Source organism: Cupriavidus oxalaticus (assembly GCF_004768545.1).
In the GTDB taxonomy this organism is placed as follows: domain Bacteria; phylum Pseudomonadota; class Gammaproteobacteria; order Burkholderiales; family Burkholderiaceae; genus Cupriavidus; species Cupriavidus oxalaticus_A.
The window spans coordinates 903,834-960,549 of the sequence record NZ_CP038635.1 but is presented as its reverse complement, the minus strand read 5'-3'; the positions used below and the strand labels follow the sequence as shown (position 1 = coordinate 960,549).

Sequence of the window (56,716 nt, the reverse complement as noted above, 5' to 3'; positions counted from 1 at the left end):
CGGCACGGTTGCCGTACCGCTGATCGTCGGCGGCGCGCTCAAGCTGCCCAAGGACCAGCTGGCCTTCCTGATCAACGCGGACCTCTTCGCCGCGGGCCTGGCCACGCTGATCCAGGCCATCGGCTTCTGGAAATTCGGCATCCGCCTGCCGGTGATGATGGGCGTGACCTTTGCCTCGGTGGCGCCGATGATCGCCATCGGCACCGATCCCAACGTCGGCCTGCTCGGCATCTACGGCGCGGTGATCGCCTCCGGGATCTTCGGCATCCTGATTTCGCCGATGATGGGGCGCATGCTCGGATTATTCCCGCCGGTGGTGACCGGCACGGTGATCACGCTGATCGGCGTGTCGCTGATGCGCGTCGGCATCAACTGGGCGGCCGGCGGCCAGCCCACCACGCGCGCGGTGATCGACGGCGTGGCCAAGGAAGTGCCCAACCTCGCCTATGGCGACCTGACCAACCTCGGCATCGCCGGGCTGACGCTGGTGACCATCCTGCTGCTGACCAAGTACGGCCGCGGCCTGGTCGCCAACTGCGCGGTGCTGCTGGGCATCATCATCGGCACGCTGGTGGCGATGGGCATGGGCAAGGTGTCGTTCGAAGGCCTGGATGAAGCCAGCTTTGTCGCCGTCATCACGCCGCTGCACTTCGGCATCCCGACCTTCGAGGTGACCGCGATCCTGTCGATGTGCATCGTCATGCTGATCACGCTGGTGGAATCGACCGGCATGTTCCTGGCGCTGTCGGACATCACCGGCAAGAAGCTGAGCAACGACGACCTGACCCGCGGCCTGCGCGCCGATGGCCTGGGCACCGTGATCGGCGGCATCTTCAACACCTTCCCGTACACCTCGTTCTCGCAGAACGTGGGCCTGGTCACCGTGACCGGCGTGCGCTCGCGCTACGTGGCGGCTGCCGGCGGCATCATCCTGATCGCCTTCGGCCTGTTTCCCAAGATGGCCCACGTGGTGGCCTCGGTGCCGCAGTTCGTGCTGGGCGGCGCCGGCATCGTGATGTTCGGCATGGTCGCCGCCACCGGCATCCGCATCCTGGGCTCGTGCGATTTCAACCGCAACCGCCACAACCTGTTCATCGTCGCCATCTCGATCGGCTTCGGCATGATCCCGACGCTGGCACCGACGTTCTTCCAGTACCTGCCCAAGTGGACCGGCCCCTTCACCCATAGCGGCATCGTGCTCGGCACGATCGTGGCCGTGGCGCTGAACCTGTTCTACAACGGCATCCAGTCGCGCGAGGAAGCGATGCGCAACGCCGCCGCCAATTCGCACGGCACCGAGTAGCTGTTATCTCGAAGTACGCCGCCGGGCCAGTGACTGGCACGCTCATTGCACAATCGACGGCGCTTGCGGGCGCCGCGGCCCGGACGGTTCCCCCTGAAGCAAGCAACGACCATGACAACAGAGAACTATCCACGCGATCTCATCGGTTACGGCGCCCGGCCGCCGCACGCCCGCTGGCCGGGCGGCGCGCGCATCGCCGTGCAGTTCGTGCTCAACTACGAAGAAGGCGGCGAGAACTGCGTGCTGCACGGCGACGCCGCCTCCGAGCAGTTCCTCTCCGAGATCGTCGGCGCCGCGGCCTACCCCGACCGCCACATGAGCATGGAGGGCATCTATGAATACGGCTCGCGCGCGGGCGTCTGGCGCATCCTGCGCGAGTTCGAGAAGCGGGGCCTGCCGCTGACCATCTTCGGCGTGTCGATGGCGCTGCAGCGCCATGCCGAACTGACGCGCGCCTTCGTCGAGCTGGGCCACGAGATCGCCTGCCACGGCTGGCGCTGGATCCACTACCAGAACATCGACGAGGCCATCGAGCGCGAGCACATGCGCATCGGCATGCAGATCATCAAGGAGCTGACCGGCGAGCTGCCGCTGGGCTGGTACACCGGCCGCGACAGCCCCAACACGCGCCGGCTTGTAGTCGAGCACGGCGGCTTGCTGTACGACTCCGACTACTACGGCGACGACCTGCCCTTCTGGACCGAGGTGGAAGTCACCGGCGGCGAGAGGAAGCCGCACCTGGTGGTGCCGTACACGCTGGACTCGAACGACATGCGCTTTGCCACGCCGCAGGGCTTCAACACCGGCGAGCAGTTCTTCCAGTACCTGAAGGATTCGTTCGACGTCCTCTACGAGGAAGGCGATCCCGCAGGACAGGACAGCCCCAAGATGCTGTCGATCGGCATGCACTGCCGGCTGCTCGGCCGCCCCGGCCGCTTCCGCGCGCTGCAGCGCTTCCTCGACTATGTGCAGGGCCATGACAAGGTGTGGATCTGCCGCCGTGTCGACATCGCCCGCCACTGGGCCGAGACCCACCCCTACACGCCCGCCAAGTAACCCGGATCCAGCATGAGCCACACCTACACCCTCGCCCAACTCAACACCATGCCTGTCGCGGAATTCGTGCAGGTGCTGGGCGGCATCTATGAACATTCGCCGTGGTTCGCCGAGGCCGCCGCCGCGCAACGCCCCTTTGCCGATGCCGCCGCGCTGGCGCAGGCGCTGCGCAGCGCCGTGGATGAAGCCGGCGAGGCCGCGCAGCTGAAGCTGGTGCGCGCCCACCCCGAGCTTGCCGGCAAGGCCGCGGTGCGCGGCGAGCTGACTGCCGAGTCCACGCGCGAGCAAAGCGGCGCCGGCCTGAACCTGTGCACGCCGGAAGAGTTCGATCGCCTGCAGGCGCTCAACGCCGCATACAACCAGAAGTTCGGCTTTCCGTTCATCCTCGCCGTGCGTGGCTACGACCGCCACGGGATCATCGCGGAGTTCGCGCGCCGCGTAGAAAACTCGCCGAAGGACGAGTTGCAAACTTGCATCAACCAGATCCATCGCATTGCGCAGTTCCGTCTTGACGACTTAGTATCCGCCTGAGAAAAAAAGCGTCACCTGTATAACAAAAAACGCTGTACCCGATGCCGCCGGTCCCCAAGCAACACCACACCACACCGAGCCAAAGCCAGGCGGCACGAATAAAAGCACAAAGACATTAAAAGAACCCGACAGGGACCCAGTACACAACGTTCCAAGCAGGATCCAGAAACCACGGAGGTCTAAACATGCAGAAGCAGTACAAGCCGGCAATGAAGCTGGCAGCGGTAGCGGCTACCCTTCTTTCCGGCACGGCCATGGCCCAGTCCAGCGTGACGCTGTACGGCCAGGCCGACATGTTCGTCGGTGCGGTCAAGAGCCCGGGTGTGGGCGAGCGCGCATGGGTCGCCAATTCGGGCGGGATGCAGACGTCTTACTGGGGTATCAAGGGTACCGAGGACCTGGGTGGCGGCACCAAGGCCATCTTCGACCTGAACGGCTTCTTCCGTACCGACAGCGGCAACAGCGGGCGCTTCAACGGCGACTCGATGTTCAGCCGCAACGCCTTTGTCGGCCTGCAGAACGACAAGGCCGGCACCATCAAGCTGGGCCGCAACACCACGCCGTACTTCGTGTCGACCATCCTGTTCAACCCGCTGATCGACTCGTACGTGTTCTCGCCGACGATCTTCCACACCTACTTCGGCGCGACCAGCGGCGCGGTGGTGGATCCGGGCGTCATCGGCGACTCGGGCTGGAACAACTCAGTGCTGTACTCAACGCCGAATTTCGGCGGCCTGACCGCCAACTTCATCTATGCCTTCGGCGAGCAAGCCGGCGCCGCCGGCAAGAACAAGTGGGGCGGCAACCTGATGTACTTCAGCGGCCCGTTCGCGGCCACCGTTGCCTACCAGCAGGTGCGCTTCGACAACGTGCCGACCGACCTGTCCAATGCCGGCCTGTCGCGCCAGGACGCCGCCCAGATCGGCCTGTCCTACGACTTCAACGTGGTCAAGCTGTTCGCGCAGGGCCAGTACATCAAGACCCGCGCCACCACCGCGCCGTCGGGCGACACCAAGCACATCGACGGCCAGTTTGGTGCCTCCGTACCCATCGGCGCCGGCAGCCTGCTGGCCTCCTACGCATACGGCAAGGTCGACAACTCGCTGGGCGACTTCAAGCGCAACACCTTCGCGGTCGCCTACGACTACAACCTGTCCAAGCGTACCGACGTGTACGCCGCCTATTACTACGACAAGATCACCGGCATCGAGCACGGCGATACCTTCGGCGTGGGCGTGCGCCACAAGTTCTGATGGCGTAATCGCCGCACCGGCAGTCCTGATGCCCGCCCTTCCGGCGGGCTTTTTATTGCACCTGCACCAATCACTTCCGGCAGGAAAGCCTCACGGAATGCTGCGCTGCGCCATTAGATGCCAAGCCTGTACTCGGATCGGAAACCTTCGCTCCATAGGGGGATTCAATTGGAAGCGCCCTCTTGCGCTACCTAGATTGGTGTTCCAGGCCTCAAAACTCGATCCTAGAGAGGTGACTCATGCGGCGAAATGCGAAGACGCGATCCGAACTGATGGCCATCCTGAACCAGTGCCTCGACAACAACCCCGAGTGCGGCGAATGCGAGCTGCACGCGGTGCGAATGCACCAGCCTGACCATACCGGATGCAACTGGAGCGCCGAGGTCGATTTTCGACAGGAATACGTCGAAAACCTCGACAGCCAGCTGGCCGCGGCCAAGTCCATCATCGTGGTCATGCGCGAGCATTACAACGTGCTGCAGTAGCCACCGCACCGAATGCCTTGCCGCACGTGTCGTGCGGCAAGGCAGCATAAACAGAAAGCCGGGTCAGATGGCCCGGCTTTTTCATCCTGGCGCAACGCCAGCAGCTACCTTCTCAGCGCATCAGCGGATAGCATTGCACTCCGCCACCGCCACCGCCGTCATGTTGACGATGCGGCGCGTGGTCGCCTGCGGGTTCAGGATGTGCACCGGCTTGGCCGCGCCCAGCAGGATCGGGCCCACGGTCACGCCCTGCCCGCCCGTGATCTTGAGCAGGTTGAACGCGATATTGGCGGCGTCCAGCGTCGGCATCACCAGCAGGTTGGCGCTGCCGGCCAGCTGGGTCGACGGCAGGAAGTGGCGGCGCACGTCTTCGTCCAGGGCGGCATCGCCTTGCATCTCGCCTTCCACTTCCAGGTGCGGTGCCGCCTTGGCCAGGATCGCGGCAGCCTCGCGCATCTTGCGCGCCGACGGGCGGGTCGAAGAACCGAACATCGAGTGCGACATCAGCGCGGCCTTGGGATGCAGCCCGAAGCGCCTGATCTCCTCGGCGGCCAGCTGCGCGATCGCGGCCAGTTCCTCGGCGGTGGGATCGTCATTGACGAAGGTGTCGGTGATGAACAGCGTATGCTTTTCAAGCATCAGCGCGTTCATCGCGGCGAACACCCTGGCACCCGGCGCCAGGCCGATCACGTCGCGCACATGCTCCAGGTGCGCCTCGAAGCGGCCGACGGTGCCGCACAGCAGCGCGTCGGCGTCGCCCATGTGCATCAGCATGGTGCCGATCAGCGTGTTGGAGCGGCGCAGCGCCACCTTGGCCATGTCCGGCGTGACGCCGTCGCGGCCGCGCAGCGCGTGGTAGGCCTCGTGGTAGGCGCGGTAGCGCGGGTCTTCTTCCGGGTTGACCAGATCGAAGTCCACGCCCGGCTTCAGGCGCAGGCCGGCCTTCTCGATGCGCATCTGGATCACGTGCGGACGGCCGATCAGGGTCGGGCGTGCCAGCCCTTCGTCGACCACGCCCTGCACCGCGCGCAGCACGCGCTCCTCCTCGCCTTCGGCATAGGCGACGCGCTTGGGCGCGGCCTTGGCGGCCGAGAACACCGGCTTCATGATCAGGCCGGTGTGGTAGACGTAGGTCGACAGCTGCTGGCGATAGGCTTCCAGATCCTGGATCGGACGCGTGGCCACGCCGGACTCTTCAGCGGCCTTGGCCACCGCCGGCGCGATCTTCTCGATCAGGCGCTGGTCGAACGGCGTCGGGATGATGTAGTCGGGGCCGAACTTCAGCTCGCGGCCACCGTAGGCGGCGGCCACGGCCTCGTTCAGCTCGGCTTCGGCCAGATCGGCGATCGCCTTCACGCAGGCCAGCTTCATCGCTTCCGTGATCTTGGTCGCGCCGCAATCGAGCGCGCCGCGGAAGATATACGGGAAGCACAGCACGTTGTTGACCTGGTTCGGATAGTCCGAACGGCCGGTCGCGATGATGCAGTCCGGGCGCGCGGCCTTGGCCACTTCCGGGCGGATTTCCGGCTCGGGGTTGGCCAGCGCCAGGATGATGGGCTTGTCGGCCATGGTCTTGACCATGTCGCCGGTCAGCACGCCGGCGGTCGAGCAGCCCAGGAAGACGTCCGCGCCCTTGACGATGTCAGCCAGCGTGCGCGCCGAGGTGTCCTGCGCGTAGCGGGCCTTGTTGGCTTCCATGTTGGCGTCGCGGCCAACGTAAATCACGCCCTTGGAGTCCACCACGGAGATGTTCTCGCGCTTCACGCCAAGGCTGACCATGGTGTCAAGGCAGGCGATCGCCGCGGCGCCGGCGCCCGACACCGCCATCTTCACGGTGCCGACGTCCTTGCCCACCACCTTCAGGCCATTGAGCAGCGCCGCCGTCGAAATGATGGCCGTGCCGTGCTGGTCATCATGGAAGACGGGGATGTTCATGCGCTCGCGCAGCTTCTGCTCGATATAGAAGCATTCCGGCGCCTTGATGTCTTCCAGGTTCACGCCGCCAAGCGTGGGTTCCAGCGCGGCGACGATCTCGACGATCTTGTCCGGGTCGCGTGCATCCAGCTCGATGTCGAACACGTCGATGCCGGCGAACTTCTTGAACAGGCAGCCCTTGCCCTCCATCACCGGCTTGCCGGCCAGCGGGCCGATGTCGCCCAGGCCCAGCACGGCGGTGCCGTTGGTCACCACGGCCACCAGGTTGGCGCGCGAGGTGTATTCGGCGGCGGTAGCGGGATCCTTGGCGATTTCCTCGCAGGCGTACGCGACGCCCGGCGAGTAGGCCAGCGACAGGTCGCGCTGGTTGGACAGCGCCTTGGTCGCCGTTACCTGGATCTTTCCCTTGGTGGGACTGCGGTGGTATTCCAGTGCAGCGAGGCGCAGTTGCGCTTCAGGACTGTTCGGGGCATGTTGCGGTGCATCACCGCTGTTCTGGCTGCTCATTGGCTCGTCCGGAAAATGGCCCGGCCGGAAGCGCCCTTCTCCCGCCATGATTCGTATCGGCCGCAATCGGGAGAAGGACCGGAAGCGAAAAAACATCTGGCAGCGAAACTGACGATCCCGACCACGAAGGCTCGGAAAAATCGAGCAGTCATTCTAGCCCACGGCTTCGTGCAAAGTGCCACCAAAGCCAGTCCGGAAGCCGTTTTTTGGTCGGAATGTTCCAGTTAAACAGCTTTTACCAATGGGTATGCAATAAACGTGCAGAAGCATGCCTCTGCACGCAATTGCACGCAGCTCGGTTTTTGCGCTATTTCTGCGGCTTTTCGACTTCCAGCGTGACCCGCCGCGGCCGCCCGCTGTCCCCCGGAAAGTCCGCGAAGGCGCTGCGGATCAGGTATGGCATCGTCGCCGGCAGGCTGCCGTTCTCGGTCTGGTTCTGCGCCGTGACCTGGTAGACCCGCTTGCCGCTGGCAGCGTCCCTGAAATAGACGCGCAGGTTAGAGAACAGCACCGGCACGTCGCGCACCACCGTCTGCGGCGGCCAGTAGCCCGGTCCCCACGGGCCCCACGGCCCCCATGGACCCCACGGGCGGTAATAGCCGGGCCCCCAGTACGGCCCCCAATAGGGCCCCCACGGGCCATACCAGGGATCGGGATAGACCGTCTCGGCCACGCGCACGATGCCGGGCGCGGCGTCGTAATCCATGCTGATGCGGTAGCGCGCCTGCTTCTCCGGCACCTGTTCGTAGCCGGCGTCGTACAGCGCCTCGGCCAGCCATTGCTCGTAGGTCTGGCGGTCCAGCTGGCCCGCCTGCTCCGGCGTGCGCTCGAAGCTGTAGGTGCGCGGCGCATCGTTCTGCCAGCCGGGCTGCCGGAAAGCGGTGACATCGGTCACCACGGTACTGGCGCAGCCCGACAGCAGCAGCACCAGTAGCGCCAGCGCCCAGAGGCCCGGGATTCCCATGGACCAGGCATTTTTTCTTTTTTCATCGCCGACACCGCCTGAGCGCCGCCACATAGCTACCTCGCTTTCCACTCTCAAAATCGTCCTGCGTGTCGCTGAGACCACGCGGCGCCGGCGGAATTCCCGCTTGCCCGGGCGCGGCTGCTGACAATGAACCCCCACCCCCTTGGCTACAATGAGGACTTCGGCGCCATGCTTCGCCCGCACGCGCATGGCACCCTCCCCAACGGTCTTCCGAAGACAGGATCCCTCCATGCTGCGCACCGACACGCCCGTTACCGTCTATCGCAAGGACTATACCGCGCCCCCGTTCGCCATCGACCATGCCGACCTGGTGCTCGATCTCGATCCCCAGCGCACCGTCGTCACCAGCACGCTGCGTTTCGCGCGCCAGCCCGGCGGGGCCGCCGACGCGCCGCTGGTGCTGTGCGGCGACGAACTCGAACTGGTCGGCGTCAGCCTGGACGGCAAGCCGGTGGCCAACGCCACCCAGGACGCCGGCACGCTGACCATTCCGGGGCTGCCGGCGCAAGGCTCGCTCGAGATCACGACCGCGTGCCAGCCCGCGGCCAATACCACGCTGTCGGGCCTGTACGTGTCCAACGGCAACTTCTTCACCCAGTGCGAGGCCGAGGGCTTCCGCCGCATCACCTACTTCCTCGACCGCCCGGACGTGATGGCGACCTTCCGCGTCACGCTGCGCGCCCGTCGCGACGCCTACCCGGTGCTGCTGTCCAACGGCAACCTGGTCAGCAAGCAGGACCTGCCCGACGGCCGCCACGAAGCCGTGTGGGAAGACCCGTTCCGCAAGCCGTCGTACCTGTTCGCGCTGGTGGCCGGCAAGCTGGAATGCATCGAGGAGCGGATCCAGTCCGCCTCCGGCAAGGACAAGCTGCTGCAGGTCTGGGTCGAGGCGCGCGACCTGGACAAGACCCGCCACGCGATGGACTCGCTGGTGCATTCGATCCGCTGGGATGAACAGCGCTTCGGGCTGGAACTCGATCTCGACCGCTTCATGATCGTCGCCGTCGGCGACTTCAACATGGGCGCGATGGAGAACAAGGGCCTGAACATCTTCAACACCAAGTACGTGCTGGCCAATGCGGAAACCGCCACCGACACGGACTTCGCCAATATCGAGGCGGTGGTCGGCCACGAATACTTCCACAACTGGACCGGCAACCGCGTGACCTGCCGCGACTGGTTCCAGCTGTCGCTGAAGGAAGGCCTGACCGTGTTCCGCGACCAGGAATTCTCCGCCGACATGATGGGCTCGGAATCGGGCCGCGCGGTCAAGCGCATCGAGGACGTGCGCGTGCTGCGCCAGGTGCAGTTCCCCGAGGACGCCGGTCCGATGGCACACCCGGTTCGCCCCGACAGCTACGAAGAGATCAACAACTTCTACACCGTCACGGTGTACGAGAAAGGCGCCGAGGTTGTGCGCATGTACCAGACCTTGCTGGGCCGCGACGGCTTCCGCAAGGGCATGGACCTGTACTTCCAGCGCCACGACGGCCAGGCCGTCACCTGCGACGACTTCCGTGCGGCGATGGCCGATGCCAATGGCCGTGACCTGGCGCAGTTCGGCCTGTGGTACAGCCAGGCCGGCACGCCGGTGGTGACTGCGCGCACCGCGTGGAACGCCGACGACGGCAGCCTGGCGCTGACGCTGACGCAGCGCTGCCCCAAGGTCGGCATCGAGACCCGCGCCGGCACGCCCGAGAAGCAGCCCTTCCACATCCCGTTCGCGCTCGGCCTGCTCGGCGCCGACGGCAAGGACCTGCCGCTGCAGCTCGAGGGCGAAGGCGCGCCCGGCGCGACCACGCGCGTGCTCGACTTCACGCAGGCCGAGCAGACCTTCCGCTTCATCAACCTCCCGCGCGGGACCGAAGCGCCGCTGCCCTCGCTGCTGCGCAATTTCTCCGCACCGGTGATCGTCGATGCCGAGTACACCGACGCGCAGCTGACCTTCCTGCTGGCGCACGACAGCGACGCCTTCAACCGCTGGGAAGCCGGCCAGCGCCTGGCCACGCGCGCGCTGCTGCAGCTGGTCGCCGACGTGCAGGCCGGCCGCGAGCTCAGGCTCGACCCGGCGCTGGTGCAGGCCATGCGCGCGGTGCTGACCGACGACACGCTCAACCCCGCCTTCCGCGAGCAGGCGCTGGTGCTGCCCGCCGAGGCCTACCTGGCCGAGCGCATGGGCGTGGCCGATCCGGCCGCCATCCACCGCGCCCGCCAGTTCATGCGCGAAGGCCTGGCCCGCGCGCTCAAGGCCGACTGGCTGGCCGCCTACGAGGCCAACGCCACGCCCGGCCCCTACTCGCCGGATGCTGCCTCCGCCGCCAGGCGCGCGCTGCGCAACCTGGCGCTCGGCTATTTGGCCGACAGCGGCGACGCCGACATGCACGCGCTGGCCGACCAGCAGTACCAGGCCGCCGACAACATGACCGACCGCTTCGCCGCGCTGTCGGCGCTGGTCAACAGCTTCGCGCCCGGGCGCGAGCATGCCCTCACCGATTTCTACGAGCGCTTCGAGGACGACCCGCTGGTGATCGACAAATGGTTCTCGCTGCAGGGCATGCAGCGCGGCAGCGTGGGGAAACAGCCGGGCGGTCCGCACGCCGGCAAGCGCACCATCGACACCGTGCTCAGGCTGATGGAGCATCCGGCGTTCAACCTGCGCAACCCCAACCGCGCGCGCTCGCTGATTTTCAGCTTCTGCTCCGGCAACCCGGCGCAGTTCCATGCCGAGGACGGCTCGGGCTACCGCTTCTGGGCCGACCAGGTACTGGCGCTCGACGCCATCAACCCGCAGGTGGCCGCACGGCTGGCGCGGGTGATGGACCGCTGGCAGAAATACGAGCTGACGCTGCGCGACCGCATGCGCGCCGAACTGGAGCGCGTCGCCGCCAGCACCACGCTGTCGCGCGACGTCCGGGAGATCGTCGGCAAGGCGCTGGCCGCCTGAACCACGGAGTATGTCAGGGAGGCCCCGCAACGCCCCCTTTGCCCGGCCAGGGCCGGCCGGGCATGTAGAATTGCGGCCATCCAAGGAGAACCAACCATGACTCGCATCAGCCTCACCCGCTACCTGGTCGAGGAGCAGCGCAAGCACAACACGATCCAGCCCGAACTGCGGCTGCTGATCGAAGTGGTCGCGCGCGCCTGCAAGGCCATTTCCAACGCCGTCAACAAGGGCGCGCTCGCCGGCGTGCTCGGCTCGGCCGGCACCGGCAACGTGCAGGGCGAAACCCAGCAGAAGCTGGACGTGATCGCCAATGAAGTGCTGCTCGACGCCAACGAGTGGGGCGGCCACCTCGCCGCGATGGCGTCGGAGGAAATGGAATCGTTCTACGAGATTCCCAACCGCTATCCGAAGGGCGAATACCTGCTGCTGTTCGATCCGCTCGACGGCTCGTCCAACATCGACGTCAACGTGTCGATCGGCACCATCTTCTCGGTGCTGCACATGCCCAAGCCCGGCCAGACCGTGACCGAGGCCGACTTCCTGCAGCCGGGCACCCACCAGGTCGCCGCCGGCTACGCCGTGTACGGTCCGCAGACCACGCTGGTGCTGACCGTCGGTAACGGCGTGCACGTGTTCACGCTGGACCGCGAGGCCGGCAGCTTCGTGCTGACGCAGTCCAACCTGATGATTCCGGAAGACACCAAGGAATTCGCCATCAACATGTCGAACATGCGCCACTGGGCCCCGCCAGTGCGCAAGTACATCGACGAATGCCTGGCCGGCGACGAAGGCCCGCGCGGCAAGAACTTCAACATGCGCTGGATCGCCTCGATGGTCGCCGACGTGCACCGCATCCTGACCCGCGGTGGCGTGTTCATGTATCCGTGGGACAAGCGCGAGCCGGAAAAGGCCGGCAAGCTGCGCCTGATGTATGAAGCCAACCCGATGGCGATGCTGGTCGAGCAGGCTGGCGGTGCCGCCACCAACGGCCAGATCCGCCTCATGGACGTGCAGCCGGAAAAGCTGCACCAGCGCGTGTCGGTGATCCTGGGCTCGAAGAACGAAGTGGAACGCGTCACCCGCTACCATCACGAAGCCGAAGGCAAGGCCTGAGCCTCGCCACCCGGCAACAAGACGGGGCGCCAGCTGGCGCCCCGTTTTTCATCCGCCTCCCGCAAGCGGAGCAGGCGCCGCCTGGACGGTAGACGGCGGATGACACAGGCGACACAAAGGGCTTCCCAAGCCGTAAAAACACTGCTAGTATTGCGGGCTGTTCCAGTTCACCGGAACTTGTTGCCGAAGTAGCTCAGTCGGTAGAGCAGCTCATTCGTAATGAGAAGGTCGGGGGTTCGATTCCTCTCTTCGGCACCAAAGCCAATGCTGGTGCGGGTTTCCAGTCGTTAAGCGCAGCGAACGAATGTTCTGCTCTTAGCGAGGTCTTCAAATGGCTACCCAAGCACAAGGGCTGACCACACGGTCAGCCTACACCGCCAGTCCGGTGCGCCTGTCCAGCGCCCCCAACCGGATGCGGCTCTCAGTCCGTGAAATCACGGACGCCTACATGGCCAACTACGCCGGCCATGACCGTTCCCGCCCGCAAGTCCTCGCCCGCTGGTGCCAATACCTTGGCGACTGGCTGCTGTCCGATTTGAACGCCGATGCCATTGGCCACGCGCTGGATGACATGGCGCAGACGCCAATCCGACGCTATGTTGGCAAGGATGACGCCGGTGAACCCATCTACAAGGATTTGAATCTACCGACACCCGCCACGGTGGCCCGCTGGCGGGCGCTGTTCTCCGCCGTGCTGACCTGGGCGATTCGCCGCCGACTCACGCCCAAGGGTTGGATTAATCCGTGCCGCGAAATCGAACTGGAGTCCGTGCGCAACGCCCGCCTTCGGTTTCTCACCGAAGGCGAATGCAAACGCCTGCTGCGGGTGTCGCGCCTGTCGTCATGGCCAAAGCTGTATCTGTTGATTCTGATGGGTATAACCACGGGCGCGCGTCGCGGCGAACTGATGCGCCTGCGCTACCGGGACATCAGCCTGGCGGCCGGCACCGCGCATCTGCCCGACACGAAGAACGGCGACCCTCGCGTGCTACCACTCACTGCGCCCGTGCTGGACGAACTGCGCCGCTTCGGCCGGCCCGCCTCCCCGGACCATCTGCTGTTCGGCCGCCCCGCCTACCCTGACCGGCCTTTCCACTTCCAGAAGCCATGGCTGAAAGCCCTTCAGGACGCCCGCATTGAGGACTTCCGCTTCCATGATTTGCGCCACACATGCGCAAGCTATCTGGCGCAGAACGGCGGCGGACTGCACGATATCGCCAACGTGTTGGGCCACCGGCAATTGGACGTGACCCGACGCTACGCACACTTGACCATTGACAGCAAGGCGGCGTTGGTTGGCCGCGTCATGGGGGACATCGCATGAGCAAGGACGACCGGAAGAAGGCCCGCCAAGAGGCCCTGCGCCGCGAAGGTTGGGAACTGAAGAACCACCTTCAGGATGTCGAGTACGACGCTGTGAGTGACATCTTGGACGAAATGGAAGCCTGTGGGATTGATGATGACACCGTGCAGGATATGCGCTTTTTTCTGCACGACATTCTCAAAGGGGTAGTGACCGAAGTCGTCGAAGCCATGACGGGGCCGCAACGGCCCATCCAGCGCACCCCGTCGAAGGGTGAGCGCGAACACAGAATGACCCCCGCAAAGGTAACCGACTGGCGCAAGCGGATTGTCGCCGCCTACCATCGCATGAAGACCGCCAGCCCATCCCGCAGGGTCAGCATGGAGGCCGCCATCCGCGCTGCAATTGCACAGGCTGAGGATGACGGCGTGCAACCGTTCTCGGCAAAAGTACTCCGGGAACAAGTCATGGCCATAGAGCCTTGGCCGCCCTCCTGACGGCAATCCGCGTGCCGCAAAAACTAAGGAACGAGTTATCTCGTTCCTTTTTTTTCGCCTGCTCATCACCAAACTATGCAACAGCATAGCGCGACTGGACACCGCGCCAGCATTGGCAAGCAACTATCAAGCGACGGACAAGGGGGAGCGACATGGAAACACCAAACGAAACCGGGGAGCTTGTCATTCTTCCCATCTACGGTGGCGAGGAAAGCTGGCGCGTCCAGCACGCAGACGCCCTGTTTCCGTCGAACGAATCTCTGCGCTGGCAGCTAAGGGAACCTGCGCAAAGCGAACTGATGGCACAGGGCTTAATCTGGATTCGCGGCCGGCGCCTGATGACTTCCGAGCCGCGCAAACTGCTTGCCGCCATCATTGGCCAAATGCAGCGCGAGACTAGAGAACGCGCAGCAAAGGCGACGGTGCGAGCGCAATCCACAACATCGCAGTAAGACGAAGGTGGGACCAATGTCCGCCGCCGTTGTCTGAAAGGTGCTTGCGATGTTCGCCAACATCGTAAACGCGCCGAAGCTGCGCCGCTGCGTGGAGAGTGGTCGCGCGACAGACGACTACTACGCCTGCTGCCCTGCTTGTGACGCGACCCTCGGTGACGACCGGCGCCGTCTGCTGATACGCCGGTACTCAAACGACAGCGCAAGCCTTCATTGCCTGCGCCGCTGCCCGGAGTGGGTCATCCTGGCCCGCTTGGATTTGACGGCGCAGGACTTGCGGGGCAAGGACGGCAAAATGCCGGACTTGGAGCCGGGATGGTTCCGGCACGCGCGGCGCTACGCCGGCAGCTTGCCCCGGCCGTTGGGGGAACAGTGATGGCGCACAAGCCGAGACCACAACCGGCGCCGGAACAGTTCTATGGCCTCTTTGATGCCACCCCACGCCTGCTGGAACGGCACCCCATCTGCCAGCGACTTTCGCATCCTGCATATCGACTACTACACCTCGCGGTGGACCTGCATGATGGCCACTCCAATGGTCACCTGTGCCTGTCCTTCACCACGCTGAACACCCGCTATGGCTGGAACAGTCGGGACACCTTGGGGCGCGCTCTGGCGGAACTGGTGGACGCCGGCCTGCTGGTGCGCACGCGGCAGGGTGGCCGAAGCAACGGCCCAAGCCTGTTCGCCTTGCCGTGGCTGGACATCGACAGTTTCAAGGGCTTGGACCTGACGCCGGAACAGTACGCAAGCGGCGCACGGACCGGCTTCCGTTGTGCAAAGGAAATACGGCAGTCCGCCGCTCGCAGCGGACTGTCCGCCCGGGACATTGCCGACCGCGGCATTTCGGAATGGCTTGCCGCGCTGTCCGCTGGCCCGGGAGGCGGGCTAGACCACGGCGGAACCGCTGGCCCAGGGGACGGGTTCAGAGGCCGAAAAACCGCGATTGCTGGCCCGGGAGACGGGGCGGGCCTAGCCCGGAAAACGGGTCAGCGTAAGCCCGGGAGACGGGTTCAGAACCTTACAACTGGCCCGGGAGACGGGCTTAAACGGGGGCAAAAATTAGAAGTGCTGGCCCGTCTCCCGGGCACTGTTGCATATGTTGCCAGTGGGGAGGGTATTTCGCGCGACGATGGTGAAGAGGGAATGAACCTTCGGTCCCGGGACGATGACACGCCGGACCCTGCCGGCATGTTGGGCTGACGACCATGACTACCAACCCGAACCCGGAGCATGTGGACACGCTGTTGCGGCAAGGCGAGGCATGGATTGCCGGCGCCGCCGACCTTGATGGCTGGACTCCCCAACGCCGCGGCGACGCGCTGGCCGCCCTACAAGCCTGCCCGCTGCCGGAACTGCACGCCCACGTTGAAACCCTGCGCCTTGCCTTTGCCGACATCCGCGAGCGGCATGGCGTGAAGCCACAGCACGTCCGCATGGCCCGCCCGCCACCTGACGGCAAGCCGCCGCCATACGAACACCGAGTGCGCGGCCTTGCCCGTTTCCTGTCCCACAAGCCAGGAGAAAATCCAATGTCCACCTTGCCAGCTCAATCCGCATTGTCTCTGTCTCCCGCATCCAACGACTTGGAGCCGGACCTTTTTCCGCCGCAGGACGAACACGTCACCACCGAACTACGAGAACGGGAACAACGCATAGAACATGCCCTGCGCGGAGCCTATGTCGAAGTTGGCTTGGAACTGCGGACCATCCGCAACGGCCGCCTGTATCGCGCGAATTTCGGCACGTTTGAGGACTACTGCGCGACGCGGTGGGAGTGGACACGCGAACGGTGCCGGCAACTTATCGAATCGGCAACGCTGGCGGAGACTTTGGCAAATAAATTTGCCATTGCGATGCCATCCCGCGAACGCCATGTGGCGGCGCTTCTGTGCCTGCCATCGGACAATGACAAGGCCAAGGTGTGGCGCACCGTGCTGGACGCGCACCCGGACGGCCGCATTACCGCCAAGGATGTGGTAGCCGCCGTGCAAGCGCACTTGGGCATTGCATGCGAACCCAACACGCCGGCCGCGCCACCGCCGGAGCCGGCACCGCCCGTGCCGACCGCGAAGCCTGCGTCGCCGTCAGTCCCACCCGTACCCGTGTCCGGTAAAGGTCGGAGCCGTTCACCACTTGCGATGCGCACCGACCGCGCCCACGTCACGGACGTTGAGCCAGCCGCAACAGCGAAGGCCGCGCGCAAAAGCTCCACGCCGGCAACATCGGTGTGGTCCACCAATGCCACGCCCGCACAACGCGCAAGCGCAGCGGACGCAATTGTGGGCGCCATCAACCTGCTGGCGAGTGCGAAGTTGAACCCCGCCGAGCTACGGGATTGCCTTCACAAACATCGTGACGCTCTGCATCGTGCCGGGGCATTCCTTGCCGGCATTGTGGAATCCATCGAGAACAGGTGACGCCATGCCCGTGCGTTGCTGCGAAACCTGTCTTTCCTTCGGTGCCCGAACGATGCCGGACGGCGTGCCCATCTGCCACGCCTGCATGAGTTGGACCACCAAGGCGATGTGCGATGACGCGCTGCGCGCCACCAATACGCGGACCCTTTGCACGTTGTACCGCCCCGCGCCTGTGTTGATGAACGCCGAGCCGGCGTGCTGCCGCTGCTCGCACTACCAGCCGCAGGACCATTTCCGGCCGTGCGCTGCTGCGCGGGCCTTCCGCATCTATCCATTTGAGTACACAAGTAATCCGGCGGCGCGGCATAACTGCTGGATGTTCGACATCAACCCTCACGGGGAGGAGGTAAAGCCATGACCACAACCGCATTGCCGACGACCGCCGGCCAACTGCTGGCCCACATCGAGCGTGCCGGCGCCGCTGACGAATGGACTATCGACACCGACGCTACACGCCCGATTGACGAGTGCCAGCGCCTGCGACGTACGTTCCGCCTGCGCGCCCTTGGTGATGCCGAATGCGGAGTGGTGGCCGAATTTGGCCATCTGTTCATCGCGCTGCATGACTTCGATTGTTTGCTGGCGGACCTGTGGCGGCCTGTGCCGCTGTCCGATGTCATCGCAACCAAGTTGTGGGCCACGCCTAACGCATTGGCCTTTGTTGCCGCACTGGAACGTCTGTTTCCCGAAGACGCCATGCAGGCGCGCTGTCCCCATTCTTGACCTTTGCCCCCGCCGTCATAGTCTGGACCACTACGGATAGTTGCCATGACCACCACACCAACCACCACCAGCCCACCGGCCGTGCGCGTCATCCTGACATTGACTGGCCCGGGCTTGTTTTCCATGCGCGTGGAATCGTGCCGCAGCACATGGGACGGCGAATTCGACATGACCCGGGAACAGTTGCTGGCCATTGCCGGACTGGCCGGGACCGCGCTGTATCACGAACACACCGGCATTTGCCCGCCGGGATGGACGCGAGTCTGTCCGCCGCTGGAAGTGCTGCTGCCACCGGAACTGGCGCCAGCCGATGCGGACCGGTTGGACCAGGAAATCTGGGAAAGCATCGCCGCCGGTTTCGATGCGGCCGCCGGACGCCAGTGAAGACCAGAAGACCAACCGGAGAATCACCATGCAACTGCAAATCACCGCCAACAAAGTGAGTCCTATCAGCGCAGTGGCGCTCGCCATCTGCCGCGACAAGGACGCGGCCGCACGCCACCTTGACGACAGCCGCGAAGCCATGGCTGTCCTGAAAGCCGCGCAAGGGCCTGCGAGCGCCACGGAACAGGGATGGGCGGCGGAACTGGTGCGACGTGTCGTGCTGGACTTCGTGGCGCAATTGCCGGATAGCGTGTTGGCGCAACTGACCGCGTTGGCCTTGCCGGTGGATGCCATGGCCAACGAAACGGTGTACGTGCCACCGCGCAACTTGTCCGGCGAAGCCGCAGCGTGGGTTGGCGAAGGCCAAGCCATCCCGGTTTTTAGTGGACTTCAATCCGGGGCGGAAGTCAGCGACAAAAAGGTTGCTGCCATCGCCTGCTTTACGCGGGAACTAGTGCAATCGAGCAATGCGCCGGCTGTGGTGGATGCCGCTCTGCGCGAAGCGGTGGCGCGCCGCGCGGATGCCACGTTGCTGTCCGCTGATGCTGCCACTGCCGATGCGCCCGGCGGCATGTTTGCCGATGCCACGCTCGGAACCGGAACGGATAGCGCCACGGACGATTGCAAAACACTGTATGAGTCCGTACCCGATGCCACGCGCGGCGCATTCATCATGAACGGGTCACAGTACATCGGTGCGTCCGCCATCGTGGACGCACAAGGACGGGTTGCCCGCTGCCCGGTGGTGGTGTCCTCGCGTGTGCCCCTGGGCGTTGTCGCGTTTATGGACGCGGCAGACTTTTGCGTAAGTGCCGGCGCGGACGTGGCAGTGGCCCTATCCGGCGATGCTGCCGTACACATGAGCGATGGGGCCGCGCCAATAGTGGGCGAGGATGGCACGTTAGCCGCGCCTACCACCAGCCTGTGGCAAATCAGCGCCGTGGGCATCCGCGTGGTGCTGCCGGCCGCTTGGGCGTGGCGTGCGTCAGGCCGCGTTGCCGTGCTGGAAAACTGTACGTGGTGATGGCCCCAGGAATAGAAGTACACACACAAAAAAATTGGAGTACACCAAAATGGAAAAAATTTGGAGCGACCACATCAACAGCGAAACGGAAAGGTTGAACGCCAATCAGGCACGCATTGATAAGCTGGAAAAGCGCGGACTGAGCAAGGCGCAGTTTGCGGATGTGCGCCGGCTGACGGACGCGCTGCATGAGCGCATCAAACGCAGCGAATCCCTGCTGGTGGAATTTGCAGAGCCGGTTCTGGACCGGCTGGATGCGGCCGAAGCGCGCATCAAAGCATTGGAAACGCAGTTCGAAGCGACAGGGCGCAAGGGCTTTCATGTCACCACCACGGACAGCAGCAATCACGCGCGGGCATAGGGCCATGGACGATTGCCGCAATCGACCGCCGCCCGGCTACCGCCGAAGCCATCCGCCACCACCACCGCCAACATCATGAGCATGGACCCATCACCCGCCGGGCACCATTGCCGTGGTGGTGTCACGGTTCGGCGTTCTGTCTGGACTCGGTGCGCGAACTGGTGCCCGGCGCTACCGGCGCAAATTAAGGCCCATTGCACGGATATACTTTTCCGACCTTCACGCACAACAGGTTCCGGTAATGAGCGATGCAGACGCGGGAAATGACATCACGAATGGCACTGAGGAAGGACCAAGAATTCGCAACCGCTTCCCGGCTGTCTCGTTAAGCGCAGAGTATTTGGTGATGGGCCACCTATTGCGCAGGAACGTGCTGACGTACAAGGCGCCGCCGATGAACGAAGGCTACGACCTGATATGCATACACCCTGACCCACGCAGGGCGTCAAAGCAGATACGCGTGCAGGTTAAGAGCCGGATGGCCACGGATTGTGACCGTGGCTTTCCGGTCAAGGAAAGGTCAATCGACGCCTTCGATTTTTTAGTGGTGGTATTCCTGAACGTTGGCTACTACTTCGGCAAGGCGAAAGCCCATGGAGCTATTGCGGGAGAGCAAGAACCCGAGTTTTATGTCCTGACTCCGGATTTCATCCGGACACATCACCGCAAAAGCGGCGGTTGGGAAAAGGTCATGCTCCGGGGCTTGGACATCGAAGCATTCAAAGGCAACAAGGGCTTTGACTTGGTCGCGCAGGCCCTAGAAATCCCTTATCCCTCGAAGTGACGACCATCGCGTGCGCGGGCGAGCGCGGCGGGGGGGCGGTGGCAAAAGTGGCGAAGATGCGCCCCACCGGCCCTCGACCAGCAGCAGCAACAAAGTTACACCGCGAGGGGCTTGTTTTCAGGCGGCAGAATGGCCCAGGCCCCATAGGAATTCTCCGCCCACCCCCTCTGACTAACGCTAACCGCGTGGGGACCCACAGGGAACGCAACCATGAAAATGGCCTACGCTCGAAACATTGCTCTTGCCGCGCAGCGCGAAGCATGGGCACCGCCGCCGGGGATGCCCAAGGCCGCAGCCCAAGTGTGGAATGACACCGTATCGGCCGTCACCGGCGACCACTTCGCGCAGGGCGATGAAATCGTGCTGATGATGTTTTGTGAAGCGACGGTTCGCCTGCGACGCGTGGCACGCGCGCTGGAACGTCTGCCGCTTGTGACTACCGACCCGGAACGCCTGCGCCTGCGCCGTTCGCTAGTGGGCGAGGCCAACGCCCTGCGTGGTCAGGTACTTAACTTGGCCCGGGCGCTTCGGCTTGCGCCTGTGTCCCGGCGGATGCAAGACAAGGCGCGCACCGACTTGCCCACGCGCGACCGTAGGTCCAAGCGATTGCCGGGCGATGACCTGTTTGCGTGCTGATTGCGGTGTCCCGCCGCTGAGCCCTGACGATGCCATGCGCCATCGCCCCTACCATCGGCAAGCTGGAAATGCGTGCCAGACCCGCCATGCCATGCAGCCCACCTACATGGCATCATTCCGGCGTGAAAAATAATTTTGGGGGGTCTTGGATGCAGGAAACATGTTGGTGGAAGCTTTGCTTTTTTCCTCTTCCTACAAATGGCCAGAAGTTTTTTGGTTTTGCAGAGTTCCTGGCAGCGTTGGCCCTCATGGTTCTGGCCTGGACCATTGCAGATGTTCGGTACCGATTCCGTATTCGAACAGCTGCACTACCACTCCAGCTGATTACATTCTGGGTGATTGCTGTGGTCGGAGTTCTAACGCTGCTAACAGACCTATGGCGTACCGAAGGGTGGTATGTGCTCTCCGGGGGAGTTATTTCGCCAGCCGTGTGGCAAGCGATTCTTGGTGGCGCAATATTCATTTCTTTTATCGCTTGGGTATGGTTTGCTTTTGTTCGGCCCTCCGTATTCTCAAAAAGAAACTCCAAGTGGTTCGGCAGCGAAATATATCGCGCAATCCTGCGAGGTATTCCGGAAGAGCTATCTGTCGTCGCGGACGAATTAGGCCGCTCCGCAAAATCACTTATCGCACATTCGACAGAGATTGATAGATTTCGCAAGGAAACCTCGACAGCGGACAAAAAAAGAACGCCAGCAGAGAAAATTAGCGACGATGCCAATGCGATTTTTCATTTGATTGCCGATCGGCATTTTTGCAAGGCATTGGTCGGCACCGCATCAGGCACGATTTATTTATTAATCGAGGAAATTACCAGACAGAAGAAATATCGCGTACCGCTCGGTATATTCATGAAAAACATCACTACCGAGGCAATAGCAGACAAGGGGTCATTTGTTTATCGAGAAGTTGCCGGTTACGAAACTGGCTATCTCGGGCATCACAAACCACTAACAAGCACTCTTTATGGAAATTATGCTTTAATTGATTCACTGGATGATGTCTTTGACGTTGATTATCAAGAGCGCAATCAATGGGGTTGGCAACAGTGGGAAGCATATTGCCGTTTAGTTATGATGGCCTTCAGGAATTATGCTTCCTCCAAACTCATCTGGAATCACTCCACCGTCCTGTTTAGGGCATTCGATACAATTGGAAACTCGATTGGTGATTTGAGCCACCTAAAGGATTTCGGCCCGGATTGGTGGAAAAATGATAATGCCAAGAATTTAAAAACCGCTGTTGAGTTCGCCAAGAAAGCAGCAAAAGCTCTCGACAAGTTAAACAAAGACAATAATTCCATCAAGCTGCGTCGACGAGACAACGATTATCAAAAGGACATATATGATTTGGTAGCAAATCTCATGTTTGAAGTGCTTTTCTCCGCCTCAAAGGTGACCGAAACTAAGTGGATATGCTGGTCTATACAACATAATGATGTTTGGTCCGAATTTTTCGATAAGCACGAAGAATCCGGATTGGCAACAAAAATAATACAGCACAAACTACGACGATTAATTTACAACGACATCAAGGAAATGGAGAAATTCCCCAACTTCAAGGGAGCCAGTATCCTTGGGCTTGTGCTGAACGTGAGTTGGTTGAAAGAACCCAAGAAATCAAAGCCATCGTATGCCATCACCAAGGCTGTTCTTGCATGGGTGAGAAAACACTATAGCGAAGTGGCAATGACTAGCCAAAAAGTTGCAGCGACTGCCCTTGTTGATGGGATGGAATACGACCAAAAGAAACTAAGGCTTATCAAAACCGGAATGGAGTTTCTCGACAGAGAGCCGTCGCGGGCTATTCTTGATATCGAACCGCCTAAATCATATGTGGGGCCTAGCGCGGGACCCAAAAACGTTGGCCGCCGACGAAAGCTGGTTCAGAGAAAGCTGTTCGGGCAAGAGCCAAGATGACGTTTTTCACATGATTCGCTGGTGGGAAAAGGGCCCCGGCCACCGCAAGACCAGGCAGCCGGCGGCTCGATTCTTGGTCCGCAGGTGCCGCGTCTTCGGCGCCGCGCGTGACAGAAAAGGTTCGTGGCCAAAGGAAAACGCAAGCCTTGCACACCCCGACTGATAGCTAACCCCACTTTAGTGGGGTGCCCGGTTATCGCGGCCCGCCCAATGATGGCGCTTTTGAGTCGGGGAACAACATGGGCGTGTTGACAAACACTGAAGGGGTCAGGCTGCACGATTGCACGGCGTGCGATGCGCCGGGCGCGCTGGTGGAAGTTTGGGTTTACGACGCACCAGATAACACCTTTGAGGGCGTTGCTGAATGTGGGCATTGCAAGCGGGTGGGGCCGCGCGTCTTCCGGAAGATGGAGGGTTTTGCGCGCTTGGCGGCCGCCGAAGCTTGGAACATGGCCAACGCGTAGGATGCAAAGTCGTCACATCATGCCTTCCACCCTACTTGAATGATTTGGGTCTGCCGTTGCACATCGTTGTACAATACCTCCTTCGTGCTGCGCCGCGCGCATTCGTAATGAGAAGGTCGGGGGTTCGATTCCTCTCTTCGGCACCAATCAAATCAAGCACTTAGCCCAGCCAGCCCGGTTGGGCTTTGTTGTTTCTGGGCAGCGTGTAGCCAGCAGGCTGCGGTTATTCTGCGCTGCCTGAAGCCGATGCCGAGGGCGTGGCATCGGCAAGAACGTGCGTGGCCACCCAAAGCCAGCCACTTGTCGTCGACCGACGCCTCCACGAGCCGGCTCTGGCCGCTTACGTCAGGTCTCTTCCAACAGTACTTTGGCATCTTGCCAGTCAACGGTATCGAACCCTTCGGTGAAGGTGTCATGAATACCGGCCAGGATGGTGCAGTTCGGCCGCGAAGATCAGGCTCATGGCAAGGGCGAACGGATCAGAGGCCTTGCTGGCCAGCGCCAGCGCTTTCTCGCTGCGCACGCACGCCTGGTCCGGAAAACCAAGAAACCAGAGCGTCCAGCTTAACGTGCTCCGCATATGGAGGGCGAGGTTAGGCGCATGACGCAGAGGCCCCGGATGGTCATGCCGTCCTTCATGATGCCCCCCGCGCAAAGGAAGCCGACGCCGGTGACGACCCCCTGCACAATACGTGTCGGGTCTGCCTGGGCGTGCGCTGCAGCACCGCCGTACCACAGCGCCGGGTAGCCGACGAACACCGTCAATGCCGTCGACGCCATGCACACGAGGCCGTAAGTGCGCATGCCAGCGGCCCGGCCGTTGTACGAGCGCTCGTAGCCAACCAGCATTCCCAGCAGCAACGCGCCCGCCAGGTTCAATCCGATGAACGCGTTGGCGGCGAGAAAGCTACCGCTCCAATAGTGCTGCAGGTCTCCGATCATGGGGTTTCGCGATCAGGATGCGAGCCAGGCATTCAGCGAGCGCAAGGTTTCCTCGCTCAGCTCGCCGGCCGCGGCGGCAAGACGCAGACGGCCCAGGAGGTAGTCCAGGCGTGCCTGGACCACGTCAAGCTCGGCGGCGAACACGCGCTGCTGCGCGTCCAGCACGTCGGGTTCCGTACGGGTTCCCACGTCACGGCCAAGCGTCGTCGCCGCGAGCGCGCTACGCGCCGAAGTCAGCGACTGCTCGAGTGCGGCGACGCGCGACACGCCCGTTTTCACCGAGAGGAATCCATCCTGCACCTTCAGGCGCACGTCGCGCCGGGCGGCGGCAAGCTCCTGCTCCGCCTGGCTCTTCCTCGCAACGGACTCCCGCTCGCGCGAATCCAGACCGCCGCCCGCGTACAGCGGAATGTTGAGCTGCAAGCCGACCGTCGCGGTGCGGGTGTTGCTGGGTGCAACCCAGGGAGCCAGGTTGCCGCTCTGCCCTTGTGCGCCATAACGTGCCACCAGCGCAACGGTCGGGCGGCTGCTGACGCGGTACTTGTCGATCTCCATGCCGGCAATGTCGAGCTCCGACTGCCTGGTCTTCACCAGGTAGCTCTGCTCTTCCCCCCTTGCCTGCCACGCCGTGAGATTGTCCGGTTCCGGCGGCCGCGGCGCGAAACCGGGCGCCAGCGCGCTGAGGTGATCGGGCGGCATGCCGACGGTTTCCTGGAATCGCGTGCGTCGTTGCTCCAGCGCGGACTGCGCCGTAACTTCGCGACTCTCCACCCCATCCAGGCGCGCCTGGGCTTCATGAAGATCGGTGATCTTGCCCTGGCCGACGTCGAAGCGGGCCTTGGCGCGGTCGCGTTGCTGCCGCAAGGCCGCCTTCTCGGCTTGCACCACACGCAGCGTTTCCTCGCCCAACACCACGCCGAAGTATGCCTCTGCCACCCGCAGGGCCAGGTCTTGGCGAGACTGGTCGAATTGCGTCTGCGCCAAGTTTGACTGCTCGCGGAACTGCTTCCTCGTTGCTACCGCGGTCCTGTCGTACAGCGGCTGAACCAGCACCACGCCGGCCTGCCGCGACGTTCCCGAGCTATCGCTGGCTACCAGCGGCGCGCCGTCGACCGGCTGGTTGCCAGACGAACGATTGTTGATCCTGTCCAGTGCCGCCTGGAGGTTTACGCGGGGACGCAGCAAGGCGTCGCCCTGCACTGCCTTTTCCCTCCCCGCCGTGAGCGCATCGTTTGCAGCGAGGCTCGTCGGATCATGCGCCAATGCTTGCTGATAGGCCGTCACGAGATCGATAGCGCCCGACTCTCCGGCGTTTAGGAACAGCATGCAGCCCAAAGCCACTTGCGCGGCCCGCAGGGCCATACTCATTCTTTTCATCGAAATCACTCTCATCGTCACATTGCGATCAGACGGTCGCAGGACGCTTTGCGCGGTACCAGGTCGCATACAGGGCAGGAAGGAAGACGAGGGTCAGCACCGTGGCAACGGCGAGCCCACCCATGATTGCCCACGCCATGGGACCCCAGAACACGGAATGGGTAAGCGGCACCATCGCCAGGATCGCCGCCAGGGCAGTCAGCACGATCGGGCGTAGCCGTCGGACCGCCGCCTCCACGATGGCCGTCCACAATGGGACACCCGCGGCCACGTCCTGGTCGATCTGCACGACCAGAATCACCGAGTTGCGGATGATCATTCCGGCGAGGGCGATAACGCCTAGCATGGCGACAAAACCAAATGGAATCCGGAACGCGGCCATGATGATGCTGACACCGATCAGTCCGAGCGGCGCTGTCAGCAAGACCATCGCCATCTTTCTCATATCCTGCAATTGAATCATCAGCAGCAGGAGCACCACGATGATCGTCACAGGCATCACCGCGAAAACAGAAGCCTGAGCCTTCGCACTCGATTCGTAAGCGCCACCGATCTCGATGCCGTAGCCGAGCGGAAGTTCTTTTTCCAGTGCGTCGATCTTCGGCTGCAGTGCACGCGTGACGTCGGGTCCCTGCGCCCCCGCGATATCGGCACGAACCGTCAGCGTCGGCACGCGATTACGCCGCCACAGCTCGCTGTCCTCGCTGTCAAGCGTGAGTCGGGCCACCTGCGAGACCGGCACGAACTTGCCGTCGCGCACGTAGATCTTTGCGTCCTTCAGGTTGTTCAGGTCCGTGCGTTCCGCCGCGACGAGGCGCGACACCACATCGATACCCTGGTCTTCCTCGCGGTACTGCGTGATTGGCGTGCCCGACAGCGAAGCCTCAAGGGCCTCCTTGATCTGGCCTGAGCTGACACCCAGTGCACGCGCCTTGTCCTGGTCGACGTCGACCTGCAAGCGCTTGACGCGTTCGCCCCAGTCCTGATTGACCTGGCGCACGTGCGGCTCTTCGCGCATGATCGCGGCCAGTTTCTGCCCGATTGCGCGTACTTTGGCGTTGTCCTGCCCGTACACTCGGAACTGCACCGGGTAACCGACCGGCGGACCGTTTTCCAGTCGATTGACGCGGCCGCGCACATTGGGGAATTTTTCGTCGAACAGCTTCTCGAGCTTCTCCTTCACCCGCTCCCGTGCCTCGCCGCCCTTCGTCATCACCAGCATCTCGCCCAGATTCAGATTGGGCGTCTGCACGTCGAGGGGCAGGTAGAATCGCGGCGCACCGTTGCCAACAAAGCTGGTCACCGCCGCAATGTCCGGATCGCCCTTGAGCAGGCCTTCCAGCTTCTGGACCTCGCGTTGACTCGCCTCGAACGTCGAAGCCTTCGGCATCCACAGGTCCACGATGAGTTCGGGACGGTCAGACGCCGGAAAGAACTGCTGGGGTATTGCCTTGAACAGCAGCAGTGAGCCGATGAACGCAGCAACCGTGATGCCGAGCACCCACACGCGCTGCTTCAGGCAGAAGTCGATGAACCGGCGGAACCTGACATAGAAGCCGCGCTGGTAGACCGCGTCCTCGTCATGCGAGGCGTGCGCATGCTCCTTCAGGAGCTTGAAGCCGATGTAAGGCGTAAAGAGGACTGCCACGACCCATGACAGCACCAGCGAAATACCCACCACCTGGAACAGCGAGTACACATATTCGCCCGTGCCCGACTTCGCAAAGCCGACCGGGAGAAAACCCGCCGCGGTAATCAGCGTTCCGGTGAGCATCGGGAAAGCCGTGGCAGTGTAGGCGTAGGTGGCGGCGCGGAACTTGTCCCAGCCCTGCTCCAGCTTCAGCGCCATCATTTCGACGGCAATGATGGCGTCGTCCACCAACAAACCTAGCGCGATGATCAGCGCACCGAGCGAGATGCGCTGCAACTCGATGCCCATCACGTACATCGCCAGGAAGGTCATGGCCAGCACCAGCGGGATGCTGAGCGCGACGACCAACCCGGTGCGCAAGCCCAGCGACAGGAAGCTGACGACGAGCACAATGATCACGGCCTCGGCCAGGCTCTTCTTGAACTCGAATACGGAATGTTCGACGATACGCGGCTGGTCGCTGACCGCGTGGATCTGCACGCCCACCGGCAGGTTGGACTCGATGCGCTGGATCGTTTCGTCCAGCTTTGCGCCAAGCCGAATCACGTCGCCGCCCTTGCGCATGCTCACAGCCAGGCCGATCGCCTCATTGCCGTTGAAGCGCATCCTCGAGGTGGCGGGCTCCACAAAGCCGCGGCGGACGTCGGCGATATCGCCAAGGCGGAAGGTACGCTGGCCGGCACGGATGCCGATGGCGCGAATTTTTTCGACTGAGTCGAACTCGCCACTGACAGCCAGCCGTACTTGTTCCGCCGACGTTTGAACCGTTCCGCCGGATGTCACGGCATTGGTTTGTGCGAGCGTCGATGCGATCAGTGCCGGGTCGATACCCAGCGAGGCGAGCTTGGCGGTGGAGACTTCCACATAGATCTTTTGTTCCTGCTTGCCTACCAGGTCGACCTTGTTGACGTCGTCGACACGAAGGAACTCATTACGCGCGGCGTCCGCGATCCGTCTCAGGTCGTCATAGTCGAAGCCATCGCCCGTGATGGCATAGAGGTTACCGAACGTGTCGCCGAACTCGTCATTGAAGAGCGGGCCCTGCGTGCCCTGGGGCAGGGTATGCCGGATGTCGCCCATCTTCTTGCGGACCTGGTACCACACATCGGGTACGGCCTCCGGTGGTACATTCTCGCGCAGGTTGACCTTGACCTGCGTTTCGCCCGGCTTCACATAGGTGGACGTATAGTCAATCTCGGCGACCTCTTGCAGCTTGCGCTCGATCTTGTCGGTGACCTGGTCGGCCATCTGCTGCGCGGAGCTTCCCGGCCAGTACGCCTGCACAACCATGGTCTTGATCGTGAACTCGGGGTCTTCCTTCTGGCCCAGGCTGCCGTATGCCAGCGCACCGGCCACTGACAACAGCAACAGCAGAAACGCCACCATCTGCTGGTGCTTCAGTGCCCATTCGGACAGGTTGATCCCTTTCACTTCACACCTCCCGCCCTGGCGACAGTTACCGCCTCGGCCACCTTCACCTGCTGGCCCGCCTGCAGCATGTGCACGCCGGCACTCACCACGGTCTCTCCGCCCGCCAGGCCCTCAACCACGAGGACGCTGTCGTTCTGCGCCGCACCCAGCCTGACTTCACGCGCGATCACCCGCGACGTCTTCGGGTCGACCACCCATACCTGGCGGCCACGTTCATGATCAACGATGGCGGTCAGCGGCACGCGGACTACGCCGTTGCCGTCCACGTCGGGTGCGATCACCGACGCTGTCATGCCTAACCGCAGCTCCGGATCCGCCTCCTGAATGGAGATGCGCGCCGAGTACGTCCGGGTGACGCTGTCCGCGTCCGGCGCAAGCTCGCGGAGCTTGCCCGTCCAGGACTTGTCCGGTTGCGCCCATACCGTAATCGTCAGCATCGGCGCCTTGCGCAACTCGTCGACGCGCGACTCCGGAATGCTGATTGAAACCTCGCGTTCGCCGTCAGCCGCGACGGTGGCGATCGTCTGCCCGGCTGAAACCACCTGGCCAGCTTCCGCGTTGATTGCGCTTACCACGCCATCGCGGTCGGCTACGAGCGTGGTAAATCCGCGCATGTTGGCATTCAGCTGCTGACGCGCCTGTGCCGAACGCAGTTGTGCTTCCGCCTGGTTAAGCGCCAGCCGCTGCTGGTCCAGCTCGGCTTGCGAAGCAAAGTTCTGGGCCAGCAGTTGCTCGGTACGCTTAACGTCCACCCGCGCCTGGGCTACCCGGCTTCTTGCCGCATCAGCCTCCGCGCCCGCCGCGGCTACCTGCAACGTTTCTTGCGTGGGATCGAGCTGGAACAACGGCTGGCCGCGCTTGACATGGCTGCCGACTTCCACCATGCGCGCGACGATCTTGCCGCTGGTGCGGAATCCCAGCTGACTTTCGTAACGCGCACGAATCTCGCCTGAATAGGTCGCACCGACCGACCCGGCGGTGCGCCCGGCGACCACTGTCCGCACTGGCCTCACGTCCTTGCGTTCGGGTTCCGGACCCGGTGTGCACGCGGCCAGATGTGCCGCGATGATGGTAAGAGCTGCCGCTCGAAGGTTCCTGTTCAATTTCTGCGCTCCACTAAGGTCCGTCGCTCGCCTGCGATTCATCAGCGATCCACGCCACGGACTCGTGCTGGCTTCATTGACGGCAGGCCTGTTCGGGCTTTCGCCCTTCCTGAAAGCCCGAAGTCTACTTCATAATGATTTATTTGTCATGATGACATACAATGTATTTTTGTGTGTGTGAGGACGGGTCGCCTTTGAGGTCCCGGAGCGCAGGAGACGAAGACAGCCCGTGCGCAAAACGACAATGGCGATACGCGAAGTGATGCGACGGAGGCTGCAGATGCAGGAAGACCGGCGCGCGGGTCGCCGACGCATTAACCATGAGGAGAGAACAGATCAATGACCCCGATGCAGACCCGATTCGCAACGGAAGCAGAACCGTGGAAGACTGGCGACCACCGTCAGCGCGTCGCGGCAAAGCGGCGGCAGCGTATGCGCTCGCTATTGCTGAACAGTGCGATGCGCCTGATGCTGGAGAACAGGGTCTCGACGCCGTCCATCGACGACATCATCTCGGCAGCAGGGGTTTCACGCGGAACGTTCTACAAGTACTTTCCGTCGTCCGACGCGATCGTGCGGGAGATTGTCGGGAAGATGGCCGAGCAGTGGGTGCGGGCGGCCGACCCCATTGTGCGCGACCATGACGACCCGGCCGAGCACATCGCCAGGGGAATACGGCTGGCGTCGATCCTGACGGTACACCAGCCGGAGGTGGCTGGCATCCTTGGCCGGCTCGGATGGACGGCCTACCAGGCGCCGAATATGCTGGAGTTTGTCCGCAGGGACATAGAGGAAGGCGTTCGGCTCAATCGCTTCAAGCGCATGCCGATCGCCCTGGGCTTCAATATCGTTGCCGGAGCCGCAATGAGCGCAATGCAGAGCATGCTTGAGACCGAATGTCGCGAAGATTTTTCGGAGCTCGCCGCTGCCGTGGCATTGCGCGCCCTGGGCGTGGAGGAATCAGCGGCCGATGCGATATCCAGGTCGCCGCTGCATGCGAGTGAAGCGCTATTCGATGGCTTGCTCGCGAAAACGATCAGCGATATGCCATAGCGCTGGCTGCTAGTTGGAGGGCTCGGCCTTGGCGGCGAGCTTCTCCTGGGCCTTTTCGAGCAAGGATTCCGGCGGAGCCACCAGCTTTGGCAAAGGCGGGGAGGTCAACCGTACCGCACTCGCTGCAGGCACGCCGAGCGACTGCAACACCGCCCGGACAATCCGTTCCGGATAATCCTTGGCTGTTCTTCCCTTGGCCATGCGGTGAACGGCGATCAACCCGGCGCCGGCCACCATGTCCAACGCCACATCGGCCGCAACCTCGTCAAACGTGCCTCTCTTCAGGCCTTCCTTGATATCCGAGGGCAGGTATTCGTAGACGGCAGCACCCTTGCTGCCGACCAAAAGCAGGCCCGTACCGGAAAGAAACTGCGCCACGACAGGATAGGAGCGCGCAAGGTGCAGGTATAAGCGTATCCCCGTTGCAACCCGCAACGCCGGGTCTTCGATATCGCCGACCACGCTCTCAATCATTTGCACCATGTCGTGACTGAGCGCGTCACCGACAGCCGCCAGCAGATCCTCGTTAGTACGGAAATGGTTGTAGAAGGAACCTTGCGAGACGCCAGCAGACGCGATGACTTCCGGGATCACGCTGGCCCCCACACCCCTTTGCCCAAAAACGATCATCGCGCTTTCAATGAGACGTTTGCGCATCCGTTCACGACGTTCTGCGGCAACGCGAGGGCGATGGTCTTTGGGATCAGGAGCGGCAGGCATCTTCAGTTAGAGGACCTTATGTGACGAGGCGATTATATCAATACGCCGCTTCAACGCCGCCAGCATGGCGTACGCCATGCTGGCGGCAGCGGGCGCCGGCGCTCTTCTTATAACATACAACATGTCATGATGACATCTAAGTCATTATGTGGAAGAATACGGAACTCATCAAAGATCCCGATGCGCACACGCGCTACTTGCCTCACGCAACGAGGCCCAATCATTTTCCCGAGGACATCAGTGCATCAGAACCACGCGTCGCTGCCAGTGGCCATGCAGGATCCGGACAAGCTGGTGGCATGCGAACATTGCGACGCACTCCATACACGAGCGGCGCTGAAACAGGACGAACGTGCCACGTGCCTGCGCTGCGGCGGCGCACTGTATCGCGACAGTTCGCGAGCCTATCGCCGCTTGCTGCCGCTCGTGGTGACTGCCTTGATCCTGCTTCTGGTTTCGAACGCGTACCCGATTGTCGCCATGGACCTCAAGGGCTCGCGCATGGAGACCACGCTATGGAGCGCGGTACAGGCACTCTACGCGGACGATATGGCGCCGGTGGCGATGCTCGTGTTCGCCACGACCATCCTGTTTCCGCTCGCCGAGCTGCTGATGATGTGCTACCTGCTCGTGTCGATGGCGCAGAACCGCACGCCACCCGGGTTCGAGCGCATCTTGCGCGGCATTTGCCGGACGCGGCCGTGGGGCATGATCGAAGTCTTCATGATCGGCGTGCTGGTTACGCTGGTGAAGCTGTCGACCATAGCGCAAGTGATGCCTGGTGTCGCGCTCTGGTCGTTCGGCGCCCTGGTGGTTGTACTGGCCGTCATCCTGTCGTTCGACCCGCGTGAACTCTGGCACCACCTCGATGTGCACGATGCAGATGACGTACCGGCCCGCTCGCGGGATACCGCGCCATGACCGAGCCTCTGTCGCCCCTCCCCACCGCCACCTCGCGCGGACTGCTGTCGTGCCACACGTGCGACCGGCTCAGTCCGATGACGCTCGAGGCGGAACCGTGTCCGCGCTGCGGCACCGTACTGCATCATCGCAAGCCGGCCAGCCTGGCGCGCGCCTGGGCCTTCCTGCTGGCTGCCTACCTGCTGTATATCCCGGCCAATCTGTTGCCGATCATGGTGACGCAGTCAATTTTCGGCACGCAGCGCGACACCATCATGTCCGGCGTGATCTATCTGTGGTTGTCCGGCTCATACATGCTGGCAATCGTGGTGCTGATCGCCAGCATCGTCGTCCCGTTGCTGAAGATGATGATCCTCACCTTGTTGCTGCTATCGGTGCGCCGCGGATCGACCTGGCGCCTCCGCGAGCAGAGCAGCCTCTACACCCTGGTCGAAGTCATCGGCCGGTGGTCCATGCTCGACATCTTCGTGGTGGCACTGCTGGCATCGCTGGTGCGCGCCGGGGCGCTGGCCACCATTGCGCCCGGTGCCGGAGCCCTGGCCTTTGCCTCGGTTGTCGTACTGACCATGCTCGCGTCACTGAGCTTTGATCCCCGTCTGCTGTGGGATGCGCTCGAGACCTCTCCTTCCTCCACCGAATTTCAGCACTCCGAAAATGCCCGAACACACTAACCATCCTCCCCCAAACGGTATTCCACCGCCAGGACGCAAGCCCCGCGCGCGCTGGCTACCTTCCCTCGTCTGGGTAGTCCCGATCGTTGCCGCGGTGGTCGGACTCTCGCTGCTGGTCAGCACGCTTGCGTCACGCGGGCCCGAGATCACCGTCACATTCCGCACCGCGGAGGGCCTGACGCCAGGCAAGACCGCCGTGCGCTACAAGGACGTCGATATCGGACTGGTCAAGACAGCACGTCTGGCAGCGGACCGTTCGCATGTGATCGCGACGATTGCTCTCACCAAGGACGCCAGGAACTTCGCCGTGGCCGACACACGGTTCTGGGTGGTACGGCCCCGCTTTGCCGTGAGCGGCGTGTCAGGACTGGAGACGCTGCTATCGGGCGCATATATCGGCGTGGATGCCGGCAAGTCGGCCGAGACGAAGCACAGCTTCACCGGGCTCGAAAATCCGCCGGTCATCACCACCGACGCTACCGGCAGGCAGTTCGTGCTGCGTGCGCAGGACCTGGGCTCGCTCGACATCGGCTCACCGGTCTACTATCGTCGCGTGCGGGTCGGCCACGTGGTCGCGTACCAGCTCGAACCGAATGGCCGCGATATATCGCTGCGCGTATTCGTCAACAAGCCCTATGACAAGCTCGTTTCCGCCGACACACGCTTCTGGCACGCCAGCGGTGTCGACCTCAAGCTCGACGCGAACGGCCTGAAGTTGTCCACGCAGTCGCTGGCCACCGTGATGCTTGGCGGGGTGGCCTTCCAGGCCCCGGACCACTCCACCGCGCATGCCCCGGCCGCCGAGAACACCGAGTACCTGCTGGCGGCGGACCAGTCCGAAGCCATGAAGGAACCGGACGAGCTCGCTCCCGCGCTGGCAGTGCTCAACTTCGATCAGTCCGTGCGCGGCCTGTCGCCCGGTGCGCCGGTCGATTTCCGCGGCGTGACCGTCGGGCAGGTGCGCTCGATCGGTATCGAATACCAGCGTGACAAGAAGGCCTTCCGCATGCCCGTGGTCGTGGAGCTCTATCCGTCTCGCATGGGTCTGCGCGAGAAGGACGTGGCTGACGACGCGCGCAAGCGCGCCATTGTGCATAGCATGGTACAGCGCGGCATGCGTGCGCAGATGCGCACCGGCAATCTGCTGACCGGCCAGATGTATGTGGCACTCGATTTCTTTCCGAAAGCGTCCTCGCCGGTTAACCTGGACCTGAACGCGTCGGTGCCTGAGCTCCCCACCACACCGGGCACCTTCGACGAGTTGCAGGCCAAGCTTGGCGACATCGTCACCAAGATCGGCAAGGTGCCGTTCGACCAGATCGGACAGGACGCGCGCACGGCGATGGTGTCGATGAACAAGATGCTCGTCAAGGCGGACAAGCTCGTGGCACAGGTCAACGGCGATGTGGCTCCGCAGGTGGTCGCTGCCCTGCAGGATATGCGCCGCACGCTCGATACGGCCAATGGCGCGCTGGCGCCCGACGCATCACTGCAACAGGATACGCGCAGGATGATGCAGGAACTCACGCAAACAGCCGTCTCGCTGCGCATGCTCACCGATTATCTCGAGCGGCATCCCGAAGCGCTCCTGCAAGGCAAGAGGGAAGAGAAATGATGAAACGTCTAACGATGCTCCTTACGCTGGCCGCCGCGGCCACGACCCTGATAAACGGCTGCGCGTCGCCCGAGGCGCGCTACTACACGCTGGCGGCCAGTCCCTCCGACGCCGCGCCGGCCGGTACCTCGCGAGCCGGCCGTAGCGGCGACCCATTATGGATCGAAGTCACGCCGGTGCGCGTGCCGGAGCGCCTGAACCGTATTCAGCTGGTGGTGCGTGACGGCAATGGGGGCCTCAAGCTTTCCGACACCTCTCGCTGGACGTCGCCATTACCCAACGAACTGCGCGATGCGCTGTCGCAGCAGCTGCAGGCGAGCCTCGATGCGTTGGATGTCTACCAGCGCGGCCTGTCGGCGACGCAGCCGGCATTCCGTGTGACGACCGATGTGGTAGCCCTCGACGCCGACGTGGGCAAGCGGGCAGCGGCGACCATCGCCTGGACCGTGCGGCGGCTGCCGGACGGCAAGGTCCTGAGCGGCCGCACCGAAACGGAGGTGCCCGCGCCCGGGCAGGTGGAGGGCGTGGTGAAAGCATATCGGGAGATCCTCGCGACAACCGCGGCCGATATAGCAATTGGCGTGCAATCGCTAAACCGCTAGACGTGACGTTCGTACCCGGCGCCACCGCGCCACATCTCGACGCAGCCGGTTCCGGCCGACCGACGGTGGACGCCTGCCAGCTAAGGGGCCACCCGTTTTTCTGGGGCATACTCCAAGGTTCTGAGTGTCAGGCAACTGGAATGACGGACGATCGAACTACGGGGAATGAGTGGCCGGACCTGTCGGCTGAACGGGGCGTTGCGCAATATCAGCGGCTGGCCTCGTTGCTGAGGCACCGGATCGCAAAGGGCGAGTATCCGCTCGGCATGCTGCTGCCGCCGATCACGCAGCTCGCCGCCGACCTGGGCGTGGCCGTCGTTACCGTCCGGCAGGCGTATGAGCTGCTTTCCAAGGAAGGCCTGATTCGTAGCCAGCGAGGCATCGGGACCCACGTGGCTGCCCTGCCCGCCGCCACCGGCGACCTCGAACTGGCGATCAACGATCCGTTCGCAGCGCCGGAAGCGCTCGCCTTCGAAGTACTTGAAGTCCGGCGCCGCACCAAGGTGCCGCAGGAACTGCTCGGCCCGGGCGACCGGTCGGACGGCGAGTACGTCTGTGTCCGCAAGCTACACACCTATTCCGGCGAGCCGTTCTGCTACGCGGAGATCTACGTGTTGACCCTGGTCTTCGACGCATTGCCCAAGGACACCGCCAGGAACAAAAAGCTTCTCGCCGCGCTGCTCGATGAACTGGGCTCGCGGGGCAAACGTGTGCGACAACGGTTGACCGTAATGCCGGCGGATTTTCCCCTGTGCGACATGCTGAAAATCCCGTTCGCCACACCCGTCGCGAAGATGTCGCGACGTCTTCTTGATAACAAAGGCAACGTACTCTACGCCGGCGTCACATGGTATCGGGGTGACCGCTACGTCTCCGAAATTGACATCCCGGCGTCCGCATTGAAGGCGGTGCCTGCCATTACCGAACCTCGCAGGGCCGCTGGCGAGCGCAAGTAAGGCTAAAAATCCTGGTCGTTCAGCCCCTAGGGTAAACAAGGGGCAGAAAAATCCTTCCTCAGCCACTAACATTCCAACATTAGAACTTTAGAAGTATCAACTTGACATGCAAGCCCGTTAGCCAGGCTTCGCCGTTGCACTGGGCGCTTCTATTCCTCCGGCGCGTTGCCGCCGTACTGAGTTTCCCGCCGAAGCGGCGTCCCTCTTCCGTGTCGTCAAAGGGCGACTTCCTTCTCAAGGATTCACATCCTCTAACAAACGGAGACAACTCATGACTGCAAGAGTACTTACACAGCCCACGACGTCCACCGGCGCCAAGCTGCCGCTGCCCGCCTTGCCGCAGGACAAGCTCCTGACCGTCAATATCGAGCAGATCCCGCTGATCAAGGATGTCTTTCCGGGCATCCACATCAGGCCGCTGCGCATGGACCCGGAGCGTGGTGAGTGGGTCATCATGGCCATCGTGGAACCCGGCTGTTCCCTTCCGATTCACTACCACACCGGAACGGCGCAGGTGTGGACGATCCAGGGCTGCTGGAAGTATCGCGAGTACCCTGACCAGCCGCAGACGGCCGGCTCCTATCTGTACGAACCCGGCGGCTCGGTGCACACCTTCTACACCCCCGAAGACAACACCGAGGACACCATCACCATCGCCTGGATCGAAGGCGCGCAAGTGAGCTTCAACGAGGACGGCACGTTCCACTCGCTCAATGACGCACTCTCGATCCAGTGCGCGATCCAGGCTCTCGCGGCGGCGCGCGGCATCGGACCGGTGCCCTACGTCCGCGGCAATGGCACCGACGTTATCGAGGGATAAGAAGCGACTGACACCAAGGCAGGCCGCTCGCCGGCCTGCGCGGTGCCGTTCCTCTGCTCCTTACAGGCCAGCGTGTACGACACCGATCAGATCAATCAGTGACGATCCATCAATCCGCGAGATTGAGAGAGTGCAAGATGAGAATGATCAAAGCCGAGAGGATGTCGATACTGCCGATGCTGTTGTTGCTCGCTTTGCTGGCGACGCCGCTAGCCACAAGAGCGTGGGAACGCGGCAAGGTCGAAACCTTCGCCAAGTTGCCCGCTGGTGAGGCGCATCCCGAGGGGATCACCGTGGACCGCGAGGGCAATGTCTACGTCGTCACGGTGGCGGCGAACAAGCCCAGGACGAGCGAGGGCACGCTACTTGTGTTCGATCCGCGGGGCAAGCACCTGCGCACTGTCACCATCAAGGGCTCGAGCAGATTGTTGCTTGACCTCGGCTTCCATCCCCGGACGGGCCAGTTGCTCGTCGTCGACTACAAGGGCGCGAAGGTCCTGAGCGTCGACCCCAGGACGGGTGCCTCGTCCGTGTTCATGACGGTCACCGGCAAGAACCCCGGCCTCGACGGGTTGACGTTCGACCCCGCCGGAAACGTCTACGTGACCGACGCCCACCAGGGCATCATCTGGAAGGTCGGACCCGATGGCGGCGAAGGGACGGCCTGGGTCACCAGCGCGCTGCTGAAGCCCACGCGGATACCACCGACCATCGGCGCCAATGGCCTGGCGTTCAACAACAAGAAGACGGCATTGTTCGTTGCCAATACGGCGAACGACATCGTTGTCAGGATACCGGTGAGCGGCCCGACGCTCGAGCCCGGCACCCCTGAAGTCTTCGTCAACCGGATCGGCGGCGGACCCGACGGCCTGATCATCGACGAGCACGACAACCTCTGGATCGCGTGCAACCAGTCCAACGAGATTCTCGTGCTCGAGCCGACGCAAGGCCGGGTCATTGCCAAGCTCGGCGATTTCGGCGGCATCGATCGCAACGGGGCGCCGATCGGCTTCCTCTGGTCGAACAGCCTCGTCTTCCATGGCGACGACATTCTGGTCACCAACCTCTCACTCGATGTCGAGACGGCCATTTCGCAGCTCAGTGACGAGCTTGGCCTGGCGCATCTTGTGGGCAAGAATCTGCGCACCATCGATGGGCCGTGGGCGCGCCAGGTGAAGACCCACACCATCTCGAGAATCAAGAAGCCGATACCGGAACGTCTTGCGCTCGACCGCGGTCCACGCTAACCAGATCCTGGTCGCTGACCGCACGACACCGGTCGATGAAAGCTTGCAGCCGATGATGGTGGACGAATTCAACTGAGTTAATCCAGCCGGAGCCCGACCGATGAACGATGCGTTGTTGCAAGCCCGAGGTCGCGGCCGATCGGCACGGAACGGCGGCCTTCCGGCCAGCCGTCATACATTGCCCCAACGGGATGAAAAGGATATGAAGAAAGAGGAGACAACGGGGCCGCTGGCCGGCGTGAAAGTCGTCGACATCACGTCAGTATTCATGGGGCCTTCTGCCACCCAGATGCTAGCTGACCTGGGCGCCGACGTGATCAAGGTCGAGCCTCCGGGCGGAGACAGTACGCGCGGCATCGGTCCCTGCGGCGATGAGAAGATGGGCCCGCTATTCCTGGGTCTGAACCGCAACAAGCGCAGCATCGTGCTTGACCTGAAAGCGCCCGCAGGGCGTGAGGCCCTGCTTTGCCTGGTACGGGATGCCGACGTGCTGGCCTACAACGTGCGCCCGCAGGCGATGCAGCGGCTGGGGCTGGACTATGAAACGCTGTCGGCCATCAATCCGCGCCTGGTCTATGTCGGCATGTTCGGCTTTTCGCAGCGGGGACGCTACGCGCCCCAGGCTGCCTTCGATGACCTGATCCAGGCCGCAACCGGCCTGCCGCTGGCCGTTTCGCTGGGCAGCGGCGACAGTCCCCGGTATCTGCCCATCACCATCGCGGATCGCTCGGTGGGGCTCTATGCTTTCGGTGTGATCTGCGCCGCTCTGTATTCGCGCATGAGCACCGGCAAGGGCCAGCGCGTTGACGTGCCCATGTTCGAGACGATGGTTCCCTATGTGATGGGAGACCACCTGTATGGCGAGACCTTCGTGCCGCCGAAGGGCGGCTTCGGCTATCCGCGACTGCTCTCGCCCGAGCGGCGGCCATACAAGACGAAGGACGGACATGTCTGCTGCCTGATCTATCACGATCATCACTGGCGGGCCTTCCTCCTAGTCATTGGCAAGCCGGAGTTGTACGACACCGATCCGCGCTTCGCCAACATCAACACCCGCACCGCCCACATCACCGACCTGTATGCCATGGTCAGCGACGAAATGGCCAGGCGCAGCACCGAGGAATGGCGCACCCTGCTCAAGGAGGCCGATGTTCCGGTCTTTCCGATGCACACGTTCGAGTCGCTGCTGGACGATCCGCATTTGCAGGACATCGGCTTCTTCAGCGAATCGGACCACCCGGCCGTCGGGCGTATCCGGGAGATGGCGGTGCCCAGCGAATGGCATGGCACCCCACCGGCCAGCCGCCGCCATGCACCCGGCCTGGGTGAGCACAGCCGCGAGGTACTGCGTGAGGCCGGCTACGACGACGCCGCCATCGATGCGCTGCACGCGTCCGGCATCTTGGGGGACTGGCCGAAAGCGCGCCACGCCAAAGGAGAAACCAGCCATGAGTGAAGAATTGCTGAGCGAGGTCCGGGGCGCAGTGCTCTACCTGACCATCAACCGCCCGGAGCGCCGCAATGCCATCACGCCGGGCGTAGTGCAGGGACTGCGCGACGGCATCCTGCGCGCCGATCGTGATGCCGACATCCGCGCTGTGGTCATTACCGGAGCGGGCGAGCAGGCGTTCTGCGCCGGCGCCGATCTGCAGACCGGCAGATCCTTTGCCTTCGATTACGCCGAGCCCTACCTGGGGATGGCGGACCTCTTCCGCTGCGCCAGGCAGTCGACGGTACCGCTGATCGCCCGGGTCAACGGCGCCTGCATGGCGGGCGGCATGGGGCTGATGGCGATGTGCGATCTGGCGATCGCCAGCGAAAGCGCCCGCTTCGGCCTGCCGGAGGTCAAGCTGGGCTTGTTCCCGGCACAGGTCTTGAGCGTGCTGCAGCACCTGGTGCCACGCCGCACGCTCACCGAATTGTGCCTGTGCGGCGAGCCGCTGTCCGCGAGGGAAGCGCTGGCCGCAGGACTCGTCAACGATGTCAGCGACGCTCTCGACGCCAGGCTGGACTTGCTGCTGGCCCGCCTGCTGAACAATTCGCCCGCCGCCATTCGTCGGGGGCTGTACACGCTCAAGCATATGGAAAACATGTCGTTCGAGCAGTCCATGGCGTTCACGGAAAGCCAGATCGGGCTCTTTGCACTGACCGAGGACGCGCGCGAAGGCCAGCTGGCATTCCGCGAGAAGCGCGAGCCCTTGTGGACTGGCAGATAGGGAGATGGGAATGGACGTGAAAACGGTACGCATTGGCGGGGCTTCCGGCTTCTGGGGCGACAGCAGCGTTGGCGCGCCACAGCTTGTGCGCCACGGCGATATCGATTACCTGGTGTTCGACTACCTGGCCGAACTGACCATGTCGATTCTCGCCGCCGCCCGATTGCGCAAGCCGGAACTGGGTTACGCCACCGATTTCGTGACGGTGACAATGAAGGCGCTGCTCGGAGAGATTGCCGAGCGCGGGATTCGCGTGGTCAGCAATGCCGGCGGCATGAACCCGCACGGGTGTGCGCAGGCCATTGCCGCGCTGGCCGCGGAACAGGGCCTGACAGTGCGCATCGCCGTGGTGGAAGGCGATGACGTGATGCCCCTGCTTCCACAGCTGCGCGAAGCCGGTGTGCAGGACATGCAGAAAGGCCGCCCCCTTCCGGAGAAGGTGGTCAGCGCCAACGCGTACCTGGGGGCCTTGCCGATCAAACAGGCGCTGGACCAGGGCGCCCAGATCGTCATCACCGGGCGCTGCGTGGACAGTGCCGTGACGCTCGGCGTGCTGATGCACGAGTTCGGTTGGCAAGCCGACGACTATGACCGCCTGGCGCAAGGCAGTCTGGCCGGCCACATCATCGAGTGCGGGTGCCAGGCCACGGGCGGCTTGCATACCGACTGGGAAAGCGTCCCGGACTGGCACGACATCGGCTATCCGGCGGTCGAGTGCCGTGCCGACGGCACCTTCCTGGTCGGCAAGCCCCCCGCCACGGGGGGACTGGTCAATACCGCCACGGTCGGCGAGCAGGTGTTGTACGAGATCGGCGACCCGGCCACCTATCTGCTGCCAGACGTCACCTGCGATTTCACGCAGGTAACCCTTCGGCAGGCCGCAGCCGACCTGGTGGAAGTCAGCGGCGCGCGCGGGCGGGCCCCAGGCAATGCCTACAAGGTCTGTGCCACCTATATCGATGGCTTTCGCTGCAATGCCCAGCTTTCCATCGTCGGCATCGACGCGGTGGCCAAGGCGGAACGCACGGCGCAGGCGATCCTTGCCCGCACGCGCAAGCTGTTCGGGGAGAACGGGTGGGGAGACTACAGCCGCACCCACGTTGAGGTGCTGGGAGCGGAGTCCTGCTTTGGGCCACATGCTGCCGTCCGTCACACCCGCGAGGCGGTGATGCGGCTGGCGGTTATGCATCCCGAGAAGGCGGCGCTGGAATTGTTCGCGCGGGAAATTGCCGCGGCGGGGACCAGTTGGGCGCCGGGCACGACGGGCTCGGCTGGCGGGCGTTCCAGTCCCTCGCCATCGATCCGCCAGTATGCATTCCTGCTCGACAAGGGCACCTTGATCCCGGCGGTGGTGATAGACGGCGTACGCAGCGGCGTCACTGTTCCTTCGGGCGGTCAGGCGGTACCCGTCGCCCCCGTGGCGTCTTCACTCGCGGAAGCGCCGGCCACGGGCCCGGCAGAAAGCGACACCGTCGAAGTTCCGCTGATCCGGCTTGCCTATGGCCGTAGCGGCGACAAGGGGGATACCTCGAACATCGGACTGATCGCCCGCCGGCCGGCGTACCTGCCCGTGCTGCGGGCGGAAGTGACGGTGGCGCGCGTGGCGGAGTGGCTTGGGTACCTTGTGAAAGGGCCGGTGACCTGCTACGACCTGCCTGGCTTCGACGCCATGAACTTTGTCTGCGAGTCGGCACTGGATGGCGGTGGCATGGCGTCGCTGCGCAATGATCCGCTCGGCAAGGGAATGGCGCAGATTCTGCTTACCATGCCCGTGCGCGTGCCGCGGGAGTTGTTGTCATGACCAGTAATGCGACCAGCGCTGCGGCCAACGAGAGCGTCATCCTCGCCGACGACGGCACCGGCGGCGTGACGCGATATCGACAACTCGCCAGCGTCATCCGGCACAAGATCGTGTCAGGCGAGTACCCGGTGGGCATGCAGCTACCAACCGTGGACAGCCTCGCCCAAAGCTACGGGATCGCCAAGGTCACCGTGCGCCAGGCCTTTGCCGCGCTGACGGAAGAGGGGCTAATCAGCAGCCAGCGCGGTCGTGGCACCCACGTCATGAAGCAGCCGCCAGCACCCGGAGAAGGCCTGCGCTCCGCCATCAATGACGAATCGGCCCATGGCAGCGAACTGGAAATCCGCATCCTCGAACTGCGCGAGGGCGTGGCGCTGCGGCCGGGGCTGGCCCGCCGCGGCACGCCGCTGGACAGTTATGTCATGGTCCGCAAACTGCATTTGCATGGCGGCACGCCATTCTGCCTGATCGAGATGTATGTGGCCTCGTCAGTCTTTGCCCGCTTTCCCCGCGGTGGCGAAAGACACCACAAGCTCGGTCACCTGCTGCGCCAGGTCGAAGGTGACCGCCTTGGCATGATGCAGCAGACCATGACAGTGGAGCCGGCCGACTACATCCTGGCGCGCGACCTCGCCTATGGCTTCGGGGCGCCTATTGCCAGGATCGTCCGGTCGACGCTGGACGTCGACGGCAATGTACTGCTGGCAGGGGAGTTCTGGTATCGCGGCGACCGGTTCATCCTGGACGTGGAAATGCCCGCCAAGCTGACCGAGCACTACCCCGCGCTCGCCATCCCCGACAGCCGTCGCTGAGCGCGACAGATTTCACCTTCAAGCGAGGAGACATCCGAATGACATCATCCTATGTACGGCGGGCCGCTGACGTGCCCGCGTACGCACCGGCCAACCATACGGGAACGGCGAACCAGCGCATCATCGGCAAGGAGACTGTCGGCGCGCGCCGGCTCGAGGTCCTGCTGGGCACGATTTCGCGGGGCCACGGCGCGTTGCCGCATGCACACCCGAATCTTGAGCAGGCGTCGTTCCTGCTCGCCGGCGAGGGTCTTGGCGAACTACCGGGAAAGCAGCGCATCTTGCGCGCGGGTGACTGGAGCTTCAACGCCGCCGGCGTCTTCCATCGCTTCGAGGTCATCAGCGACGAACCGGTACAGGTGATGGTGGTCTACGCGCCGCCGTACAGCGAAAACCCGAACGCTGCAGTGACCGCGGCCGGCCCGGACGACCCACGCCTTCAGACCGGTGCTGCCGATGTCCGCGACGTTCCTGCCAGCACCGAGCCGATCGCGCTGCCGCACTACCGTGGCGCGCTCGTCAGGCCGGTCATCACACGCGAGACCGTCAATTCCCGCTTTCTCGACATCTATATGGTCGAACTTGATCCCGATGGCGGCGCCGAGCCGCACAGGCTTGGCGAGACCGAGCAGGTGCTCTTCGTGCGTGGCGGCACGCTCCACGGGCACATTGAAGAGGAGCGCTTCGCAGCCGGGACCGGGGAGTGGGTCTACGTTCCCGACGGTGCGGAACTCAGCCTCGAATCGGCGGACGGGACGTGTGAGCTGATTGTCATTCGCGCACACGATCCGCTGTCTTGACGCAAGCTCGGCCAAGTCAATCCATCAGATCCCGAGATGCGGGAGGAGACAAGATGATCCAGCGATTTCCCCGGCGGCGCATGCTCGCCCTGCTGTCCGGACTGGCCGCTGCTTCCGCGGCCCCGCAATGGGTGTGGGCAGCGGGCCTCAACGAGTATCCGGACAAGCCGATCCGTGTCGTGGTGCCGTTCCCTGCAGGCAGTGGCACGGACAACATCGCGCGCTACATCGCGCGGATTATCACTGACCAGACCGGACAGTCCGTCGTCGTGGAAAACCGCCCCGGTGCCAACGGCTTCATCGCGGCAACGGCGGTCGCGACTGCGCCCGGCGATGGCTACACGATGCTCATCACGACAAATACCACCCACGCGGCCAATGCGTCCCTGTTCAAAAAGCTGCCCTATGATCCCATCAAGGACTACGCGCCGGTGTCGTTGATCGCAAGAAGCGGATTGGTCCTGGTGGTGCCATCCGACAGCCCGGTGCAGAAGGTCTCAGAACTGACCACGCTGGCGAAAAGCCGGCAAGGCAAGTTGACCTTCGCCAGCGGCAGTTCCTCCACCCGGGTCGCCAGTGAGCTCTACAAGATGATGAGCGGCGCACCGGCACTGCATGTGCCCTACAAGGGCGTGCCGCAGGGCCTGACCGACTTGATGGGCCACCAGGTCGACTTTATGATTTCCGACATCAATCCGGCCCTGCCCCTGATCCAGAACGGCAAGCTGCGCGCAGTCGCCGTGACCACGTCCAGGCGCCATCCCCTGCTCGCCAATGTTCCGACCATGGCGGAAAGCGGCCTGGCAGGGTATGAGATGACGGCCTGGGTTGCTGCCTTCTTTCCTGCCACCACGCCGAAACCCGTCGTCGCGCGCATGAGCCAGCTGATTCGGCATGGGCTGACGAGCCCGGCGGCTACCGAACACTTCAGCCGGACAGGAGGCCAACCCTTCCCATCGACGCCAGAAGAACTGGCAGCGTTCGTGCGCAGCGAGACCGTCAAATGGTCTGAGGCAATCAAAGCCGCCGGCATTCAGCCGGAATGACCTGCGCCGCCGTCGGAGGCCGGGAATACTCGGCCGGCCCCCTGGCGGTAGTCAGAACATCCGGATCAGTCGGATCTGGGTGAACTTTCCGTGCTTGGCATTGCGCGACGGCGCCACGAAGAGGATTTAACTCGTTGATTTTTAAGGAGTATGACAACGGAAATCGCCTCTCTTCGGCACCAAAAAGAATTCAGGGCATCGCCCACGCAAACCCGGACAGCCCTCACGCTCTCCGGGTTTTTTGTTGCCTGATCTCCGAAGCGCGGCCCAGGCCAGCGCAAGCGGATCTTCTTCCGTCTCGATAAGCTCCCATCCTCGCGGCATCTAGCGCATGGCGTCTGCCCACGGCGCGCATGATGCCACCGCAGACGCGTCGGCCATGGCGTTCCGGCAAACGGGGAGAGGCAGGCTACCGCCCCAACCGCCGCGCCCACCAATACCGGAACGGATGGTCGAAGTCGGGATAGAGCACCGGCTGGCTGAAGCAGCCAGCGTGCTTCATCAGGAGGTAGGCGACAAGCATGGTCGCCCAAAAAGCAAACAGGTCCACGATGCACGGCCACCCTTGTTTGCCAGGTGGCCGTTTTCATTATAGGGAGCGCTGCCGCTGCGGGGCCGATACCGCACTCCGCACTTACCCTAACGCCAGGTGCGTCAGTACACTTCCGGCACGAACATCTCTTGCGGCACCGGATGCCGCACATAGTCCTCATGCCGCTCGCGCGCCGGCAGCACGATCGTGGGTGCGTCCACGTCCTGGTAAGGCACCAGGCTGAGCAGGTGGTGGATGCAGTTCAGCCGTGCGCGCTTCTTGTCGTCGGCCTGCACCACCCACCACGGCGCCTCGGGGATGTGGGTGCGCTCGAGCATGATCTCCTTGGCCTTGGTGTAGTCCTCCCAGCGCCGCTGCGATTCCAGGTCCATCGGGCTGAGCTTCCATTGCTTGAGCGGATCGTGGATACGGCTGAGGAAGCGCAGGCGCTGTTCGTCGTGCGTGATCGAGAACCAGTACTTGACGACCTGGATGCCGGAGCGCACCAGCATCTTCTCGAACTCTGGCACCGAGCGGAAGAATTCTTCGTACTGCTCGTCGTTGCAGAACCCCATCACGCGCTCGACGCCGGCGCGGTTGTACCAGCTGCGGTCGAACAGCACGATCTCGCCTGCCGCGGGCAGTTGCGCCGCGTAGCGCTGGAAGTACCACTGGGTGCGTTCGCGGTCGTTGGGCGCGGGCAGCGCGGCCACGCGGCATACGCGCGGGTTCAGCCGCTGCGTGATGCGCTTGATCACGCCGCCCTTGCCGGCGGCGTCACGCCCTTCGAACAGGATCACCAGCTTGTGGCCGGTGGCCGCGACCCAGCTCTGCAGCCTGACCAGCTCGCCCTGCAGGCGGAACAGCTCGCGGAAATAGTGGCGGCGGCTGTCCTGCTCGGCCCCTTCGGGCAGATGTACCGGGTCGCCGAAGGCTTCGCTGGCTTCGCGGTCGTCCAGCTCCAGTTCGATCTCTTCGTCGTAGTAGTCGGCCACTTCATTGTGGATGCGCCGTACCAGCTCTGCCTCGCCCGGTCTCATCTGCTCCTCCTGTCGGATACATCGCGGTCGCGCCGATGCTGGCACGCCAGTGTTGCAGCCGCGTGAACGCCTGCGCGCGCTATGCCGCCGGGTTGATGTTGTGGTTGTGGCGGAACAGGTTGCCCGGGTCGTAGCGGCGCTTGACCTCGACCAGCCGTGCGAAGTTGGGACCGTAGGCGGCGCCGATGCGGTCGGTTTCTTCCTGCGTCAGGAAATTGACGTAGACGCTGCCCAGCGCGAACGGCGCCGCGGCGCGGAATACTTCGCGGGCCCAGCCGATGCACGCGTCGTCCTCGGCCGGCGTGTCCCAGCGCCCGTGCAGGTTCATGATGAACTGCGCGTCGCGGTTGGCATAGGCGGTGGCGTCCGGCGCCACGCGGTTGGTCTGGCCGCCCATCGCGCCGACGAACACCTCGCATTGCGGCGACGGCAGCTTGCCGATCTGCTCGACCAGCATCGCGATCAGGCCGTCGTCGAGCCCGGCGAAGTTGTGCGATTTCCAGTAGTTGCGCGCTCCCGGCGTCAGCAAGGGATCGAAGGCCTGCTGCCATGCCGTGAACGGCATCGGTCCGACATGCTCGCCATAAGGCGTGCCCAGTTTGCGCAGCGGCTCGACCAGCGCGGCGCCATGCTCCGGCGGGCCGATATAGCAGATCGCCAGCGCCACGATCGGCTTGCCATGCGCCTCCGGTGGCAGGAACGGCAGCGGTGGGGCCTGGCGCAACACCGCCCATACCGTCAATTCATCCGGCATCGACTTGAACTGCTCGCGAAAGGCCGGCAGCACGGTGGGACCCTGCTCGAGGGGGTAGATGATCAGGCCGCCATAGACCTCGGGGCCGACGGGGTGCAGCCGGAACTCGAACATTGTGACCACGCCGAAATTGCCGCCGCCGCCGCGCAGTGCCCAGAACAGGTCGGGGTGCTCGTCGGCGCTGGCGCGCAGCAGCTTGCCGTCGGCAGTGACCACCTGCGCCGAGACCAGGTTGTCGACGGTGGTGCCGAACTTGCGGCTGAGCCAGCCGAAGCCGCCGCCAAGGGTCAGACCCGCGACGCCGGTGGTCGAGTTGATGCCCAGCGGCGTGGCCAGCCCGAAGGCCTGCGCCTCATGGTCGAAGTCGCGCAGCGTGGCGCCGGGCTCTACCCAGGCACGCTGTGCCCGCGGGTCAATGCGCACCGAGCGCATCGCCGTCAGGTCGAGCACCATGCCGCCGTCGCAGATCGCCAGCCCGCCGATATTGTGGCCGCCGCCGCGTATTGCCAGCAGCACACCGTGCTCGCGCGCAAAGTTGACCGCGGCGATCACGTCGGCGACGCCGGCGGCCTGCACGATCAGTTGCGGCCGGCGGTCGATCATTGCGTTCCAGATGCGGCGGGCATCATCGTAGGCGGCGTCGGCGGGCTGCAGCAGCCGTCCGCGCATTTGCGCCTTTAGTGATTCGATATGTTCTTGCGATAACTGGCCCATGATCAGCCTCCCGATGCGGGTTTGGAAACATCGGACGACGCGCGGCTGCCGGGGTGCAGGAAGATGGCCACGAGGACCGATGACTTCACCATTTAAGGCAGGCCCCCGGCGAATGTAAACGCGGCGTGCAGCGCGCCCCGCTCAAGTGCCGCAACGCGATCATGGCGCCGTGCCCGCCTATCATGGAAGCAACGCCGGCACGGTGCAAACGGGCGCCGGCCGGCTGCGCAAATGGACACAACCAGCCACCCTCCCCTGTTCCTGTGCGGCGATGTGATGACCGGGCGCGGCATCGACCAGATCCTGGCGCATCCCAGCCAGCCGCTGCTCCACGAGTCGTATGTGCATTCGGCGCTCGACTATGTGCGCCTGGCCGAGCGCAAGGCGGGCCCGATCTCTCATCCGGTGGCGCCCGCGTATCCGTGGGGCGATGCGCTTGCCGAACTCGACAGTCGCGACGCATGGCCGCGCATTGCCAACCTGGAGACGGCGATCACCACCAGCGACGACGCATGGCCCGGCAAGGCCGTGCATTACCGCATGCATCCGGACAATGTCGATTGCCTGCAGGCGGCAGGCATCGACTGCGTGTCACTGGCCAACAACCATGTGCTCGACTGGGGACGCGCTGGCCTGGCCGATACGCTGGCGGCGCTCGATGCCGCGCGTATCGCGCATGCCGGTGCCGGCCCCGATGAGGACAGCGCGATGCGGCCGGCGTGGCTGCCGCGGCCGGGCGGCGGGCGCGTCGCGGTATTTGCCTTCGCCATGCATAACTGCGGCACGCCCGCTGCATGGCGCGCCACCGCCGGCCACTCCGGCGTGAACCTGCTGGATGACTGGTCCGCCGCCTCGTGCGACCGCATTGCCGCGTGGATTGGCAGGGACAAGCGTGCCGGCGACCTCGTGGTGGCATCGATCCACTGGGGTGGCAACTGGGGCTACGACATTGACCCGGCGCAACGCGCCTTCGCGCACGGGTTGGTGGAGCGGGCCGGCGTGGATATCGTGCATGGGCATTCCTCGCACCATCCGCTCGGCATCGAGCTGCATGCCGGCAAGCCCATCCTTTATGGCTGCGGCGACTTCATCAACGACTACGAGGGCATCGGCGGCTACGACGACTACCGGCCGGACCTGGCGCTGATGGTATTCGTCCGCTTCGATGCGGCAGGCAACGCAGACCTGCGGCTGGTGCCGCTGCGGCGCAGCCATTTCCGGCTCGAATATGCGGGCGAAGTCGACATCGCCTGGCTGCTGGCGATGTTCGCCTATGAAGGACGCACGCTCGGCACGCGGGTCGAGCGCAGCGGGCTGCACGAACTGCGCCTGTCGGCGGCATGAGATCGCACCATGAGGCCGGCGCCATGAAAAAGCCCGCCGGCACGGCGGGCTCTTGCGGCACGTACCGCCAGGCTGCGGTGCGGCGCTAGTGGCGGTGAATCATATGGTCGAACCATGTGCGTACCGACTGCTCCTGCTGCTGCAGCAGCGTCGGATTCTTCTCGCGCATGATCCAGATGGCAAAGGCGGCACAGGCCACCAGGGCGATCAGCGCCAGTGCCGTGATCAGTGCGGCAGTCATAGCAACCTCCTGTAGAAGACTGGTTGCACCTTCAGTGTAGGTCGGATCGCGCGCGATGCAGGGGACGTGCAAAAGCAGGAAGGCCAGCCGCATTGGCTGGCCTTCCGGTATCTCAAGTGCCACGTGAGTCGGTTCCGTGTAACGCTTCCACAGTTTGCTGGTCCGCTTCTGCATTCACTGCCCGAGACTAGCTCTCTCGCCCATCCTGCGGCACCCCAGGACATACCTGCAGGATAGTACAAATTCGGGCGCGGGGAAGCGCGCGCGCTGATGCGGGCACAGGTCACGCACAGGTCACGCTCACGTCACCTCAATACGGTCGTCGACGAGGCGGATCTGGCCACCGGGCTTGTCTTCCACCACCTTGAGCACGCGGCTGCCCACCTGCAGCGTGACGCCGCCATGGATGCGCCGTGCCGCGTCGATGACGGCACCGGCTGCGGGCTGCATCTGCTGGCCCAGTTCGGCCAGGCGGCCTTCCAGCTCGAACAGGTCACGCGAGAGCTTGAACAGCGTGGCACGCGCCTTCTCGCGCAGGTCGCCGACGGCCTTCTCCGGATGCCTGGCAAAGAACGCCACCAGCTGCCTGACCTTGTTCTGCTCGTCCAGCAGCCGCCGGCGGTCTGCCTCGAGCGCGGCGCGTTGCGCGTCGGCATAGGGATTCAGTCCCACCTGCACGCTGGTGGCGCTGCCGGCAGGACTGCCGAGCACCGCGGCGTGCACCGCCAGCATGGCGCGCGTGCGCCCGCCGCTGATGCTGCCCTGCACGCCGGGGCCTCCGACCACGATGCGCGCGCCCGCGGCAACATCGCTCTGGCGGATGCCGCTGTCGACGTTCACCTCGGTGCCGGCCTCGACCACGGCGTTCTCGATGAAGCGGGCCTTGACCGCGCCCTTGCAGCGCACGCTGGCGCGGCTGATGCCGCCGTCGGCATGGCCGGTCTCGGACTTGCCGATGATGCCGCCCTTGACCACGACATTGCCGCCGGCGTCGATGTCGGCGGCTTCGATGGTGCCTTCGACCAGCACGTCGCCGCTGACGCGCACCGACATGCCGGTACGGATATCGCCCGCCACCCGCAGCGTGCCGTCAAATGCGACGTTGCCCGAATGCAGGTCGACCGCCTCCACCTGCACCACCGGGCTGACGGCGATGCCATGCACGCCGGCTACTGGGGCGCCGGCGATCACGGCAACCAGCAGGTCGGGGTCGTCGGGATCGGCGGCGGCGCCGGTCAGGCCCTCGGCAAAGGGCGGATCGTCCATCGGATCGGCGGCAATGGGCTTGCCGAACACGTCGACGCCATCATGTCCGGGCACCGCCGGGATGCGGCGCATCAGCGGCATGCCGGGACTGACCAGCAGCAGGTTGCCGAGGTCGCGCAGGTCGACGCGCGAATCTTCCTCATCGGCCTGCACTGGCTTGCGCGGCTGCAGCAGGTTGACGAAGCGTGCCGGCTCGCCCTGGCGCGGCGCCACGCCGGCGGCGATGGTGCGCAGCTCGCTGCGGCCTTCGGCCAGCGCGGCGTCGAGCGCCAGCGCCTGGATCGGCGCCACCACGCCGCGCTCGGCGACGGCGCGGCGGATCTCGTCCTCCGTGACCGGGCGGCCGCCTTCGGCGGGCATCAGCGTGAGCCGCGCGGCCAGGCCGTCGTCCGTGATATCGAGCTCGAACGCGCCATCGACCAGCACACCGATGGCGGCGTCGATCTCATGCTCGGCGCGCTGGCACTGCTGCAGGAACTGCGCGACCGCGCGTGCATCCAGCCTCGCGCCGGCCCAGCCGTGGCTGTCCAGGCACTGCCTCAGGCTGGCGTGATCCGGAGCCAGCCTGCCTGGCTCCGGTGTGTAGCGTGCATGCACCTGCTCACCTGGCTCGGTCAGCTCCAGGCGCAATCCCGACTCGTGCATCATGAGTCCCCTGACGTTGGTTGCGGAGCTGCATGGCGCTCGGCCACGGCGGCCTGCCCGCGCTGGCGGACAGCGCGTGCCCGGACGGCTGGCGCTCCACTTGTTATCGATCCAAGACCATCGGCAGCGGGAGTACGAAACTTGAGCGGGCAACGGCCCCCGCCGAGGAGGGGTGGGCCAGGCCATCAGCGGATGGCATCGCCGGACTTTTCGGTAAACTGTCGGCATTTCCGGGACGCGCCGCGTCCCGCAGCCTGTGCAGTCCCCATGTCAAATACCCACGAAATCCGCCCCGGCCAGTCCCTCGAGCTGCTCAAGGAACTCCATATCCTGACGCGCGACGGCAAGATGAACCAGGACAGCCGGCGCAAGCTAAAGCAGGTCTACCACCTGTTCCAGTTCATCGAGCCGCTGCTGCAGCAGGTCAAGGATGAGCGCGGCCGTGTCACGCTGGTCGACCATGGCGCCGGCAAGTCGTACCTCGGCTTCATCCTGTACGACCTGTTCTTCAAGGCCTTGAAGGACGATTCCCATATCTACGGCATCGAGACGCGCGAGGAACTGGTGAAGACCTCGCAGGCGCTGGCAGCGCGGCTGGGCTTTCCCGGGATGTCGTTCCTGAACCTGTCGGTGGCGGACTCGATCACCTCGCCACAGTTGCCGCCGACCGTCGACGTGGTCACCGCGCTGCATGCGTGCAATACCGCCACCGACGACGCCATCCGCTTCGCGCTGGCCAAGCGCGCGCAGCACATCGTGCTGGTGCCCTGTTGCCAGGCCGAAGTGGCCAGCGTGCTGCGCAAGCACAAGGGCAAGCTGCTGGCGGGCAATCCGCTGACCGAGATCTGGCGCCACCCGCTGCATACGCGCGAATTCGGCAGCCAGGTGACCAATGTGCTGCGCTGCCTGCAGCTGGAGGCGCATGGCTACCAGGTCAGCGTGACCGAGCTGGTGGGCTGGGAACACTCGATGAAGAACGAGCTGATCATCGCCCAGTACAAGGACCTGCCGCGCCGGCGCCCGGCGGAGCGGCTGCAGAACGTGCTGGAAACGCTGGGACTGGAAGAGATGAACGAGCGCTTCTTCACCGCCCCGGTTTCGGACAAGCCGGCCGAGCCAGCGTAAGTCAGTCTTTCGGGGGCGGGTTCTTGCCGGTGGCTTTGTCTTCGGCTTTGTCTTCGGCTTCGTCCTCGCCCGCCATCACGCGGCGCCAGCCCGCATGCCCCAGGCGGCGCATGGTTGCCTGGTTGCGCTCGTAGATATCCGCCGCATCCGGGAAGGCCGCCGCCGCGCGCGCGATGCTGTCCTCGCGCAGCAAGTGCAGGATCGGATACGGTGCGCGGTTGGTGTAGTTCTCGATGTCGTCAGGCTCGCTATCGGCGAACTGGTACTGCGGATGGAAGCTGGCGATCTGCAGCGTGCCTTCCAGGCCCAGGCTGCCGAGCAGGCGGTCGGCGAAGTACAGCAGGTCGTTGTAGTCGAGGAAATCGGCCACCGCGTGGGGCAGGATCAGCAGCGTGGTGTCGATCTCCGCCGGATCCGTCTCATCGAGCAGGCGCAACTCGCGCTCGAGTTCACCCAGCACATCCGGCGCTTCGGTGGCGGTGCTGACCACGTAGCGCACCTGCTCCTTCACATAAACACTCTTGGCAAATGGGCACAGGTTGAGCCCGATCACCGCGCGCTCAAGCCAGTGGCGGGTGGCGGCGATGACAGCGTCTGCGGAAGTGGCGGCGGAGGGCATGATGGGGATACCGGGCAAACCGTCATTCTAGCGCTGCCGCAGGCTCTATAATCCGCGGCGGAAACACTGCTGTCCTTGCCGAGCGCCCCATGTCCCCTGCCACGCCTCCCGCTGCCACCGCCAACCCACCAGATGTCGCCATCATCGGCGGAGGACCGGCCGGGCTGATGGCTGCCGAAGTGCTGGTGGCGCAAGGCGCCAGCGTGGCGGTCTATGACGCGATGCCGTCGGTCGGGCGCAAGTTCCTGATGGCCGGCAAGGGCGGCATGAACCTCACGCATGCCGAGCCGGAACCGGCCTTCCTCGGCCGCTATGGCGCCCGTGCCGCGCAGATCGCGCCGATGCTTGCGGACTTCGGCCCGCAGGCGCTGCGCGAGTGGGTGCACGGGCTTGGCATCGACACCTTCGTCGGCAGCTCGGGCCGCGTTTTCCCGACCGACATGAAGGCCGCGCCGATGCTGCGCGCATGGCTGCACCGGTTGCGCGAGGCCGGCGTGCAGTTCCATATGCGGCATCGCTGGCTGGGTTGGGAGGACCGGGATCAGGGAGCGCTGCACGTGCTGCGCTTCGCCACGCCGCATGGCGAAGTGCCGGTGCCCGCGCGTGCCGTGGTGCTGGCGCTCGGCGGCGCAAGCTGGGCGCGGCTGGGATCGGATGGTGCGTGGGTGCCGCGGCTGGCTGACCGTGGCGTCGATATCGCGCCGCTGCGGCCGGCTAACTGCGGTTTCGATGTGGCATGGAGCGAATCGTTTGCCGACCGTTTCGCCGGCACGCCGGTCAAGCCGGTGGCGATCGCACTGACCGATCGCGATGGCAACGCGCACTATCGCCAGGGCGAGTTCGTCATCAGCGCTACGGGCATCGAAGGCAGCCTGGTCTATGCGTTATCGGCGCCGATGCGCGACCGGCTCGAAGCCGATGGCAGCGCGGTGATACACCTCGACCTGCTGCCCTCGCACACCGCGGAACAGGTCGGCAACGAAGTGAACCATCCGCGCGGCTCGCGTTCGCTGTCGAGCCACCTGCAGAGCCGGCTCGGCATCACCGGCGTCAAGGCCGGGCTGCTGCGCGAATGCCTGACGAAAGATGCGATGCAGGATCCCGGCACGCTGGCCGTATCGCTCAAGGCGCTGCCGTTGCGCCTGCTGCGCCCGCGTCCGATTGACGAGGTCATCAGCAGCGCCGGCGGCGTGCGTTTCGAAGCGATGGATGAACGGCTGATGCTGCGCGCCCTGCCGGGCGTCTTCTGCGCGGGCGAAATGCTGGACTGGGAAGCGCCCACCGGCGGCTACCTGCTGACGGCATGCTTCGCCAGCGGACGCACCGCGGCGCTGGGCGCCGCGGCGTATCTGAGGCAAACCTAAGCCTGCTTGCCGCCGACGATGCTGAGCGCCACCGCCTCGGCCACCTCGATGCCATCGATCGCGGCCGAGTAGATGCCGCCGGCATAGCCAGCGCCCTCGCCCGCCGGGTACAGGCCCCTGACGTTGATGCTCTGGTAGTCGTCGTTGTTACGGCGGATGCGCAGCGGCGACGAGGTGCGCGTCTCCACGCCGGTCAGCACCGCGTCATGCAGCGCGAAGCCGGGCAGCTTCTTGTCGATCTCCGGAATGCCTTCGCGGATCGCCTCGATCACGTAGTCGGGCAATGACGTGCTCAGGTCGGTCGGCGTCACGCCCGGCTTGTACGAAGGCTCGACCGAGCCCAGCGACGTCGACGCACGGCCGGCGATAAAGTCGCCCACCAGCTGTCCCGGCGCGTTGTAGTTGCTGCCGCCAAGCTCGAACGCGCGCTCTTCCCACTTGCGCTGGAACTCGATGCCGGCCAGCGGGCCGCCCGGATAGTCTTCCGGCGTGATGCCGACCACGATGCCGGCGTTGGCATTGCGCTCGGCGCGCTTGTACTGGCTCATGCCGTTGGTCACCACGCGCCCCGGCTCCGACGCCGCCGCCACCACCGTGCCGCCCGGGCACATGCAGAAGCTGTACACCGAACGCCCGTTGCTGCAGTGGTGCACCACCTTGTAGTCGGCCGCGCCCAGCAGCTTGTTGCCGGCGAACTTGCCGAAGCGGCTGCGGTTGATCAGGCCCTGCGGATGCTCGATGCGGAAGCCCAGCGAGAACGGCTTGGCCTCCATGAACACGCCGCGGTCGTGCAGCATCTGGAAGGTATCGCGCGCGCTGTGGCCGACCGCCATGATGACGTGGTCGGCTTCCAGGTACTCGCCATTCGACAGCTTCAGGCCGCGCACCTTGCCGCCGTCGATGTCGATATCGTCGACGCGCGTTTCGAAGCGGATCTCGCCGCCCAGCTCGATGATCTCGGCGCGCATCTTCTCGACCATGCTGACCAGGCGGAAAGTGCCGATATGCGGGCGCGCCTTGTACAGGATGTCTTCCGGCGCGCCGGCGCGCACGAACTCGTTCAGCACCTTGCGCCCGTAGTGCTTCGGGTCCTTGATCTGGCTGTACAGCTTGCCGTCCGAGAACGTGCCCGCGCCGCCTTCGCCGAACTGCACGTTCGACTCCGGGTTGAGCACGCTCTTGCGCCACAGGCCGAACGTGTCCTTGGTGCGCTCGCGCACTTCCTTGCCGCGCTCCAGCACGATCGGGCGGAAGCCGGATTGCGCCAGGATCAGGCCGGCGAGCAGCCCGCACGGGCCCATGCCGATCACCACCGGCCGCAGCGCGGGCCCGCCCTGCGGGGCGCGCGCGACGAAGTGGTACTCCATATCGGGCGTCACGCTCCAGTTGGGCTTGCCGGCCATGCGCTTGCGCGCCGCGGCTTCGTCGCTGACTTCGAGATCGATGATGTAGGTCAGCTTGATGTCGGAGCGCTTGCGCGCATCGTGGGCGCGGCGGAATACGGTATAGCCGATCAGGCCGTCTCCCTTGACACCGATCTGCGCGGCGCTGGTACGCACGGCGGCGTCCAGGTCGGCTTCGGTATGGTCGAGCGGGAGTTTGACTTCACTTAGACGTAGCATGGGGAACCCGGGAACTGCGGCCGGGGGGTTGGGCACACCAATGTGCCAGGTCCGGCCGGAGCGCAATTTTATAGTTTTTCGGGCGCCGGGTCGGCAATCGATTGCGGCTGGTGCCGCGATAGCCACGGCACGCGGCGCTTGCGCCACTCCAGCAGCGCCGCCAGGCGGGAGAACAGGCCAGGCGGCACCGCGATGGTAAAGACGGCGTCGCAGCCCGCCGCCACCTGCACCCAGCCTCGCGCCGGCATGGTCAGGGACTCGCCCGCACGCAGGCGCCGGCGCGGAATGTGGCAGGTTTCGGCCAGCCATTGCGGCGGCCCGCTGATCTCGACCTGCCCTGCGCCGGCATGCAGCACCGTACCCGCGGGCACATGCAGATGCAGGCATTGCCCGGCGGACAGGCGCGTGGCTGACACCTGCGGGACGGCTGCTGAAGTGTCGATCGATACGCTTGGCATGGCTTGGCTCCGGTAACAGGCACAGGACTCCAGCCTATCGACCGCCTCTCGCGCGCGGCAGGCACACCCCCGTGCGACCTCGACCGTAACAGCAAGGCAAAACCGGGGCTGTTACGATACAGAGGC

Annotated in this window: 52 protein-coding genes, 1 tRNA gene and 1 pseudogene (1 of these 54 running past the window's edge); 40 read left to right on the top strand and 14 right to left on the bottom strand. The window is 64.1% G+C overall.

Annotation, left to right across the window (positions count from 1 at the left end; genetic code table 11):
• The 5 genes from E0W60_RS15255 to E0W60_RS15235 form a co-directional block, all read left to right on the top strand.
• Positions 1–1,303: the 3' portion of a nucleobase:cation symporter-2 family protein gene (locus E0W60_RS15255; RefSeq protein ID WP_133094126.1), read on the top strand. The gene continues 104 nt to the left of window position 1, outside the view; 1,303 of the gene's 1,407 nt are visible here — the last part of the coding sequence; its start codon lies off the left edge, out of view; the stop codon is at positions 1,301–1,303.
• Between the two features lie 111 nt (positions 1,304–1,414).
• Positions 1,415–2,359, top strand: coding sequence for an allantoinase PuuE (gene puuE / locus E0W60_RS15250; RefSeq protein ID WP_135704862.1), 945 nt, complete (start codon positions 1,415–1,417; stop codon positions 2,357–2,359).
• 12 nt (positions 2,360–2,371) lie between these two features.
• Positions 2,372–2,890 (top strand): 2-oxo-4-hydroxy-4-carboxy-5-ureidoimidazoline decarboxylase, encoded by a 519-nt coding sequence (gene uraD / locus E0W60_RS15245; RefSeq protein ID WP_135704861.1) that lies wholly within the window; start codon positions 2,372–2,374, stop codon positions 2,888–2,890.
• 185 nt (positions 2,891–3,075) lie between these two features.
• Complete coding sequence (locus tag E0W60_RS15240; protein ID WP_133094123.1) at positions 3,076–4,143, top strand: porin; 1,068 nt, start codon at positions 3,076–3,078, stop codon at positions 4,141–4,143.
• Positions 4,144–4,382: 239 nt separating this feature from the next.
• Positions 4,383–4,628, top strand: a complete 246-nt coding sequence (locus tag E0W60_RS15235) for a hypothetical protein (protein WP_135704860.1) — start codon at positions 4,383–4,385, stop codon at positions 4,626–4,628.
• 120 nt (positions 4,629–4,748) lie between these two features.
• On the opposite strand, the gene E0W60_RS15230 is transcribed toward E0W60_RS15235, so the two are convergent.
• Positions 4,749–7,070, bottom strand: a complete 2,322-nt coding sequence (locus E0W60_RS15230) for an NADP-dependent malic enzyme (RefSeq protein WP_133094121.1) — start codon at positions 7,068–7,070, stop codon at positions 4,749–4,751.
• A gap of 307 nt (positions 7,071–7,377) precedes the next feature.
• Positions 7,378–8,034, bottom strand: coding sequence for a DUF4136 domain-containing protein (locus E0W60_RS15225; RefSeq protein ID WP_240745938.1), 657 nt, complete (start codon positions 8,032–8,034; stop codon positions 7,378–7,380).
• A 253-nt stretch (positions 8,035–8,287) separates the two neighbouring features.
• On the opposite strand from E0W60_RS15225, the gene pepN reads away from it, so the two are divergent.
• The 18 genes from pepN to E0W60_RS15135 all read left to right on the top strand — a co-directional run bounded on the left by pepN (position 8,288) and on the right by E0W60_RS15135 (position 23,082).
• Positions 8,288–11,002 carry an aminopeptidase N gene (gene pepN, locus E0W60_RS15220; protein WP_135704859.1) on the top strand — a complete coding sequence of 905 codons (2,715 nt, stop codon included), beginning with the start codon at positions 8,288–8,290 and terminating at the stop codon, positions 11,000–11,002.
• 96 nt (positions 11,003–11,098) lie between these two features.
• On the top strand, positions 11,099–12,115 hold the full coding sequence (locus E0W60_RS15215) for a class 1 fructose-bisphosphatase (RefSeq protein WP_133094119.1): 1,017 nt from the start codon (positions 11,099–11,101) through the stop codon (positions 12,113–12,115).
• A 182-nt stretch (positions 12,116–12,297) separates the two neighbouring features.
• Positions 12,298–12,373, top strand: a tRNA-Thr gene (locus E0W60_RS15210).
• Positions 12,374–12,446: 73 nt separating this feature from the next.
• Positions 12,447–13,439, top strand: coding sequence for a site-specific integrase (locus E0W60_RS15205; protein WP_135704858.1), 993 nt, complete (start codon positions 12,447–12,449; stop codon positions 13,437–13,439).
• On the top strand, positions 13,436–13,915 hold the full coding sequence (locus E0W60_RS15200) for a hypothetical protein (protein WP_135704857.1): 480 nt from the start codon (positions 13,436–13,438) through the stop codon (positions 13,913–13,915). Before E0W60_RS15205 ends, E0W60_RS15200 begins: the two co-directional genes overlap by 4 nt.
• A gap of 152 nt (positions 13,916–14,067) precedes the next feature.
• Complete coding sequence (locus tag E0W60_RS15195; protein WP_135704856.1) at positions 14,068–14,367, top strand: hypothetical protein; 300 nt, start codon at positions 14,068–14,070, stop codon at positions 14,365–14,367.
• Between the two features lie 49 nt (positions 14,368–14,416).
• A complete protein-coding gene (locus E0W60_RS15190) occupies positions 14,417–14,743 on the top strand; it encodes a hypothetical protein (RefSeq protein ID WP_135704855.1) in 327 nt (108 codons plus the stop codon).
• Positions 14,743–15,570 carry a helix-turn-helix domain-containing protein gene (locus tag E0W60_RS15185; RefSeq protein ID WP_135704854.1) on the top strand — a complete coding sequence of 276 codons (828 nt, stop codon included), beginning with the start codon at positions 14,743–14,745 and terminating at the stop codon, positions 15,568–15,570. Before E0W60_RS15190 ends, E0W60_RS15185 begins: the two co-directional genes overlap by 1 nt.
• 5 nt (positions 15,571–15,575) lie before the next feature.
• Positions 15,576–16,787 carry a hypothetical protein gene (locus E0W60_RS15180; protein WP_135704853.1) on the top strand — a complete coding sequence of 404 codons (1,212 nt, stop codon included), beginning with the start codon at positions 15,576–15,578 and terminating at the stop codon, positions 16,785–16,787.
• Between the two features lie 4 nt (positions 16,788–16,791).
• Positions 16,792–17,145 carry a hypothetical protein gene (locus tag E0W60_RS15175; RefSeq protein ID WP_135704852.1) on the top strand — a complete coding sequence of 118 codons (354 nt, stop codon included), beginning with the start codon at positions 16,792–16,794 and terminating at the stop codon, positions 17,143–17,145.
• Positions 17,142–17,510 (top strand): hypothetical protein, encoded by a 369-nt coding sequence (locus tag E0W60_RS15170; protein ID WP_135704851.1) that lies wholly within the window; start codon positions 17,142–17,144, stop codon positions 17,508–17,510. Before E0W60_RS15175 ends, E0W60_RS15170 begins: the two co-directional genes overlap by 4 nt.
• Before the next feature lie 45 nt (positions 17,511–17,555).
• Complete coding sequence (locus E0W60_RS15165; RefSeq protein WP_135704850.1) at positions 17,556–17,894, top strand: hypothetical protein; 339 nt, start codon at positions 17,556–17,558, stop codon at positions 17,892–17,894.
• A 28-nt stretch (positions 17,895–17,922) separates the two neighbouring features.
• Entirely contained in the window at positions 17,923–18,918 is a 996-nt protein-coding gene (locus tag E0W60_RS15160) for a phage major capsid protein (RefSeq protein ID WP_167884583.1), read from the top strand.
• 49 nt (positions 18,919–18,967) lie between these two features.
• The gene (locus E0W60_RS15155; protein ID WP_135704848.1) at positions 18,968–19,279 is read left to right on the top strand and encodes a hypothetical protein; all 312 of its coding nucleotides are present in this window, start codon (positions 18,968–18,970) and stop codon (positions 19,277–19,279) included.
• A 241-nt stretch (positions 19,280–19,520) separates the two neighbouring features.
• Positions 19,521–20,063, top strand: a complete 543-nt coding sequence (locus E0W60_RS15150) for a hypothetical protein (RefSeq protein ID WP_135704847.1) — start codon at positions 19,521–19,523, stop codon at positions 20,061–20,063.
• A gap of 210 nt (positions 20,064–20,273) precedes the next feature.
• Positions 20,274–20,699, top strand: a complete 426-nt coding sequence (locus E0W60_RS15145; RefSeq protein WP_135704846.1) for a hypothetical protein — start codon at positions 20,274–20,276, stop codon at positions 20,697–20,699.
• Positions 20,700–20,728: 29 nt separating this feature from the next.
• A complete protein-coding gene (locus tag E0W60_RS37350; protein WP_205751649.1) occupies positions 20,729–22,618 on the top strand; it encodes a hypothetical protein in 1,890 nt (629 codons plus the stop codon).
• Positions 22,619–22,857: 239 nt separating this feature from the next.
• Positions 22,858–23,082, top strand: coding sequence for a hypothetical protein (locus tag E0W60_RS15135; RefSeq protein ID WP_135704845.1), 225 nt, complete (start codon positions 22,858–22,860; stop codon positions 23,080–23,082).
• A gap of 609 nt (positions 23,083–23,691) precedes the next feature.
• Here E0W60_RS15135 and E0W60_RS15130 read toward each other — a convergent pair.
• The 4 genes and pseudogenes from E0W60_RS15130 to E0W60_RS15115 all read right to left on the bottom strand — a co-directional run.
• Positions 23,692–24,024, bottom strand: a pseudogene (locus E0W60_RS15130) (MgtC/SapB family protein); the annotation flags it as partial.
• A gap of 12 nt (positions 24,025–24,036) precedes the next feature.
• A complete protein-coding gene (locus E0W60_RS15125; protein ID WP_240745937.1) occupies positions 24,037–25,392 on the bottom strand; it encodes a TolC family outer membrane protein in 1,356 nt (451 codons plus the stop codon).
• Between the two features lie 37 nt (positions 25,393–25,429).
• A complete protein-coding gene (locus E0W60_RS15120; RefSeq protein WP_135704843.1) occupies positions 25,430–28,483 on the bottom strand; it encodes an efflux RND transporter permease subunit in 3,054 nt (1,017 codons plus the stop codon).
• Entirely contained in the window at positions 28,480–29,586 is a 1,107-nt protein-coding gene (locus tag E0W60_RS15115; protein ID WP_240745936.1) for an efflux RND transporter periplasmic adaptor subunit, read from the bottom strand. The genes E0W60_RS15120 and E0W60_RS15115 overlap by 4 nt, the downstream gene beginning before the upstream one ends.
• A 339-nt stretch (positions 29,587–29,925) precedes the next feature.
• On the opposite strand from E0W60_RS15115, the gene E0W60_RS15110 reads away from it, so the two are divergent.
• Positions 29,926–30,639, top strand: coding sequence for a TetR/AcrR family transcriptional regulator (locus E0W60_RS15110; protein WP_135704842.1), 714 nt, complete (start codon positions 29,926–29,928; stop codon positions 30,637–30,639).
• 9 nt (positions 30,640–30,648) lie between these two features.
• Here the strand turns inward: E0W60_RS15110 and E0W60_RS15105 are convergent, their stop codons facing one another.
• Complete coding sequence (locus E0W60_RS15105) at positions 30,649–31,296, bottom strand: TetR/AcrR family transcriptional regulator (protein WP_135704841.1); 648 nt, start codon at positions 31,294–31,296, stop codon at positions 30,649–30,651.
• A gap of 336 nt (positions 31,297–31,632) precedes the next feature.
• Between E0W60_RS15105 and E0W60_RS15100 the strand changes: the two genes are divergently transcribed.
• The 13 genes from E0W60_RS15100 (at position 31,633) to E0W60_RS15040 (ending at position 44,866) form a co-directional block, all read left to right on the top strand.
• Positions 31,633–32,280, top strand: a complete 648-nt coding sequence (locus tag E0W60_RS15100; protein WP_135706230.1) for a paraquat-inducible protein A — start codon at positions 31,633–31,635, stop codon at positions 32,278–32,280.
• A complete protein-coding gene (locus tag E0W60_RS15095; RefSeq protein WP_133094112.1) occupies positions 32,277–32,951 on the top strand; it encodes a paraquat-inducible protein A in 675 nt (224 codons plus the stop codon). The genes E0W60_RS15100 and E0W60_RS15095 overlap by 4 nt, the downstream gene beginning before the upstream one ends.
• Positions 32,935–34,566: an intermembrane transport protein PqiB gene (locus E0W60_RS15090; protein WP_135706229.1), complete on the top strand. Its 1,632-nt coding sequence runs from the start codon at positions 32,935–32,937 to the stop codon at positions 34,564–34,566. Before E0W60_RS15095 ends, E0W60_RS15090 begins: the two co-directional genes overlap by 17 nt.
• Positions 34,563–35,168 carry a PqiC family protein gene (locus E0W60_RS15085; protein ID WP_135704840.1) on the top strand — a complete coding sequence of 202 codons (606 nt, stop codon included), beginning with the start codon at positions 34,563–34,565 and terminating at the stop codon, positions 35,166–35,168. The genes E0W60_RS15090 and E0W60_RS15085 overlap by 4 nt, the downstream gene beginning before the upstream one ends.
• 140 nt (positions 35,169–35,308) lie before the next feature.
• Positions 35,309–36,124 carry a GntR family transcriptional regulator gene (locus E0W60_RS15080; protein ID WP_135704839.1) on the top strand — a complete coding sequence of 272 codons (816 nt, stop codon included), beginning with the start codon at positions 35,309–35,311 and terminating at the stop codon, positions 36,122–36,124.
• Between the two features lie 271 nt (positions 36,125–36,395).
• Positions 36,396–36,944, top strand: coding sequence for a 2,4'-dihydroxyacetophenone dioxygenase family protein (locus E0W60_RS15075; protein ID WP_135704838.1), 549 nt, complete (start codon positions 36,396–36,398; stop codon positions 36,942–36,944).
• A 143-nt stretch (positions 36,945–37,087) separates the two neighbouring features.
• Complete coding sequence (locus E0W60_RS15070; RefSeq protein ID WP_240745935.1) at positions 37,088–38,191, top strand: SMP-30/gluconolactonase/LRE family protein; 1,104 nt, start codon at positions 37,088–37,090, stop codon at positions 38,189–38,191.
• Between the two features lie 202 nt (positions 38,192–38,393).
• Positions 38,394–39,647: a CaiB/BaiF CoA transferase family protein gene (locus E0W60_RS15065; RefSeq protein ID WP_135706227.1), complete on the top strand. Its 1,254-nt coding sequence runs from the start codon at positions 38,394–38,396 to the stop codon at positions 39,645–39,647.
• Positions 39,640–40,407 (top strand): enoyl-CoA hydratase/isomerase family protein, encoded by a 768-nt coding sequence (locus tag E0W60_RS15060; protein WP_135704837.1) that lies wholly within the window; start codon positions 39,640–39,642, stop codon positions 40,405–40,407. The genes E0W60_RS15065 and E0W60_RS15060 overlap by 8 nt, the downstream gene beginning before the upstream one ends.
• 10 nt (positions 40,408–40,417) lie before the next feature.
• Positions 40,418–42,208 (top strand): acyclic terpene utilization AtuA family protein, encoded by a 1,791-nt coding sequence (locus E0W60_RS15055; protein WP_135704836.1) that lies wholly within the window; start codon positions 40,418–40,420, stop codon positions 42,206–42,208.
• Positions 42,205–43,020: a GntR family transcriptional regulator gene (locus tag E0W60_RS15050; RefSeq protein WP_135704835.1), complete on the top strand. Its 816-nt coding sequence runs from the start codon at positions 42,205–42,207 to the stop codon at positions 43,018–43,020. The genes E0W60_RS15055 and E0W60_RS15050 overlap by 4 nt, the downstream gene beginning before the upstream one ends.
• A gap of 38 nt (positions 43,021–43,058) precedes the next feature.
• On the top strand, positions 43,059–43,820 hold the full coding sequence (locus E0W60_RS15045; protein WP_135704834.1) for a cupin domain-containing protein: 762 nt from the start codon (positions 43,059–43,061) through the stop codon (positions 43,818–43,820).
• Positions 43,821–43,873: 53 nt separating this feature from the next.
• Positions 43,874–44,866 carry a Bug family tripartite tricarboxylate transporter substrate binding protein gene (locus E0W60_RS15040; RefSeq protein WP_135704833.1) on the top strand — a complete coding sequence of 331 codons (993 nt, stop codon included), beginning with the start codon at positions 43,874–43,876 and terminating at the stop codon, positions 44,864–44,866.
• A gap of 654 nt (positions 44,867–45,520) precedes the next feature.
• Here E0W60_RS15040 and ppk2 read toward each other — a convergent pair.
• Together ppk2 and E0W60_RS15030 are read right to left on the bottom strand one after the other, a co-directional pair.
• A complete protein-coding gene (gene ppk2 / locus E0W60_RS15035; RefSeq protein WP_135704832.1) occupies positions 45,521–46,438 on the bottom strand; it encodes a polyphosphate kinase 2 in 918 nt (305 codons plus the stop codon).
• 79 nt (positions 46,439–46,517) lie between these two features.
• Positions 46,518–47,906, bottom strand: a complete 1,389-nt coding sequence (locus E0W60_RS15030) for an FAD-binding oxidoreductase (RefSeq protein ID WP_133094101.1) — start codon at positions 47,904–47,906, stop codon at positions 46,518–46,520.
• A gap of 231 nt (positions 47,907–48,137) precedes the next feature.
• Between E0W60_RS15030 and E0W60_RS15025 the strand changes: the two genes are divergently transcribed.
• Entirely contained in the window at positions 48,138–49,250 is a 1,113-nt protein-coding gene (locus E0W60_RS15025) for a CapA family protein (RefSeq protein ID WP_135704831.1), read from the top strand.
• A gap of 85 nt (positions 49,251–49,335) precedes the next feature.
• On the opposite strand, the gene E0W60_RS37025 is transcribed toward E0W60_RS15025, so the two are convergent.
• Positions 49,336–49,491, bottom strand: coding sequence for a hypothetical protein (locus E0W60_RS37025; protein WP_167884582.1), 156 nt, complete (start codon positions 49,489–49,491; stop codon positions 49,336–49,338).
• A 300-nt stretch (positions 49,492–49,791) separates the two neighbouring features.
• Complete coding sequence (locus E0W60_RS15020) at positions 49,792–51,405, bottom strand: DUF342 domain-containing protein (protein ID WP_135704830.1); 1,614 nt, start codon at positions 51,403–51,405, stop codon at positions 49,792–49,794.
• A 264-nt stretch (positions 51,406–51,669) separates the two neighbouring features.
• Between E0W60_RS15020 and E0W60_RS15015 the strand changes: the two genes are divergently transcribed.
• Positions 51,670–52,527 (top strand): class I SAM-dependent methyltransferase, encoded by an 858-nt coding sequence (locus E0W60_RS15015; RefSeq protein ID WP_133094097.1) that lies wholly within the window; start codon positions 51,670–51,672, stop codon positions 52,525–52,527.
• A gap of 1 nt (position 52,528) precedes the next feature.
• On the opposite strand, the gene E0W60_RS15010 is transcribed toward E0W60_RS15015, so the two are convergent.
• Positions 52,529–53,146 carry a DUF1415 domain-containing protein gene (locus E0W60_RS15010; protein ID WP_135704829.1) on the bottom strand — a complete coding sequence of 206 codons (618 nt, stop codon included), beginning with the start codon at positions 53,144–53,146 and terminating at the stop codon, positions 52,529–52,531.
• 89 nt (positions 53,147–53,235) lie between these two features.
• Here E0W60_RS15010 and E0W60_RS15005 point away from each other — a divergent pair, with 89 nt between their 5' ends.
• Entirely contained in the window at positions 53,236–54,510 is a 1,275-nt protein-coding gene (locus tag E0W60_RS15005; RefSeq protein WP_135704828.1) for a TIGR03862 family flavoprotein, read from the top strand.
• Here E0W60_RS15005 and E0W60_RS15000 read toward each other — a convergent pair.
• Positions 54,507–56,132: an NAD(P)/FAD-dependent oxidoreductase gene (locus E0W60_RS15000; RefSeq protein WP_133094094.1), complete on the bottom strand. Its 1,626-nt coding sequence runs from the start codon at positions 56,130–56,132 to the stop codon at positions 54,507–54,509. The two genes, E0W60_RS15005 and E0W60_RS15000, sit on opposite strands and share 4 nt — an antisense overlap.
• A 68-nt stretch (positions 56,133–56,200) precedes the next feature.
• Positions 56,201–56,590, bottom strand: a complete 390-nt coding sequence (locus E0W60_RS14995; RefSeq protein WP_240745934.1) for a hypothetical protein — start codon at positions 56,588–56,590, stop codon at positions 56,201–56,203.
• Positions 56,591–56,716: the final 126 nt, after the last annotated feature.

Bases quoted from the DNA above. Each gene is read 5' to 3' on its own strand.
- E0W60_RS15105 (WP_135704841.1), bottom strand. From the start codon at position 31,296: ATGCGCAAACGTCTCATTGAAAGCGCGATGATCGTTTTTGGGCAAAGG.
- E0W60_RS15020 (WP_135704830.1), bottom strand. From the start codon at position 51,405: ATGATGCACGAGTCGGGATTGCGCCTGGAGCTGACCGAGCCAGGTGAG.
- E0W60_RS37025 (WP_167884582.1), bottom strand. From the start codon at position 49,491: ATGACTGCCGCACTGATCACGGCACTGGCGCTGATCGCCCTGGTGGCC.
- ppk2 (WP_135704832.1), bottom strand. From the start codon at position 46,438: ATGAGACCGGGCGAGGCAGAGCTGGTACGGCGCATCCACAATGAAGTG.
- E0W60_RS15195 (WP_135704856.1), top strand. From the start codon at position 14,068: ATGGAAACACCAAACGAAACCGGGGAGCTTGTCATTCTTCCCATCTAC.
- E0W60_RS15135 (WP_135704845.1), top strand. From the start codon at position 22,858: ATGGGCGTGTTGACAAACACTGAAGGGGTCAGGCTGCACGATTGCACG.
- E0W60_RS15235 (WP_135704860.1), top strand. From the start codon at position 4,383: ATGCGGCGAAATGCGAAGACGCGATCCGAACTGATGGCCATCCTGAAC.
- E0W60_RS15125 (WP_240745937.1), bottom strand. From the start codon at position 25,392: ATGAGTATGGCCCTGCGGGCCGCGCAAGTGGCTTTGGGCTGCATGCTG.
- E0W60_RS15090 (WP_135706229.1), top strand. From the start codon at position 32,935: ATGCCCGAACACACTAACCATCCTCCCCCAAACGGTATTCCACCGCCA.
- E0W60_RS15070 (WP_240745935.1), top strand. From the start codon at position 37,088: ATGATCAAAGCCGAGAGGATGTCGATACTGCCGATGCTGTTGTTGCTC.
- E0W60_RS15145 (WP_135704846.1), top strand. From the start codon at position 20,274: ATGAAAATGGCCTACGCTCGAAACATTGCTCTTGCCGCGCAGCGCGAA.
- E0W60_RS15165 (WP_135704850.1), top strand. From the start codon at position 17,556: ATGACCACCACACCAACCACCACCAGCCCACCGGCCGTGCGCGTCATC.
- E0W60_RS15080 (WP_135704839.1), top strand. From the start codon at position 35,309: ATGACGGACGATCGAACTACGGGGAATGAGTGGCCGGACCTGTCGGCT.
- E0W60_RS15190 (WP_135704855.1), top strand. From the start codon at position 14,417: ATGTTCGCCAACATCGTAAACGCGCCGAAGCTGCGCCGCTGCGTGGAG.
- E0W60_RS15000 (WP_133094094.1), bottom strand. From the start codon at position 56,132: ATGCTACGTCTAAGTGAAGTCAAACTCCCGCTCGACCATACCGAAGCC.
- E0W60_RS15085 (WP_135704840.1), top strand. From the start codon at position 34,563: ATGATGAAACGTCTAACGATGCTCCTTACGCTGGCCGCCGCGGCCACG.
- E0W60_RS15205 (WP_135704858.1), top strand. From the start codon at position 12,447: ATGGCTACCCAAGCACAAGGGCTGACCACACGGTCAGCCTACACCGCC.
- E0W60_RS15225 (WP_240745938.1), bottom strand. From the start codon at position 8,034: ATGGGAATCCCGGGCCTCTGGGCGCTGGCGCTACTGGTGCTGCTGCTG.
- E0W60_RS15170 (WP_135704851.1), top strand. From the start codon at position 17,142: ATGACCACAACCGCATTGCCGACGACCGCCGGCCAACTGCTGGCCCAC.
- E0W60_RS15050 (WP_135704835.1), top strand. From the start codon at position 42,205: ATGACCAGTAATGCGACCAGCGCTGCGGCCAACGAGAGCGTCATCCTC.
- E0W60_RS15040 (WP_135704833.1), top strand. From the start codon at position 43,874: ATGATCCAGCGATTTCCCCGGCGGCGCATGCTCGCCCTGCTGTCCGGA.
- E0W60_RS15230 (WP_133094121.1), bottom strand. From the start codon at position 7,070: ATGAGCAGCCAGAACAGCGGTGATGCACCGCAACATGCCCCGAACAGT.
- E0W60_RS15160 (WP_167884583.1), top strand. From the start codon at position 17,923: ATGCAACTGCAAATCACCGCCAACAAAGTGAGTCCTATCAGCGCAGTG.
- E0W60_RS37350 (WP_205751649.1), top strand. From the start codon at position 20,729: ATGCCATGCGCCATCGCCCCTACCATCGGCAAGCTGGAAATGCGTGCC.
- E0W60_RS15045 (WP_135704834.1), top strand. From the start codon at position 43,059: ATGACATCATCCTATGTACGGCGGGCCGCTGACGTGCCCGCGTACGCA.
- E0W60_RS15240 (WP_133094123.1), top strand. From the start codon at position 3,076: ATGCAGAAGCAGTACAAGCCGGCAATGAAGCTGGCAGCGGTAGCGGCT.
- E0W60_RS15030 (WP_133094101.1), bottom strand. From the start codon at position 47,906: ATGGGCCAGTTATCGCAAGAACATATCGAATCACTAAAGGCGCAAATG.
- E0W60_RS15200 (WP_135704857.1), top strand. From the start codon at position 13,436: ATGAGCAAGGACGACCGGAAGAAGGCCCGCCAAGAGGCCCTGCGCCGC.
- E0W60_RS15150 (WP_135704847.1), top strand. From the start codon at position 19,521: ATGAGCGATGCAGACGCGGGAAATGACATCACGAATGGCACTGAGGAA.
- E0W60_RS15180 (WP_135704853.1), top strand. From the start codon at position 15,576: ATGACTACCAACCCGAACCCGGAGCATGTGGACACGCTGTTGCGGCAA.
- uraD (WP_135704861.1), top strand. From the start codon at position 2,372: ATGAGCCACACCTACACCCTCGCCCAACTCAACACCATGCCTGTCGCG.
- E0W60_RS15015 (WP_133094097.1), top strand. From the start codon at position 51,670: ATGTCAAATACCCACGAAATCCGCCCCGGCCAGTCCCTCGAGCTGCTC.
- E0W60_RS15175 (WP_135704852.1), top strand. From the start codon at position 16,792: ATGCCCGTGCGTTGCTGCGAAACCTGTCTTTCCTTCGGTGCCCGAACG.
- E0W60_RS15055 (WP_135704836.1), top strand. From the start codon at position 40,418: ATGGACGTGAAAACGGTACGCATTGGCGGGGCTTCCGGCTTCTGGGGC.
- puuE (WP_135704862.1), top strand. From the start codon at position 1,415: ATGACAACAGAGAACTATCCACGCGATCTCATCGGTTACGGCGCCCGG.
- E0W60_RS15075 (WP_135704838.1), top strand. From the start codon at position 36,396: ATGACTGCAAGAGTACTTACACAGCCCACGACGTCCACCGGCGCCAAG.
- E0W60_RS15110 (WP_135704842.1), top strand. From the start codon at position 29,926: ATGACCCCGATGCAGACCCGATTCGCAACGGAAGCAGAACCGTGGAAG.
- E0W60_RS15215 (WP_133094119.1), top strand. From the start codon at position 11,099: ATGACTCGCATCAGCCTCACCCGCTACCTGGTCGAGGAGCAGCGCAAG.
- E0W60_RS15065 (WP_135706227.1), top strand. From the start codon at position 38,394: ATGAAGAAAGAGGAGACAACGGGGCCGCTGGCCGGCGTGAAAGTCGTC.
- pepN (WP_135704859.1), top strand. From the start codon at position 8,288: ATGCTGCGCACCGACACGCCCGTTACCGTCTATCGCAAGGACTATACC.
- E0W60_RS15060 (WP_135704837.1), top strand. From the start codon at position 39,640: ATGAGTGAAGAATTGCTGAGCGAGGTCCGGGGCGCAGTGCTCTACCTG.
- E0W60_RS15095 (WP_133094112.1), top strand. From the start codon at position 32,277: ATGACCGAGCCTCTGTCGCCCCTCCCCACCGCCACCTCGCGCGGACTG.
- E0W60_RS15185 (WP_135704854.1), top strand. From the start codon at position 14,743: ATGGCGCACAAGCCGAGACCACAACCGGCGCCGGAACAGTTCTATGGC.
- E0W60_RS15025 (WP_135704831.1), top strand. From the start codon at position 48,138: ATGGACACAACCAGCCACCCTCCCCTGTTCCTGTGCGGCGATGTGATG.
- E0W60_RS15010 (WP_135704829.1), bottom strand. From the start codon at position 53,146: ATGCCCTCCGCCGCCACTTCCGCAGACGCTGTCATCGCCGCCACCCGC.
- E0W60_RS15155 (WP_135704848.1), top strand. From the start codon at position 18,968: ATGGAAAAAATTTGGAGCGACCACATCAACAGCGAAACGGAAAGGTTG.
- E0W60_RS15005 (WP_135704828.1), top strand. From the start codon at position 53,236: ATGTCCCCTGCCACGCCTCCCGCTGCCACCGCCAACCCACCAGATGTC.
- E0W60_RS14995 (WP_240745934.1), bottom strand. From the start codon at position 56,590: ATGCCAAGCGTATCGATCGACACTTCAGCAGCCGTCCCGCAGGTGTCA.
- E0W60_RS15100 (WP_135706230.1), top strand. From the start codon at position 31,633: ATGCAGGATCCGGACAAGCTGGTGGCATGCGAACATTGCGACGCACTC.